The 56473-nt window shown below is 69.1% G+C and carries 49 protein-coding genes, 3 tRNA genes and 1 pseudogene (1 of these 53 cut by a window edge); 24 read left to right on the top strand and 29 right to left on the bottom strand.

The features are described from left to right. Window positions 1-123: 123 nt before the first annotated feature. From AB5T46_RS06755 to AB5T46_RS06770, 4 genes are all read right to left on the bottom strand, one after another. Window positions 124-1017 carry a right-handed parallel beta-helix repeat-containing protein gene (locus tag AB5T46_RS06755; protein WP_370563120.1) on the bottom strand — a complete coding sequence of 298 codons (894 nt, stop codon included), beginning with the start codon at window positions 1015-1017 and terminating at the stop codon, window positions 124-126. A gap of 138 nt (window positions 1018-1155) precedes the next feature. Further along, complete coding sequence (locus AB5T46_RS06760; RefSeq protein WP_370563121.1) at window positions 1156-1323, bottom strand: hypothetical protein; 168 nt, start codon at window positions 1321-1323, stop codon at window positions 1156-1158. Between the two features lie 244 nt (window positions 1324-1567). Further along, window positions 1568-1798, bottom strand: coding sequence for a hypothetical protein (locus AB5T46_RS06765; RefSeq protein ID WP_370563123.1), 231 nt, complete (start codon window positions 1796-1798; stop codon window positions 1568-1570). Between the two features lie 160 nt (window positions 1799-1958). Next, window positions 1959-5744, bottom strand: coding sequence for a methylmalonyl-CoA mutase family protein (locus AB5T46_RS06770; RefSeq protein ID WP_370563124.1), 3786 nt, complete (start codon window positions 5742-5744; stop codon window positions 1959-1961). Between the two features lie 505 nt (window positions 5745-6249). Here AB5T46_RS06770 and AB5T46_RS06775 point away from each other — a divergent pair. The 11 genes from AB5T46_RS06775 (at window position 6250) to pcp (ending at window position 17102) form a co-directional block, all read left to right on the top strand. Beyond that, a complete protein-coding gene (locus AB5T46_RS06775; protein ID WP_370563125.1) occupies window positions 6250-7809 on the top strand; it encodes a phospholipase D family protein in 1560 nt (519 codons plus the stop codon). A gap of 394 nt (window positions 7810-8203) precedes the next feature. Then, window positions 8204-9304 (top strand): Glu/Leu/Phe/Val dehydrogenase dimerization domain-containing protein, encoded by a 1101-nt coding sequence (locus tag AB5T46_RS06780; protein WP_370563126.1) that lies wholly within the window; start codon window positions 8204-8206, stop codon window positions 9302-9304. 142 nt (window positions 9305-9446) lie between these two features. Continuing rightward, window positions 9447-10604 carry an isovaleryl-CoA dehydrogenase gene (locus tag AB5T46_RS06785; RefSeq protein ID WP_370563127.1) on the top strand — a complete coding sequence of 386 codons (1158 nt, stop codon included), beginning with the start codon at window positions 9447-9449 and terminating at the stop codon, window positions 10602-10604. Between the two features lie 279 nt (window positions 10605-10883). After that, window positions 10884-11555: a dienelactone hydrolase family protein gene (locus AB5T46_RS06790; protein WP_370563128.1), complete on the top strand. Its 672-nt coding sequence runs from the start codon at window positions 10884-10886 to the stop codon at window positions 11553-11555. A gap of 199 nt (window positions 11556-11754) precedes the next feature. After that, the gene (locus AB5T46_RS06795; protein ID WP_370563129.1) at window positions 11755-12186 is read left to right on the top strand and encodes an HIT domain-containing protein; all 432 of its coding nucleotides are present in this window, start codon (window positions 11755-11757) and stop codon (window positions 12184-12186) included. Next, complete coding sequence (gene pxpB / locus AB5T46_RS06800) at window positions 12183-12869, top strand: 5-oxoprolinase subunit PxpB (protein WP_370563130.1); 687 nt, start codon at window positions 12183-12185, stop codon at window positions 12867-12869. Before AB5T46_RS06795 ends, pxpB begins: the two co-directional genes overlap by 4 nt. Further along, a complete protein-coding gene (locus AB5T46_RS06805; RefSeq protein WP_370563131.1) occupies window positions 12866-13831 on the top strand; it encodes a 5-oxoprolinase subunit C family protein in 966 nt (321 codons plus the stop codon). The genes pxpB and AB5T46_RS06805 overlap by 4 nt, the downstream gene beginning before the upstream one ends. Beyond that, the gene (locus tag AB5T46_RS06810) at window positions 13824-14564 is read left to right on the top strand and encodes a 5-oxoprolinase subunit PxpA (protein ID WP_370563132.1); all 741 of its coding nucleotides are present in this window, start codon (window positions 13824-13826) and stop codon (window positions 14562-14564) included. Before AB5T46_RS06805 ends, AB5T46_RS06810 begins: the two co-directional genes overlap by 8 nt. 212 nt (window positions 14565-14776) lie before the next feature. Then, window positions 14777-15487: a DUF969 domain-containing protein gene (locus tag AB5T46_RS06815; protein WP_370563133.1), complete on the top strand. Its 711-nt coding sequence runs from the start codon at window positions 14777-14779 to the stop codon at window positions 15485-15487. Beyond that, entirely contained in the window at window positions 15484-16437 is a 954-nt protein-coding gene (locus AB5T46_RS06820) for a DUF979 domain-containing protein (protein ID WP_370563134.1), read from the top strand. The genes AB5T46_RS06815 and AB5T46_RS06820 overlap by 4 nt, the downstream gene beginning before the upstream one ends. Next, window positions 16434-17102 carry a pyroglutamyl-peptidase I gene (gene pcp, locus AB5T46_RS06825; RefSeq protein ID WP_370563135.1) on the top strand — a complete coding sequence of 223 codons (669 nt, stop codon included), beginning with the start codon at window positions 16434-16436 and terminating at the stop codon, window positions 17100-17102. The genes AB5T46_RS06820 and pcp overlap by 4 nt, the downstream gene beginning before the upstream one ends. Before the next feature lie 279 nt (window positions 17103-17381). Here the strand turns inward: pcp and dcd are convergent, their stop codons facing one another. The 3 genes from dcd to apbC all read right to left on the bottom strand — a co-directional run bounded on the left by dcd (window position 17382) and on the right by apbC (window position 19934). Further along, window positions 17382-17972: a dCTP deaminase gene (gene dcd / locus AB5T46_RS06830; RefSeq protein ID WP_370563136.1), complete on the bottom strand. Its 591-nt coding sequence runs from the start codon at window positions 17970-17972 to the stop codon at window positions 17382-17384. A gap of 400 nt (window positions 17973-18372) precedes the next feature. Next, window positions 18373-18960, bottom strand: coding sequence for a DUF1287 domain-containing protein (locus tag AB5T46_RS06835; protein WP_370563137.1), 588 nt, complete (start codon window positions 18958-18960; stop codon window positions 18373-18375). Window positions 18961-19079: 119 nt separating this feature from the next. Further along, entirely contained in the window at window positions 19080-19934 is an 855-nt protein-coding gene (gene apbC, locus AB5T46_RS06840) for an iron-sulfur cluster carrier protein ApbC (protein WP_370563139.1), read from the bottom strand. 320 nt (window positions 19935-20254) lie between these two features. Between apbC and AB5T46_RS06845 the strand changes: the two genes are divergently transcribed. From AB5T46_RS06845 to rnfB, 5 genes are all read left to right on the top strand, one after another. Continuing rightward, window positions 20255-23104, top strand: a complete 2850-nt coding sequence (locus tag AB5T46_RS06845) for a TonB-dependent receptor plug domain-containing protein (RefSeq protein WP_370563140.1) — start codon at window positions 20255-20257, stop codon at window positions 23102-23104. 144 nt (window positions 23105-23248) lie between these two features. Then, window positions 23249-23674 carry a DUF2147 domain-containing protein gene (locus AB5T46_RS06850; protein ID WP_370563141.1) on the top strand — a complete coding sequence of 142 codons (426 nt, stop codon included), beginning with the start codon at window positions 23249-23251 and terminating at the stop codon, window positions 23672-23674. A 215-nt stretch (window positions 23675-23889) separates the two neighbouring features. Then, complete coding sequence (locus tag AB5T46_RS06855) at window positions 23890-24399, top strand: hypothetical protein (protein WP_370563142.1); 510 nt, start codon at window positions 23890-23892, stop codon at window positions 24397-24399. 350 nt (window positions 24400-24749) lie between these two features. After that, the gene (metG, locus tag AB5T46_RS06860; RefSeq protein ID WP_370563143.1) at window positions 24750-26819 is read left to right on the top strand and encodes a methionine--tRNA ligase; all 2070 of its coding nucleotides are present in this window, start codon (window positions 24750-24752) and stop codon (window positions 26817-26819) included. Between the two features lie 145 nt (window positions 26820-26964). Then, window positions 26965-27411 carry an Rnf electron transport complex subunit RnfB gene (gene rnfB / locus AB5T46_RS06865; RefSeq protein WP_370563144.1) on the top strand — a complete coding sequence of 149 codons (447 nt, stop codon included), beginning with the start codon at window positions 26965-26967 and terminating at the stop codon, window positions 27409-27411. Here the strand turns inward: rnfB and AB5T46_RS06870 are convergent. The 7 genes from AB5T46_RS06870 to AB5T46_RS06900 form a co-directional block, all read right to left on the bottom strand. Beyond that, the gene (locus tag AB5T46_RS06870; RefSeq protein WP_370563145.1) at window positions 27408-28988 is read right to left on the bottom strand and encodes a tetratricopeptide repeat-containing sulfotransferase family protein; all 1581 of its coding nucleotides are present in this window, start codon (window positions 28986-28988) and stop codon (window positions 27408-27410) included. The genes rnfB and AB5T46_RS06870 overlap by 4 nt on opposite strands. A 28-nt stretch (window positions 28989-29016) precedes the next feature. Continuing rightward, on the bottom strand, window positions 29017-30006 hold the full coding sequence (locus AB5T46_RS06875; protein WP_370563146.1) for a TraB/GumN family protein: 990 nt from the start codon (window positions 30004-30006) through the stop codon (window positions 29017-29019). Between the two features lie 26 nt (window positions 30007-30032). Next, window positions 30033-30995: a DUF1684 domain-containing protein gene (locus AB5T46_RS06880; RefSeq protein WP_370563147.1), complete on the bottom strand. Its 963-nt coding sequence runs from the start codon at window positions 30993-30995 to the stop codon at window positions 30033-30035. Window position 30996: 1 nt separating this feature from the next. After that, window positions 30997-32796 (bottom strand): DNA mismatch repair endonuclease MutL, encoded by a 1800-nt coding sequence (mutL, locus tag AB5T46_RS06885; RefSeq protein WP_370563148.1) that lies wholly within the window; start codon window positions 32794-32796, stop codon window positions 30997-30999. 250 nt (window positions 32797-33046) lie between these two features. Continuing rightward, complete coding sequence (locus AB5T46_RS06890; protein WP_370563149.1) at window positions 33047-34504, bottom strand: N-acetylmuramoyl-L-alanine amidase; 1458 nt, start codon at window positions 34502-34504, stop codon at window positions 33047-33049. A gap of 81 nt (window positions 34505-34585) precedes the next feature. Further along, window positions 34586-35086 (bottom strand): tRNA (adenosine(37)-N6)-threonylcarbamoyltransferase complex ATPase subunit type 1 TsaE, encoded by a 501-nt coding sequence (tsaE, locus tag AB5T46_RS06895; RefSeq protein WP_370563150.1) that lies wholly within the window; start codon window positions 35084-35086, stop codon window positions 34586-34588. Further along, window positions 35083-36576: an NAD(P)H-hydrate dehydratase gene (locus tag AB5T46_RS06900; protein WP_370563151.1), complete on the bottom strand. Its 1494-nt coding sequence runs from the start codon at window positions 36574-36576 to the stop codon at window positions 35083-35085. Before AB5T46_RS06900 ends, tsaE begins: the two co-directional genes overlap by 4 nt. Window positions 36577-36897: 321 nt before the next feature. On the opposite strand from AB5T46_RS06900, the gene queG reads away from it, so the two are divergent. After that, entirely contained in the window at window positions 36898-37998 is a 1101-nt protein-coding gene (gene queG, locus AB5T46_RS06905; protein ID WP_370563152.1) for a tRNA epoxyqueuosine(34) reductase QueG, read from the top strand. Between the two features lie 98 nt (window positions 37999-38096). On the opposite strand, the gene AB5T46_RS06910 is transcribed toward queG, so the two are convergent. The 8 genes and pseudogenes from AB5T46_RS06910 to pcnB form a co-directional block, all read right to left on the bottom strand. After that, window positions 38097-38615 carry a GNAT family N-acetyltransferase gene (locus tag AB5T46_RS06910; protein ID WP_370563153.1) on the bottom strand — a complete coding sequence of 173 codons (519 nt, stop codon included), beginning with the start codon at window positions 38613-38615 and terminating at the stop codon, window positions 38097-38099. Continuing rightward, window positions 38612-40141, bottom strand: a complete 1530-nt coding sequence (gene pgi / locus AB5T46_RS06915; protein WP_370563154.1) for a glucose-6-phosphate isomerase — start codon at window positions 40139-40141, stop codon at window positions 38612-38614. The genes AB5T46_RS06910 and pgi overlap by 4 nt, the downstream gene beginning before the upstream one ends. Window positions 40142-40143: 2 nt before the next feature. Beyond that, window positions 40144-40524, bottom strand: a complete 381-nt coding sequence (panD, locus tag AB5T46_RS06920; RefSeq protein ID WP_370563155.1) for an aspartate 1-decarboxylase — start codon at window positions 40522-40524, stop codon at window positions 40144-40146. 141 nt (window positions 40525-40665) lie between these two features. Beyond that, on the bottom strand, window positions 40666-41520 hold the full coding sequence (panC, locus tag AB5T46_RS06925) for a pantoate--beta-alanine ligase (RefSeq protein ID WP_370563156.1): 855 nt from the start codon (window positions 41518-41520) through the stop codon (window positions 40666-40668). A gap of 25 nt (window positions 41521-41545) precedes the next feature. Next, complete coding sequence (locus AB5T46_RS06930; RefSeq protein WP_370563157.1) at window positions 41546-41923, bottom strand: hypothetical protein; 378 nt, start codon at window positions 41921-41923, stop codon at window positions 41546-41548. 28 nt (window positions 41924-41951) lie between these two features. Further along, window positions 41952-42761, bottom strand: a complete 810-nt coding sequence (gene panB, locus AB5T46_RS06935) for a 3-methyl-2-oxobutanoate hydroxymethyltransferase (RefSeq protein WP_370563158.1) — start codon at window positions 42759-42761, stop codon at window positions 41952-41954. Window positions 42762-42948: 187 nt separating this feature from the next. After that, the gene (folK, locus tag AB5T46_RS06940) at window positions 42949-43440 is read right to left on the bottom strand and encodes a 2-amino-4-hydroxy-6-hydroxymethyldihydropteridine diphosphokinase (RefSeq protein ID WP_370563160.1); all 492 of its coding nucleotides are present in this window, start codon (window positions 43438-43440) and stop codon (window positions 42949-42951) included. Next, window positions 43437-44726: pseudogene (gene pcnB / locus AB5T46_RS06945) on the bottom strand (polynucleotide adenylyltransferase PcnB); the annotation flags it as partial. The gene folK and the pseudogene pcnB, both read right to left, overlap by 4 nt. A gap of 184 nt (window positions 44727-44910) precedes the next feature. Between pcnB and AB5T46_RS06950 the strand changes: the two are divergent. Both AB5T46_RS06950 and fdxA read left to right on the top strand, forming a co-directional pair. Continuing rightward, window positions 44911-44986 (top strand) — tRNA-Glu (locus AB5T46_RS06950). Window positions 44987-45163: 177 nt separating this feature from the next. Continuing rightward, window positions 45164-45487, top strand: a complete 324-nt coding sequence (gene fdxA, locus AB5T46_RS06955) for a ferredoxin FdxA (protein WP_149196480.1) — start codon at window positions 45164-45166, stop codon at window positions 45485-45487. Between the two features lie 252 nt (window positions 45488-45739). On the opposite strand, the gene AB5T46_RS06960 is transcribed toward fdxA, so the two are convergent. Then, complete coding sequence (locus tag AB5T46_RS06960; protein WP_370563161.1) at window positions 45740-46261, bottom strand: hypothetical protein; 522 nt, start codon at window positions 46259-46261, stop codon at window positions 45740-45742. 15 nt (window positions 46262-46276) lie between these two features. Further along, a complete protein-coding gene (gene dapA, locus AB5T46_RS06965; protein WP_370563162.1) occupies window positions 46277-47182 on the bottom strand; it encodes a 4-hydroxy-tetrahydrodipicolinate synthase in 906 nt (301 codons plus the stop codon). 190 nt (window positions 47183-47372) lie between these two features. Between dapA and AB5T46_RS06970 the strand changes: the two genes are divergently transcribed. The 5 genes from AB5T46_RS06970 to AB5T46_RS06990 all read left to right on the top strand — a co-directional run bounded on the left by AB5T46_RS06970 (window position 47373) and on the right by AB5T46_RS06990 (window position 52008). Further along, the gene (locus AB5T46_RS06970) at window positions 47373-47939 is read left to right on the top strand and encodes a glycine cleavage system transcriptional repressor (RefSeq protein ID WP_370563164.1); all 567 of its coding nucleotides are present in this window, start codon (window positions 47373-47375) and stop codon (window positions 47937-47939) included. 103 nt (window positions 47940-48042) lie between these two features. Then, window positions 48043-48525 (top strand): peroxiredoxin, encoded by a 483-nt coding sequence (locus AB5T46_RS06975; RefSeq protein WP_370563165.1) that lies wholly within the window; start codon window positions 48043-48045, stop codon window positions 48523-48525. Between the two features lie 133 nt (window positions 48526-48658). Next, the gene (locus tag AB5T46_RS06980; RefSeq protein WP_370563167.1) at window positions 48659-50059 is read left to right on the top strand and encodes a PhoH family protein; all 1401 of its coding nucleotides are present in this window, start codon (window positions 48659-48661) and stop codon (window positions 50057-50059) included. A gap of 291 nt (window positions 50060-50350) precedes the next feature. Beyond that, window positions 50351-51154: a bifunctional hydroxymethylpyrimidine kinase/phosphomethylpyrimidine kinase gene (gene thiD / locus AB5T46_RS06985; protein ID WP_370563169.1), complete on the top strand. Its 804-nt coding sequence runs from the start codon at window positions 50351-50353 to the stop codon at window positions 51152-51154. Next, on the top strand, window positions 51151-52008 hold the full coding sequence (locus tag AB5T46_RS06990; RefSeq protein ID WP_370563171.1) for an alpha/beta hydrolase family protein: 858 nt from the start codon (window positions 51151-51153) through the stop codon (window positions 52006-52008). Before thiD ends, AB5T46_RS06990 begins: the two co-directional genes overlap by 4 nt. A 105-nt stretch (window positions 52009-52113) precedes the next feature. On the opposite strand, the gene AB5T46_RS06995 is transcribed toward AB5T46_RS06990, so the two are convergent. From AB5T46_RS06995 to alaS, 5 genes are all read right to left on the bottom strand, one after another. Beyond that, on the bottom strand, window positions 52114-52932 hold the full coding sequence (locus AB5T46_RS06995) for an EcsC family protein (RefSeq protein ID WP_370563172.1): 819 nt from the start codon (window positions 52930-52932) through the stop codon (window positions 52114-52116). Between the two features lie 524 nt (window positions 52933-53456). After that, window positions 53457-53533, bottom strand: a tRNA-Arg gene (locus tag AB5T46_RS07000). A 520-nt stretch (window positions 53534-54053) separates the two neighbouring features. After that, window positions 54054-54146, bottom strand: a tRNA-Ser gene (locus AB5T46_RS07005). Between the two features lie 73 nt (window positions 54147-54219). After that, window positions 54220-54423, bottom strand: coding sequence for a carbon storage regulator CsrA (csrA, locus tag AB5T46_RS07010; RefSeq protein ID WP_370563174.1), 204 nt, complete (start codon window positions 54421-54423; stop codon window positions 54220-54222). A gap of 147 nt (window positions 54424-54570) precedes the next feature. Continuing rightward, a protein-coding gene (gene alaS / locus AB5T46_RS07015; RefSeq protein ID WP_370563175.1) for an alanine--tRNA ligase crosses the window boundary here: on the bottom strand, window positions 54571-56473 show its 3' portion. The gene runs 728 nt beyond the window's last position; only the last 1903 of its 2631 coding nucleotides appear in the window; its start codon lies off the right edge, out of view; its stop codon occupies window positions 54571-54573.

The following is a 56473-nucleotide window of genomic DNA, read 5'->3' on the forward strand; positions in this document are numbered from 1 at the left end:
GGTCAGGTTCATTTCCTGGACACCATCAGGCGGATAAATGAGCCTGACCCCATTTTCCTTTGGTTCCCTCCAAAGCACAGGCGCCTCAACGGATTAGTTCGCTGAGGCGCCGCACCCATCAACCTAATCAGTTACGTTGCCGCCTCCGTCAAAGCATCCGGAGATGCCGACGGGGAAACCGACAGCAATATTGTCCTTGGCGATACCGCCCGCTTGCAGGCAAGTGATGCCCGCGCCATTGGCTCCAATGCCGATCACATCGTTACCCCGAAAGACGACCCTTCCATCACCAATGCTGTAAATGCCCGCGCTTGAACCCTCGCCGTGAGATGCAATAGCTCGCACACGGTTTCCACTGATGCTTCCGCCCGTGCTGTTGCCCGCGTAAACCCCGACAGAAAAGCTGTTGCCGGCATCATCAGGAAGGGGCGATACACCGCTGATCGTATTGTCGATCACGTCGACACCATCGAAGCTGCTGATTGCGTTTGCATTGCCATGAAGGATCGTGGAGCCGCCTGTATCGGCCACGATATTTCGCCGGATCACCGACCCATCACCATCAACATAGATTCCGTCAAAGGTATTGTTGTCCAGGCGATTGTCTTCGACCACATGGCCGCCGCCCGCAGCATCGTCGAGTGGCAACAACTTAATCCCACTCATGAAGCCTCGCACATTGCACTGGCGTACGGTGATATTGGATTTTCCCGCAGCGAAGATCCCGGCAGCAGTCGTGCCATCTCCGGCAGCCAAACCACCTATCTTGAAATCATTGCAATCAATAGTCACATTGCTGGTCTGGATATCAATGGCATACCCACTGGTCAGTGCTGCGCTCACATTGCTTCGCAGACACCAAGTTCCTTGCGTCGTGATGACCGTCGGCACCGAGTCGATGTAACCGGTGCAGTTGTCATAACTTTCTGCAGCACGGCTCTCGCTTGGCAAAAAGCCGGCGACCATGACAACCAGAATCCCGGCAGATACAAATCCAATCCTCATCATCATCTCCATTATCGATTTAGTATCATTAATTAAGCAACTACGACACAATCAAATCGCCGCTAGCGTTCTCTCGATCATCGTTGTTCTTACCGCTCCCTCTCCGCCCCCTGCAACCGCCGCGATATCGTCCATCTTCCGTGCTGTGGATCAGTTCAACGACATGCTCGGCACCGGCACGGCAGACTCAGCCCAATCTGGCCCATTGACGTCGACCACGGCCAAGCGCTGATCCAGTTCCTCGTCCGACAATGCGCCTTCGCGATGCAACCACTTGAAGCGATTGCGGTGCTGGTCGGGCGACTCGCCTTCCGGCATGAAGTCGTGTTTCGATGTAGGGGACAGAGAACGACCGGCTACCGGGTCTGTCCTCGAGGCTGTACTCAAGCTCGTTCTGGCCGAATACGAAACGGATGCGGTTGGAGTTGCGCCGCTGGCTGATTTCCATGTGACATCCCCCTGATGCCCCCTGACAGGCAGGAAAGCCATGCCGGAGCCGAATATAGACCAGGAGACGGCCGGCTGCATGGGCCCGGTGAGACGGGCGGGTGGTCGTGACGCGTTACAGGCGGTAGTCGCGCCCGATGCTCGGCGCCCGCGCCGGCCATTGTGGGCACAGGGCTTCGACCACTTCCATCAGTTCCAACCAGCGCTCAAACGGGTCGGCCGCGGGTCCCGGGCGGTAGGCAACGCCGGCTTCACGCACCAGTACCGGTTCGGGCAACGGGTCAGGCGCCGGGCTGGGTGGCTTGCGCGAGGAGTTCATCGAGCAGTTCCTGTCGGTCTCTTTCATCTGGTTGAGCGCCGCGCGTCAGCCGCGCGTGTTGCCCTCACCCCAACCCCGCGCTTCGCGCCCCGGCCCGCGCCAGCGGCACGGACGTTCATCGGCGCGCCAGCCAATGGCTCGCAAGCGCGCCTCTTCACCCCGCAAGCGGGAGAGGGGCTCGTCAGGGCTACATGTTGCGGCGGTATTCGCCGCCGACGTCGTAGAGCGCATGGCTGATCTGCCCCAGACTGTGCGTCTTCACCGCCTCCATCAGCGCCTCGAACACATTACGCCTTTCCCGCGCCGCGTTCTGCAGATAGCCCAGCCCGTGGCCGTCGTGCGGCTCGGTGGCGGCGGCCGCGTCGTCCTCCACCACGTGGCCGTGGTCAGTCTCCCCTTCCGGCGCCAGCCGATTGCGTGAGGCCTGCCAGGCCTGCACGTTCTCGATCTGCTGGCCCTTCTCCTCCTTGGTGGAGCGGATCAGCTCGATCTCGGTGGCGATCTCGCCGGCGTGCTCCTTGGGCAGGAAGGTGTTCACACCGACCAGCGGCAGGCTGCCGTCGTGCTTCTTGTGCTCGTAGAACATGGACTCTTCCTGGATCTTGCCGCGCTGGTACATGGTGTCCATGGCGCCGAGCACGCCGCCGCGCTCGCTGATGGCCTCGAACTCCTTGTACACGGCCTCCTCCACGATGTCGGTCAGCTTGTCGACGATGAAGCTGCCCTGCCAGGGGTTCTCGCAGAAGTTGAGGCCCAGCTCCTTGTTGATGATCATCTGGATGGCGACGGCGCGGCGCACGCTCTCCTCGGTCGGCGTGGTGATGGCCTCGTCGTAGGCGTTGGTGTGCAGGCTGTTGCAGTTGTCGAACAGGGCGTACAGGGCCTGCAGGGTGGTGCGGATGTCGTTGAACTGGATCTCCTGCGCGTGCAGGGAGCGTCCGCTGGTCTGGATGTGGTACTTCATCATCTGGCTGCGGGCGCTGGCGCCGTAGCGCTCGCGCATGGCGCGCGCCCAGATGCGGCGGGCCACGCGGCCGATCACGGTGTACTCCGGGTCCATGCCGTTGGAGAAGAAGAACGACAGGTTGGGCGCGAAGTCGTCGATGTCCATGCCGCGCGCGAGGTAGTACTCGACGATGGTGAAGCCGTTGCTGAGGGTGAAGGCCAGCTGGCTGATCGGGTTGGCCCCGGCCTCGGCGATGTGGTAGCCGGAAATGCTGACCGAGTAGAAGTTGCGCACCTTGTTGTCGACGAAGTACTGCTGGATGTCGCCCATCATGCGCAGGGCGAACTCGGTGCTGAAGATGCAGGTGTTCTGGGCCTGGTCCTCCTTGAGGATGTCGGCCTGCACGGTGCCGCGCACGGTGGCGAGGGTCTCGGCCTTGATCCTGTCGTAGGTGTCGCGGTCCACCATCTCCTGGCCGGTCACGCCCAGCAGGCCCAGGCCGAGGCCGTCGTTGGTGGGCGGCAGGTCGCCGTGGTAGCGGGGGCGTTGGCGGTCCTTGAAGAATTTCTCGAGTTTCTGTTCGGTTTCGGTCCAGCGGGCGGATTCGGCCTTGAGGTATTTCTCCACCTGCTGGTCGATGGCGGTGTTCATGAACAGCGCCAGGATCATCGGCGCCGGGCCGTTGATGGTCATCGACACGCTGGTGGTGGGGGCGCACAGGTCGAAGCCGGAGTAGAGCTTCTTCATGTCGTCCAGCGTGGGGATGTTGACGCCGGAGTTGCCGATCTTGCCGTAGATGTCGGGGCGCGGGGCCGGGTCCTCGCCGTAGAGGGTGACCGAGTCGAAGGCGGTGGACAGGCGCGCCGCAGGTTGCCCGACGGAAAGGTAGTGGAAGCGGCGGTTGGTGCGCTCGGGGGTGCCCTCGCCGGCGAACATGCGGATCGGGTCCTCGCCGGTGCGGCGGTAGGGGTACACGCCGCCGGTGTAGGGATAGCTGCCGGGCAGGTTTTCCTTGCCGAGGAAGGTGAGCAGCTCGCCCCAGGACTTGTAGGTGGGGGCGGCGATCTTGGGGACCTGCTGGTGGCTGAGGGATTCGCGGTAGTTCTGCACCTCGATGGCGCGGCCGCGGACTTCGTAGGCGGTGGTGTCGTCGGTGATGGATTTGAGGCGGGCGGGCCAGTCGCGGAGGAGCTTGAGGGAGTCGGGGGTGAGGGCCTGGATGGCGTCGTTGTAGCGCTGGCGGAGGGTCAGGAGGGTGCGGTCGGGGGTGGGTGCGGTCTGATCCTCGGCGGCGCGGGCTTCGCGGCCATGGGCCGCTCCTACGGGGGCGAGGGCCTCGGTGTCGTAGAGGTCGAGGGCTTTCGGGAGCTTGGGGTCGGCGAGTTCCTGCAGGGACTGCCAGAAGGACTGGGCGCGGTCGGCAGCTTCGGCCTGCTTCTCGATGGAGGCGTTGATCGCCCTGCCCTGCTCGGCGATCTCGGCCAGGTAGCGCACGCGGTTGCCGGGGATCAGGACGGTGGCGCGGGGTTCCTTGAGGGTGGTGTCGAGGTGGGGGCGGAAGTCGCAGTGTTCCGGGCCGATGCGTTTTGTGGGGGCCGGGGAAGTTGTGGCGCCTTCGGCGGGGGGGGCGGCTTTCGCCGTTTCGGCGGGGGCGCCGGTTTCGCGGCCATGGGCCGCTCCTACGGGGCCGGCCGGGGCGGCGGCGTCCGCTTTTTCCATTCCCGATTCCCCATTCCCCATTCCCAATCTTTGCCGCAACAAGCGGCAAAGATTCACGAACATCCAGCTGATGCCGGGGTCGTTGAACTGGCTGGCGATGGTGGGATAGACGGGGACGTCCTCGTCCTTGGCCTGGAAGGCGACGCGGTTGCGCTTCCACTGCTTGCGGATGTCGCGCAGGGCGTCCTCGGCGCCGCGCTTGTCGTACTTGTTCAGCACGATGAGCTCGGCGAAATCCAGCATGTCGATCTTCTCGAGCTGGCTGGCGGCGCCGTAGTCGCTGGTCATGACGTACATGGGGAAGTCGACCAGGTCGACGATCTCCGAGTCGGACTGGCCGATGCCGGCGGTCTCCACGATCACCAGGTCGTAGCCCAGGCCCTTGAGGAAGGCGATGCCGTCCTTGAGCACGGCGCTGGTGGCGGCGTGCTGGCGGCGGGTCGCCATCGAGCGCATGTACACGCGGTGGCTGCGCAGGGAGTTCATGCGGATGCGGTCGCCCAGCAGCGCGCCGCCGGTGCGGCGGCGGGTGGGGTCGACCGAGATCACCGCGATGCGCATCTCGGGGAAGCTGGCGAGGAAGCGGTTGAGCAGCTCGTCGGTGACGGAGGACTTGCCGGCGCCGCCGGTGCCTGTGATGCCGACGACTGGCGTCGTCGGGATCCGGGAATGGGGAATGGGGAATGGGGAATCGGAAGAGCGGGGGTTCGCCCAGGCCTTGCGCATCAGCGCCAGCTGGGACTCGGGGAAGCGGCCGTCCTCGATCGCGCTGAGCACGCGGCCGATGGCGATCTCGTCTTCGATCGGCGGCAGCTCGTGCTCCTGCGATTCCCGGTCCCCGGTTCCCGCTTCCCGCGCGCCGGCGGTGCGCGCCACCACGTCCTCGATCATTTCCACCAGCCCCATCTTCATGCCGTCGTTGGGGTGGTAGATGCGTTCGACGCCGTAGTTCTCGAGTTCGCGGATCTCCTCCGGGGTGATGGTGCCGCCGCCGCCGGCGAACACGCGGATGTGCCGCGCGCCGCGCTCTTTCAGCATGTCGACCATGTACTTGAGGTACTCGACGTGGCCGCCCTGGTAGCTGGACAGTGCGATGGCGTCGGCGTCCTCCTGCAGGGCGGCGCGCACCACGTCCTCCACCGAGCGGTTGTGGCCGAGGTGGATGACCTCGGCGCCCTGGGCCTGGATCAGCCGGCGCATGATGTTGATGGCGGCGTCGTGGCCGTCGAACAGGCTGGCGGCGGTGACGAAGCGCAGCGGGGTGGTGTCGGGCCGGGTCTCCGGCATCTGGCTGGCGGGCGTGCTCATGGCGCGCATTCCTGGCGAAAACTGTGATCGGGCGATTGTACCGCGGGGGTGTTGGCGGCCCGGTGGCTGAATGGTGCGGTCGGTTGCCGGAACCGGCCGCCGTGCACGGGCCCGGCGGGATCGACGGGCGGGCGATACGCACCCCTTCCGGATGCGCCGCCCTCCGGACGTGCCCTTCCGAATGCGCCGCCCTCCGGATGTGCCCTCCGAATACGCCGCCTTCCGTAGGAGCGGGCCACGCCCGCGATGCCGCGGGTGGCGAATGTACGGACGAGACATGCATCGGGTCCGCGATGCCGCGGGTGCCGGCAGGATCCGGTGGATGCCGTGATTCTGGACCGGCAGGCGCGCCGGTCATCGGAATTCGCGGGCGGCGCCATGCCCGCGGCATCGCGCGCATGGCGCGCTCCTACGGGGGGGTGCCTGGCGTCCCTTGGCATCCGTTCCATCGGCCGGGGCGGCTGCGGGCACATACAATGGCGGCGCCGGCATGCAGGGGGCTCCAATGAAGAAACGATTGAAGAAGATCCTCGCCTGGGGGGCGTTCACCCTGGCGGCGCTGGTGGTCAGCGGGGTGCTGCTGGCCGATCACCTGACGCCGCCGGCCACCGGGGCGCCGGGCCATGCACTGGCGGTGCAGCGCGACCAGACGGCGCTCGACCGCGAGCTGATGCCGCTGCTCGACCGCAATCCGGGCAAGACCGGCGTGATCCTGATTCCCGATGGGCTGGACGCGTTCGCGGCGCGGGCGCTGTCGGCGCGCCAGGCCGGGCGCAGCCTGGACCTGCAGTACTACATCTGGCACGACGACCTCACCGGCCACCTGCTGCTGCACGAGGCCTGGCAGGCGGCCGAGCGCGGGGTGCGGGTGCGGATGCTGCTGGACGACATCAACACCTCCGGCAAGGACACCGCGCTGCTGGCGATGGACCAGCACCCGAACGTCGAGATCCGCGTCTACAACCCGTTCCGCAACCGCGACGGCCTGGGCCGCCTGCTGGAGATGGTGCAGCGCAGCTGGAGCATCACCCACCGCATGCACAACAAGGCGTGGATCGCCGACGGCCGGGTGGCGGTTGTCGGCGGGCGCAACGTCGGCATGGAGTACTTCGACGCCGCCGCCGACACCAACTTCCGCGACCTCGACCTGATGCTGTTCGGCCCGGCGGTCAACCAGGCCAACGCCATCTTCGATACGTTCTGGAACAGCGAAGCGGTGGTGCCGATCGCCGCGCTCAGCAAGCGGTCCGAGCGCAGGCTGGCCGACGTGCTCGCCGGCATCCACGAGGAGGCGCGCAGCGCCGAGGCGCGGCGTTTCCTCGATCGCGTCGACGCCTCGCCCAGCGTGCGCCGCTACGCCGCGCAGGAGCTCGCCCCGTTCTGGAGCGACAATCTCCGCATCGTGTCCGATCCGCCGGTCAAGCGCGATCAGGACGAACGCGCGAGCTGGCTGATCGAGCACGTGATGGACGACCTGCGCTCGGCGCGGCGCAAGGCGCTGCTGATCTCGCCGTACTTCGTCCCCGGCGACGAAGGCGTGGCCGGGCTGGCGCAACTGGTGCGGCGCCACGGCGTGTACGTGGGCGTGCTGACCAACTCGCTGGCGGCCAACGACGTGATCGCGGTGCACAGCGGCTACAGCAACTATCGCGAGCGCCTGCTGCGGACGGGGATCAGATTGCACGAGACGCGGGCGCAGGTGTCCGCCGGCGCCAGCGTGTTCGGCAGCAGCGGCGCCAGCCTGCACACCAAGGCGTACGTGGTCGACGACCGCCGCGGCTTCATCGGCTCGTTCAACATGGACCCGCGCTCGATCGACCTGAACACCGAGATGGGGGTGCTGTTCGACGAGCCGGCGATCGCGCGCGCGCTGCGCGACGAGTACCTGCTGCTGACCAGCCCGGAGCTGGCCTGGTGGGTCTACCTGAATGCGGACGGCGAGCTGCGCTGGCTGGATTCGGCCGCCAGTCCCCCGCAGGTGTTCGCCACCGAGCCGGACTCGACCGTGCTGCAGCGCGCGATGGCGCGGGCGCTGCGCTGGGTGCCGATCGAATCGCAGCTGTAACCGTTACCACTCAACGTGCGCGGCCACGCCCTGCCCGTCGTAGAGCGGAGCTTGCTCCGCTGCGTGGTCTCCGGAGCCAGGAGCAGCGGAGCAAGCTCCGCTCTACGGGGGCGCAAGCGACCGCGCTGTCCGCAAGCCCCGTAGAGCCGAGCTTGCTCGGCTACGCAACCCACCGGAGCCCAAGGGCAGCGGAGCAAGCTCCGCTCTACGGGGGCACGCCGTTCGCGGGCGCCGCCGCCGCGCGGCGCCTGGCGCGGGCTTTTGTCCAGGGACAAGCGTAGAATGCGGCCCCCATCGGCGCCTGTTCGGCGCCGCGTTCACGTCCTGCGTCACCACCCACCTAAACGGCCGGCGTCGTTCGCCACAGCGAATCCTCGCCGCAGCGGAGTTTGCGATGATTTTCGAACACCTCGACAAGTACGGCCACGAGCAGATCGTGTTCTGCCACAACAAGGACGCGGGCCTGAAGGCCATCATCGCGATCCACAACACGGTGCTGGGCCCTGCCCTGGGCGGCACCCGCATGTGGCCGTACAAGAGCGAGCAGGAAGCGCTGAACGACGTGCTGCGCCTGTCGCGCGGCATGACCTACAAGAACGCGGTGGCCGGGCTGAACATCGGTGGCGGCAAGGCGGTGATCATCGGCGATCCGGCCAGCGACAAGTCCGAGGCGCTGTTCCGCGCCTTCGGCCAGTTCGTCGAGTCGCTGGGCGGGCGCTACATCACCGCCGAGGACGTCGGCATCGACGTCAACGACATGGAGTTCGTGTACCGCGAGACCGAGTACGTGACCGGCGTGCACCAGGTGCACGGCGGCTCCGGCGACCCGTCGCCGTTCACCGCCTACGGCACGCTGCAGGGCCTGACGGCCACGCTGAACCGGAAGTTCGGCGACGAGGAGGTCGGCAAGTACAGCTACGCGGTGCAGGGCCTGGGCCACGTCGGCATCGAGTTCGTGAAGCTGCTCAAGGAGCGCGGCGCGAAGATCTTCGTCACCGACATCAACAAGGAGCGTATCGATCGTGCGGTCAGCGAGTACGGCGCCGAGGCGGTGGGCCTGGACGACATCTACGACGTCGACGCCGACGTGTACTCGCCGTGCGCGCTGGGCGGCACCGTCAACGAGGACACGCTGCCGCGCCTGAAGGCCAAGATCATCTGCGGCGCCGCCAACAACCAGCTGGCGACCAACGAGGTCGGCGACGAGGTGGAGAAGCGCGGCATCCTGTACGCGCCGGACTACGCGGTCAACGCCGGCGGCGTGATGAACGTGTCGCTGGAGATCGACGGCTACAACCGCGAGCGCGCGATGCGCATGATGCGCACGATCTATCACAACCTCGCGCGCATCTACGAGATCTCCGAGCGCGACGGCATCCCCACCTACAAGGCCGCCGACCGCCTGGCCGAGGAGCGGATCGAGATCATCGGCAAGCTGAAGCTGCCGCTGGGCCGCGCGGCGCCGCGTTTCCAGGGGCGCGTTCGAGGGCATTGAGGCGAGGAACGAGAAACGAGGAACGAGAAACGAGTAAGAGCGGTGCGTTCACCCCTTCGATCGTTTCAGCCTCGCCGCCGTTGCCGTTGCTTTCACTCGTTCCTCGTTCCTCTCCACTCGTTTCTCGCTAGAGTTGGCACCCATGCGCACATTCCCCCTAGGTGAAGAACTCGACGCCCTCCGCGACGCGGTGCGGCGCTTTGCCGAGGCGGAGATCGCGCCGCGCGCCGAGGCGATCGACCGCGACAACGCGTTCCCGCAGGACCTGTGGCCCAAGCTCGGCGAGATGGGGCTGCTGGGGATGACGGTGCCGGACGAGTTCGGCGGCAGCGGGATGGGGTTCCTGGCCCACCTGGTGGCGATGGAGGAGATCTCGCGCGCCTCCGGCTCGGTGGGCCTGTCCTACGGCGCGCATTCCAACCTGTGCGTGTCCAACCTGTATGCCAACGGCAACCAGGCGCAGCGCGAGAAGTACCTGCCGAAGCTGTGCAGCGGCGAGTGGAAGGGCGCGCTGGCGATGAGCGAGCCGGGCGCCGGCTCCGACGTGGTCGGCTCGATGAGCTGCCGCGCGGAGAAGAAGGGCGACATGTGGATCGCCAACGGCAGCAAGATGTGGATCACCAACGGCCCCGAGGCCGACGTGCTGGTGGTCTACATGCGCACCGCCGGCAAGGACGCGGGCAGCCAGTGCATGACCGCCTTCATCGTCGAGAAGGACATGCCCGGCTACAAGACCGCACAGAAGCTCGACAAGCTGGGCATGCGCGGCTCCAACACCTGCGAGCTGGTGTTCGAGGACTGCGAGATCCCCGACGAGAACGTGCTGGGCGAGGTGCATCAGGGCGTGCGCGTGCTGATGAGCGGCCTCAACACCGAGCGCCTGGTGCTGACCGGCGGGCCGCTGGGGCTGATGCAATCGGCGATGGACATCACCCTGCCCTACGTGCGCGAGCGGCGGCAGTTCGATGCGCCGATCGGCACGTTCGGCATCATGCAGGCCAAGCTCGCCGACATGTACACCGCGCTGCAGTCCTCGCGCGCGTTCGCCTACCAGGTGGCGCGCGACTACGACGCCGGCCACAGGTCGCGCATCGACGCCGCCGCCTGCCTGCTGCAGGCCACCGAGGCCTCGGTGCAGGTGGCGCTGGAGGCGATCCAGTCGCTGGGCGGCAACGGCTACATCAACGAGTACCCGACCGGCCGCATCCTGCGTGACGCCAAGCTGTACGCGATCGGCGCCGGCACCAATGAGATCCGCCGCATGCTGATCGGCCGCGAGCTGTTCGAGGACCGCGGCTAACGCCGATCGCGGCGGGACCCTTGGCGCGATACCGCGGCGGCGCCGCACGAACGCTACGGCGATCCACCGTAGGAGAGCGCCATGCGCGCGATGCCGCGGGCATTTCACCGCCCGCGAATTCCGGTGACCGGCGCGCCCGCCGGTCCGGAATCGCGGCATCCACCGGATCCTGCCGGCACCCGCGGTATCGCGCGCATGGCGCGCTCCTACGGGCATCTCCACATCGGCCTTCGCGCTCCGGCGTTAGAATCGACCCGACGCCGCGGAAGGGAGTTGCCGATGGGCCGGGACATCGCGATTGCAACAGCGCACGGAACGGTCGACGGCTGGCGCGCGGATCCGCCGCACGGCGCGCCGCGCGGCGGGATCGTGGTGATCCAGGAGATCTTCGGCGTCAACACGCACGTACGCAGCGTGGTCGAGCACTACGCGGCCGAGGGCTACGTGGCGCTGGCGCCGTCGCTGTACGACCCGGTGGAACACAACGTCGAGCTGGACTACGGCGAGGACGGGTTCGCGCGCGGACGCGAGCTGGCGTCGGCGCTGGGGTTCGACCGTGCGGTGCAACTGGTCGCCGCCGCCGCGCTGCCGCTGCAGGCCGAAGGCCACAAGGTCGCGGCGGTCGGCTTCTGCTGGGGCGGCAGCGTCGCCTTCCTCGCCAATACCCGGCTCGGCCTGCCGGCGGTGAGCTATTACGGCGCGCGTACGGTGCCGTTGCTGGAGGAACAGCCGCTGGCGCCACTGCTGCTGCATTTCGGCGGCGACGACGCCTCGATCCCGGCTGCGGACATCCAGGCGCATCGCGAACACCTGCCCGAAGCCGGGATCCACGTCTACGAGGGCGCCGGCCACGGTTTCAACCGCGACGTCGACCCGCGCCACTACCACGCCCCGAGCGCCGCGCTGGCCCACCGGCGCACGCTGGCGTTCCTGGAGAAGGCGCTGTCGTGATGAACGCCCGCGACGCCCGCTCCGCTGGTTTCCGGACGCATCCCGCGCCCTGCTCCCTCGCCCGCTCGCGGGGTGCCGCTTTCTGCTCCCTCTCCCGTTTGCGGGAGAGGGAGCGATGCGTCGGCATCCCCTTGATCCGCGGCTGCGGAACCATGAAACATCCGGTGCCGCCGCCGATGCAACGCGCAGTCCGAACACGATGAACCGATCCGCCACCACGACCGACCGCTTCACCCTGCACCCGCAACTGGCGAGCGATACCCACCCGCTGGCGTCGCTGCCGCTGTGCGAGCTGCGCCTGATGGACGATGCCAACTATCCCTGGCTGGTGCTGGTGCCGCGCATCGCCGACGCGCGCGAGCTGATCGACCTGGCGCCGGACCATCGCCATGCCCTGGCCGACGAGGTCGACCGCACCTCGCGCCTGCTGCGCGAGGTGTTCCGGCCGTACAAGCTCAACGTCGCCGCGCTCGGCAACCTGGTGCCGCAGCTGCACATCCACGTGATCGCACGTTTCGAACACGATCCCGCCTGGCCGGCGCCGGTCTGGGGCCGGGTCGCGGCGCGGCCGTACACGCCCGAGGCGCTGGTCGAACGCGTGGCGCGCCTGCGCGACGCGCTGCCGGGGTGACCGGCTTCACGGTCGAACGCCTGGGCGAGGAGGCGCTGCTGCTGCGCCTGGGCGACCGCATCGACGACGACGCCAACCGCCGCGTGCACGCGCTGGCCGCGGCGATCGACGCGCGGTGGCCGCCGTGGCTGTGCGACATCGTGCCGGCATACGCATCGCTGGCGCTGTTCGTCGACGACGATCGTTCCGATCCGGACGACGCTCCGCTGCAACGCGCCGAGCGCTGGCTGCAGGCACAGGACCTGTCCGCGGCCGGCGACCGCGACCCGGGCCGCCGGCCGCCGCTCGAGATCCCGGTCCGCTACGGCGGCGAGTACGGACCCGACCTGGAGGCCGTGGCCGTGCATGCCGGCATCACCGCCGAAGAGGCGGTCGCGCTGCACACGGCCGGCGACTACCGGGTGGCGATGCTGGGGTTCGCGCCGGGCTTCCCGTACCTGCTCGGACTCGACCCGCGCCTGGCAATGCCGCGCATGGACACCCCGCGCACGCGCATTCCCGCCGGCAGCGTGGCGATCGGCGGCGCGCAGACCGGGATCTACCCGCGCGCGAGCCCGGGCGGCTGGCGCATCCTCGGCCACACGCCGCTGGTGCTGTTCGATCCGGCGCGGCCGGCGCCGGCGCTGCTCGAACCCGGGCGGCGCGTGCGCTTCGTGGCGGCCGCCGACGGCGACGCGGCATGAGCATCAAGGTGCTCGCACCGGGCCTGGCGACGACGGTGCAGGACGACGGCCGCACCGGCCTGCGCCACCTCGGCATCGGCTGCGCCGGCGCGCTGGACCTGTATTCGCACGCCGTGGCAAACCTGCTGGCGGGCAACGCCGCCGACGCCGCGACGCTGGAAATCGCGCTGTCGGGGCCGCGGTTGCGGTTCCGCGAACCGGCGCGGATCGCGCTGTGCGGCGCGGCGATCGACGCCGAAGTCGACGGCACCGCGATTCCCGGCTGGCGGCCGGTGCAGCTGCCCGCCGGCAGCACCCTCGCCCTCGGCCGCTGCCGCAAGGGCGCGCGCGCCTACCTGGCGGTGGCCGGCGGGCTGGCGCTGCCGTACACGCTCGGCAGCGCCAGCACCGACCTGCGCGGCGGTTTCGGCGGTGTGCACGGGCGGGCGCTGGCGGCAGGCGATGTGCTGGAACCCGGCGCCGGGGACGTTTCCGCCGTCGAACGGTTGTGGATCGCGCCGTGGTGGATCGACGGAACACCCGACCTCGACCTGTCGACCCCATCGCGCATCCGCGTACTGCCCGGGCGCGATGCCACCACGCCGGCGGACGCGCTGTTCGCCGGCCGCTGGCGCGTGGCCGCCGCCAGCAACCGCCAGGGCCTGCGCCTGGAAGGCGATGCATTGGCGCTGGCGGACGCGCGCGAGCGGATCTCCGAGCCGGTCGCGCCCGGCACCGTGCAGCTGCCGCCGGACGGCTGCCCGATCGTGCTCCTGGCCGATGCCCAGACCCACGGCGGCTATCCGCGCATCGGCCACGCGATCCGCGCCGACCGCCCGCGGCTGGCGCAACTCCGGCCCGGGGATGCGCTCCGTTTCGTACCCTGCACGCCCGCGGAGGCGCACGAGGCCGCTTGCGCGCAACGCCGGCGCCTGACCAGAATCGCACTGGCGATCGATTCCAGGCGGGACGCGGATGCGTAGGCGCATCGACTTCAACTGCGATCTCGGGGAAGGTTGCGACGACGCCGCGATCGTGCCCTGCATCAGCTCGGCCAGCATCGCCTGCGGCGGCCACGCCGGCGACGACGCCAGCATGCGCGCCACCGTGGCGCTGTGCCTGCGCCACGGCGTCGCCATCGGCGCGCACCCGTCGTTCGAGGACCGCGCGTACTTCGGCCGTCGCGAACTGCCGCTCTCGCCCGTCGAGGCGCAGGCGCTGGTGCTGCGCCAGTGCCGTGCGCTGATGGCGGTCTGCGACGCGGCCGGCGCGCGCCTGCACCACGTCAAGCCGCACGGCGCGCTGTACAACCTGGCCGCGCGCGACCCGGCCGTGGCCGAAGGCGTCGCCGCCGCCGTGCACGCGCTCGGCGCGGGCCTGTGGCTGTACGCCCTCGCCGGCTCGGAACTGGTGCACGCGGGGCGTGCGCTCGGCCTGCACGTGGCCGAGGAGGTCTTCGCCGAGCGCGGCTACGAGGCCGACGGCCGGCTGACCCCGCGCGGCCAGCCCGGCGCGGTGATCGAGGATCTCGACGGCGCCCTCGCGCAGGTGCGCACGATGCTGCGCGAGGGCGTGGTGCAGGCGCGCGACGGCAGCCGCGTGCCGATCCGCGCCGACACCCTGTGCCTGCACGGCGACCGCCCCGACGCCGCGGCGTTCGCACGCGCCCTGCGCGCTGCGCTGGAGGCGGACGGCATTGCCGTAGCCGCGCCTTGACCTCGGGATTCGGGAGAGCCTGGCCGCTTTTGCTCGTCATCCCAGCGCAAGCTGGGATCCATTTTGATCTTGCCGTTGCTTTTGAACAGGCAACGGCAACATGGATCCCAGCTTGCGCTGGGATGACGAGACGCTAGCTTTCCTGAGTCCTGCATCCCGCGTCTCCGCATCCCGCGTCCCCGGTTTAGTCGAACACCCTAGGAGTCCCCCGCATGAGCTACTGGCCCCTGATCGGCGTCGCCCTGGTGGTGCTGGGTTTCGCCCTGCGCATGAATCCCGCGCTGGTGGTGGTCACCGCCGGCGTGGTCACCGGGCTGGTGGCCGGCTACACCCCGATCGAGGTGCTGGAACTGCTGGGCGAGGCCTTCACCAAGCAGCGCTACCTCGCGATCTTCCTGCTCACCCTGCCGGTGATCGGACTGCTCGAGCGCCACGGGCTGAAGGAGCGCGCGCAGGCGTGGATCGGGACCCTGCGCGCCGCCACCGCCGGGCGCCTGCTGATCGTCTACCTGGCCGCGCGCCAGATCACCGCGACGCTCGGCCTCAACAGCCTCGGCGGCCATCCGCAGACGGTGCGGCCGCTGCTGGCGCCGATGGCCGAAGGCGCGGCCGAGGCCCGTCACGGCACCCTGCCGGAGGCCGAGCGCGAGCGGCTGAAGGCGCTGTCGGCCGCGACCGACAACGTCGGGCTGTTCTTCGGCGAGGACATCTTCATCGCCTTCGGCGCGGTGCTGCTGATGCAGGGCTTCTACGCCGAGAACGGCATCGTGCTGGAGCCGCTGCACATCGCGCTCTGGGGCATCCCGACCGCGCTCTGCGCCTTCGCCATCCACGCCGCGCGGCTGTCGCGGCTGGACGCGCGGCTGGCGCGCGAAGCGGCCAGGCTGCCCGTCGCCACCGCGGCCGAAGAGCGCGCGTCGTGATCACCCTGCAGTGGGTGTACTGGCTCGCCGGGCTGTACCTGGCGGCGGTCGCCGTGCTCGGCTGGCGCGACCGCGGCAATCCGCGGCGTCATACCACGGCGCTGTTCTGGGGCCTGCTGGGCGCGATGCTGCTGGTCGCCGACCGCCTGCCGGCTGCCGTGGTCGGCGCGGTGGTGGTGGCGCTGGCGTGCCTGGCCGGCTTCGGCGGCCTGGGCCGTGGCCGCTATCGCGAGAGCACGCAGGAGGAAAAGCGCGACGAGGCGCGGCGCCTGGGCAATCGGCTGTTCTGGCCGGCGCTGCTGATCCCGGCGGTGACCGTCCTGGTGGCGGTGGTGCTGGCCGACGTCGAGATCGGCGGCGTGCGCCTGTTCGGCGCCGAGCTGACCACGCTGGTGGGGCTGGGGCTGGCCTGCGTGCTGGCGGTCGCGGCGGCCTGCCGGCTGACCCGGCAGTCGCCGGCCTCGGCCGTCGAGCAGTCGCGGCGGCTGATCGACGCCATCGGCTGGGCCGCGCTGCTGCCGCTGCTGCTGGCCACGCTCGGCAGCGTGTTCGCCGCGGCCGGCGTCGGCGATGCGGTGGCCGGCCTGGTGCGCGCGGTGATCCCGATCGAGAACCGCTTCGTCGTGGTGGTCGCCTACGCCGTGGGGATGGCGCTGTTCACCATGATCATGGGCAACGCGTTCGCCGCGTTCCCGGTGATGACCGCCGGCATCGGCCTGCCGCTGCTGGTGGGCGTGCACGGCGCCGATCCCGCGCCGCTGGCGGCGATCGGCATGCTGTCCGGCTACTGCGGCACCCTGCTGACGCCGATGGCGGCCAACTTCAACCTGGTGCCGGCGGCGCTGCTGGAACTGAAGGACCCGAACGCGGTGATCCGGCAACAGGTGGCCACCGCGCTGCCGCTGCTGGCTTGCAACGTGCTGCTGATGTACTTCATCGTGTTCCGATGACTTCGAAACCCGCCAGGCGCGCAACACCTACGGTGCTGCTGACCGGCTTCGCACCGTTCGGCGATGAATCGGACAATCCCAGCTGGCAGGCGGCGTCGGCGCTCGACGACACGCGCATCGCCGGGCACCGCGTCATCGCGCGCGAGCTGCCGGTGGAATTCGGCACATCGCTGCGCGTGCTGCGCGCGGCGATCCGCGAGACCGCGCCGGCGCTGGTGCTGTGCGTCGGCCAGGCCGGCGGCCGCACGCGGCTGTCCCTCGAACGGGTGGCGATCAACGTCGACGACGCGCGCATCGCCGACAACGCCGGGAGGCAGCCGATCGACGCGCCGGTGGTCGCCGGCGGTCCCGCGGCGTACTTCGGCACGCTGCCGATCAAGGCGATGCTGGCGGCGCTGCTGCGCGCCGGGATCCCCGCCGAGATCTCGCAGACCGCCGGCACCTACGTCTGCAACCACGTGTTCTACGGGCTGATGCACGCCCTGCGCCGGCGCCGCGTGCGCGGCGGGTTCGTGCATATCCCCTACTCGCCGCGGCAGGCCGCCGCCCATCCGGGCGCCGCCAGCCTGGGCCTGGACACCGTGGCCGAGGGCCTGCGGATCGCGCTGCGCACCGCGCTGGTCACGCAAGTCGACGACAGGCTCGCCGCCGGCGCCGAACACTAGGGCCTGTTAACGCTTATGGCGCATGCCGCGCCGGGCCTGCGGGCGTGCGGGGCAAGGAAGAACGAGGGCGCGTATGTCGATACGCAACCGAGTGATGACACCGCCCGTAGGAGCGCGCCATGCGCGCGATGCCGCGGATGTCGGAATGACGGACGGTATTGGAAACGCCCGGGCCGCAAGGGCGCCGGCATCGCGCGCATGGCGCGCTCCTACGAAGAAGGGCCGGATCGACCCGTCTCCGCAGGCACGATCGAAGCGATGCCGCGCCCCGGGGACCGGTCAGGTCCGCGGCAGGGTGACGCCGCGCTGCCCCTGGTACTTGCCGCCGCGGTCCTTGTAAGAAGTCTCGCAGACGTCGTCCTCGTCGGACTGGAAGAACAGCATCTGCGCCACGCCCTCGTTGGCGTAGATGCGCGCCGGCAGCGGCGTGGTGTTGCTGAACTCCAGGGTCACGTGGCCTTCCCACTCCGGTTCCAGCGGGGTCACGTTGACGATGATCCCGCAGCGCGCGTAGGTGCTCTTGCCCAGGCAGACCACCAGCACGTCGCGCGGAATGCGGAAGTACTCGACCGTGCGCGCCAGCGCGAACGAGTTGGGCGGGATGATGCACTGGTCCGCCTCGACGTCGACGAAGCTGCCCGGATCGAAGTGCTTCGGATCGACGATCGTCGAATTGATGTTGGTGAACACCTTGAACTCGCGCGAGCAGCGCACGTCGTAGCCGTAGCTGGAGGTGCCGTAGCTGACGATGCGTTCGCCCTCGGCCGCGCCGCCCTTGTTGGCATATTTGACCTGGCCCGGCTCGAACGGCTCGATCATGCCGCCCTGCTCGGCCATGCGCCGGATCCAGCGGTCGCTCTTGATGCTCATGCGTCGGGGTGTCCGGCCTGCTGCGGGAGAGCCGGTATTGTAGGGGCGAAGGCGCCGGCCTTCATCCCCGCCGACATGCGAGCCTCGGGCGCCCCCACGAACGCAGCCACCGAACGAGGCACCCGCAATCCCGGTTGTGGGAGCGACGGGAGTCGCGACGCCGATACGACTCCCCGGCGGCGGCTGGCCCGTTTCGTAGGAGCGCGCCATGCGCGCGATGCCGCGGGTGCCGGCCGAATCCGGTGGATGCCGCGATTCCGGACCGGCAGGCGCGCCGGTCACCGGAATTTGCGGGCGGCGCATTGCCCGCGGCATCGCGCGCATGGCGCGCTCCGACGAATCCGCCGCCGTAGAGAGATACCGCCGCCACCCCTGCCGGCCTGCCATTTATCGTGGCCCGCTATTGCCCGGCGGCCGGCCAGCGATAGTGGCCCTCTACCGGCCAAGCGAACAGCACGTCCTCGACCTGCGCCCCGGCGCCGATGTTGTGCACCACCAGCGGGCGGCCGTGTGCGCCGTGGCGTCGGCTGACGATGCCGATGTGCGGCAGGCCGTTGGGCAGCCGCCAGCTGACGATGTCGCCGGCGAGGTAGTGATGTGGATCATCCGAACGTGGCAGCGCCAGCCCGCGGCGCTCCAGGAACGTCTCCAGGTTGGGAACACGGCGGTGGTCGATGTTGCGATCCGGTGCGCGCAGACCCCAGTGGCGCGGGTAGGCCGCGAAAGCGGCGCGCATGTCCTGGTGCACCAGCGACTGCAGGTCGGCACCGGCGGCCTCGCGCAGCGCGCGCACCACCACGTCGGTGCAGACCCCGCGGTCGGCGGGCACGTCACCGCCGGGATAGTCGAGGCGGACGTAGGCGGGGTCGTAATATAGCGTGACCCCGACCTGGGTTTCGGCGGCCGCGGCCAGGCGCGCGTTGCCGGCCTGCAGGCCGGGCGACATCAGCAGTGCGAAGGCCACCAGCCAGGCATGGACCCCTCGCATCGTGAGTCGACCCCACGGACCCGGGCCGCGGCATCGTGCAGGCTCCCGCCGGCCGGATGGCCGGTCCCCGTGCACCGGCACGGCCATGACGAGGCCAGCGCTCGCCTGGGCCGCCAACCTCACACCAGCGAGGCCGAGATCGGCATCGATGCGCGCGGACGCTTGCCGAGTTCCTCGACCAGCCGGCGCGCAGTGTCGACATAGGCGCGCGCCGCGGCCGAGTCCGGCTGCGCGGCGACCACCGGCGTGCCGGCATCACCCTGCTCGCGGATCCCGGCCTCCAGCGGCAGCGATCCCAGCAGCGGCACGCCGTACTGCTCCGCCATGCGCTCGCCGCCGCCCTGGCCGAACAGATGTTCGACGTGGCCGCAGTTGGTGCACACGTGCTGGGCCATGTTCTCGATCAGCCCGAGCACCGCCACGTCAACCTTCTGGAACATCTTCAGCGCCTTGCGCGCGTCCAGCGTGGCCACGTCCTGCGGCGTGGTGACGATGATCGCGCCGGCGACGGGAATCTTCTGCGCCAGCGTCAGCTGGATGTCGCCGGTGCCGGGCGGCAGGTCGACGATCAGGTAGTCCAGGCCGTCTTCGCCGCCCCACAGCGTCTCGTTCAGCAGCTGCGTCAGCGCCGAGGTCGCCATCGGCCCGCGCCAGATCATCGGCGTGTCCTGCTCGACCAGCAGCCCGATCGACATCGCCTCGATGCCGTGCGCGCGCATCGGGACGATCGACTTGCCGTCCGGGCTGTCCGGCCGCCCCGACAGGCCCAGCATCATCGGCACACTGGGCCCGTAGACATCGGCATCGAGCACGCCGACGCGCGCGCCATCGGCCGCCAGCGCGAGCGCCAGGTTCACCGCCGTGGTCGATTTGCCGACCCCGCCCTTGCCGGAGCCGATCGCAATGATGTTGCGGACGCGGGGGAGTGGCTTGAGCTGGCCCTGGACGGCATGGGCGGGAATGCGCCCGTTCATGTCTGCCGACCGGATCGAATGGATTCGTACTGCTGCAAGTTCAGGCGGATCTTCACACGACACCAAAACATCGGATGGACCTCCATTGTCTCATCCACAGTTCCGGCGGTGCCGGCGAGCCTTTCGCTCGTCGGATTGGTTCTGGGTCAAGTGCCAAATTGTGGCACCCAGGTTAAGCCCATGTTAACTTCGGGTTACCGACTGCCTGCCAGGCGGATCTTTCTTTAAAAAAAACTTTTTATTTTCAATAAGTTAGATGGAAAAGGGGATTCTGAATGACTGCTAAAAGTGCATTGAAGCGGAGCCGCCTGAGTTCCGCAATGTTTGCCGCGTTGCTGCTTCCGGCCACGGGCGCCGCATTCGCGCAAGAGACCCAGGATGAGCAGGCAACCACCGACACGCCGCAGGCCAGGACGCTCGACAGGGTCACGGTGACCGGATCGCTGATCCCGCAGACCGAGATCGAGACCTTTACGCCGGTCACGGTCATCTCGGCGGAAGACATCCAGATGCGCGGCTTCACCGGCCTGTCGGAGGTACTGCAGCAATCCTCCTACCAGACAGGTGGCCTCCAAGGCGGACAGACGTCAGCATCGTTCACGCAGGGTGCCGAAGCGGCGGGCATGTTCGGCCTCGACCCCGGCTACACCAAGTACCTGATCAACGGCCGCCCGATGGCCAACTATCCGGCCCTCTACAACGGCAGCGATACGTTCAACAACATCAGCGGCATCCCGATCGACCTGGTCGAGCGCATCGAGATCCTGCCCGGCGGGCAGTCTTCGTTGTACGGTTCCGATGCCATCGCCGGCGTGGTCAACGTCATCCTCAAGAAGGATCTCGATCATGGCGTGCTGACCGTACGCGGCGGCGCCTTCTCGGAAGGAGGCGGCAGCAGCGTTCGATTCAGCCTGGCCGACAGCTTCAGCGCCATGGACGGCCGCCTGAACGTGCTGGCTGGCGTCCAGTACGAGACCCGCGACCCGATCTGGGGCTATCAGCGCGATCTCACCGACAAGTACAACAACGTTGGCTACACGCCGGCGACCGCCAGCCGCGATTACCTGGTGTACGGCTATTCCGACATCGCCAACCAGGGTTTCGGCAACTACGGCTATGTCTTTGCCGATCCCAACGACTGCGCCAACGTCACCGGCCAGTTCGGCGGCACCGAGGGATTGCAGAATCGCCCTGGATTCGGCGAATACTGCGGCTCCTTCATCACCCCGGGCTATCGCACCATCAGGAACGGCAAGGACAGCGGCCAGCTGTACACGCACGCGACATTCGACGTGAGCAACAGCTTCCAACTGTACGGCGATCTGCTCTACAGCTACGAGAGCGTCGAGAACGCCACCGGCTCCAACTACACCTGGTGGGGCACCGGCGCCAAGTACGGCTACTACTACGATCCCGATTTCGATGCCTTGCTGAACCTGCAGCGCGCCTTCTCCCCCGAGGACATCGGCGGCGCCGGATACCGCGACATCATGAACACCGACCGCAGCAATTCCTACATGCTGACCCTGGGCGGCAACGGGATCTTCGGCGACAGCAACTGGGAATACGACGTCGGCCTCACCCGCACCGAATACAAGCTGACCGAACGCAGCTGGGTACGCTGGGCCGATCCGATCGACGACTACTTCACCGAGAACGTACTCGGCCCGCAACTGGGCATGGATCCGTACTTCGGCGCATATCCGGTGTTCCAGCCGGACTATGCGGCGTTCTACACGCCGATGTCGCCGGTGGACTTCGCAAGCTTCACCGGCTACGCCACGACCGAGAGCAAGACCTGGGACAACATGCTGCGCGCGCAGGTCACCAACAGCGAGCTGTTCTCGCTGCCGGGGGGCAACGCCGGCCTGGCGGTGGTGGTCGAAGGCGGCAACCAGGGTTGGGACTACAGCCCGGACCCTCGCCTGATCGAGGATCCCGTCACGCTCGAGTCGGAGGTCTGGGGGCAGACGTCGGTCAGCGGCAGCGGTCACCGCAGCCGCTACGCGGTTACCGGCGAGCTGCGGATGCCGCTTCTCGAGCCGCTGACGGTCACCTTGTCCGGGCGCTATGACGCCTTCGACGTGGCCAGCAACACGACCGACAAGCCTACCTACAGCATTGGCCTGGAATACCGGCCGGTCCAAAGCCTGCTGTTCCGCGGAAAATACGGCACGGCCTTCCGCGCACCCACGCTGTCGGACGTTTTCCAGGGCATCAGCGGGTACTACAGCAGCGTCACGGACTATTACCGCTGCTGGGACGAGCAGGGCTATGCCCCCGGAAACACCGACGACTGCACATATGACAGCTCCCAGTTCTTCGGCCAGCAGTCCGGCAATCCGGATCTCGAACCGATCGAAGCCGACGTATGGAACGCCGGCGTGGTCTGGGCCCCGACGTCCACCTTGTCGATGTCCGTGGACTACTACAGCTGGGACATCGAGAACGAGGTCGACCTGCAGAGTGCCGAGCAGCTCGCACTGCTGGAATACTTCTGCCGTACCGGGCAGGCCGACATGAACTCCCAAGCGTGCCAGGCCGCCACGACCTGGATCGTCCGTGGCGCCACCGGCGCCATCGAGACCATCTACACGCCAAAGGTCAACGTCGCCCAGCAGAAGCTGGAAGCCGTGACCGCCAGCCTCAATTGGGTAGTGGACATCGGCCGTTTCGGCAGCCTGGCGTTCGCCGGCAACTACACCAACAACCTGGAGCACACGGTAAGGCCGCTGCCTGACTCTCCGGATATCGACCTGTTGCGCGATCCGTACTACATGTGGATCTACGACGCCTATGCCAAGACCCGTGCGGACGCTTCGGTGGCCTGGAACCTCGGCAAGTGGACGACCACCCTGTACGCAAACCGCATCGGCAAGACTCCGAACTATCTGGCCTATCTCAACCGAACGTTCGATTACGAGCACTCGTCCGGAGAGAAGGCCGGCTGGTGGAAGCCGTACACCACGTACAACATGAGCGTGAACTACACACCGATCGAGACATTGCAGTTCTCGCTCATGGCCAACAACGTCTTCAACGACATGCCGGACCATCAGGCCAACAACCACCCAGGCACGACAGGTACCCCGTACAACAACTACTTCTACAATACGTACGGTCGTGCCATCTATTTCGAGGCACGCTACAAGTTCGGCGCCAGCAACTGAGCCCGGCTGATCTCCGTTCATCTTCAGGCCCCGCGCAAGTGGGGCCTTTTTTTGGGGAATGGACGAAACCTCCCTGCAGCCCTACGCTCTGGTCGTCGACCAGTCACGGCCGATCACCAGACCAGAACCCAAGGGAGGGTTTTCATGCGTATCCAGAGTGCTCTTTTCGCGCTGACAATGCTTCCGGCGATGGCGTTCGCCCAGGACGGCCCCACCGGCCGCTGGCAAACCATCGACGACGAGACCGGCAAGGCCAAATCGGTCGTCGAGATCAGCCAGGCGGCCGACGGCACCCTGTCAGGCAAGGTGGTCGAGATCCTGCAGTCCGACCGCGGCCCCAACCCGACCTGCGACAAGTGCAGCGGTGCCAACAAGGACAAACCGATCGAGGGCATGACGATCCTCTGGGACCTCAAGCCCGACGGCGACGCCTGGTCCGGCGGCACCATCCTCGATCCGGCCAAGGGCAAGACCTACAAGTCCAAGGCGCAGCTGATCGACGCCCACCGCCTGGGCGTATCCGGCTGCGTGGCCTTCATATGCCGCGAGCAGGTGTGGCAGCGCGAATGAGCCGCTGACGCCCTTGAAAAACTCAAAACGGCCCGGCATTCGTCGGGCCGTTTTCGTTCTAGCGTTGTCCGTCATCCTGCAGCACGGTTGTCACCGTGTTTCGCTTTCTCTGCCGTTTCCTGACGCTGTTTCTGTGACGTGGTTGCTCGAGTCGAGATGGCCCGCGATATAAGTTCGAATATGCAGGGGGTACCTCAATCACAAGGATGAACCGCATGAATAGGATACTTGCTGTAGTAATTGGAGCAACTTTCTTTGTATCCCTTGCTTATGCTGGATCACAGGGATTCCGGTTAGATGCACATGAGACCTTCAAAGATGGAGATCGAGTCGAAGCAATCCAGGCGACTCTCACGACCTCCACCAACGATCAAGTGACGGCGGACTATGCTGCGTTTGTGCAAAAAGCCGCTCAAGAAATTTCCGGCGCTCTCGGTCTCCCGTATGTTGTAGAGCTCTACGGAACCGTTAAGCTGGATATCGATGGAATGCAGGCCTACACAGATGCTGCTCGGTACTATCCTGAGTTGAACACCTTCGCCACAGAGCATTTCAATGCCCCCTTTGTCAATGAGAAGTTCGCGACCGTCGGCTGCACCGCTTCCGGGAATCAAGTTCAAGTAACGTATGCCAACGGCACAGTCCTCACGGGCGATACTGCTTGCGTCGGCGGCGCTGGGTATTCCTGCTCGGGCGGCCAATTGAACAGTCTAGGTGCCTGTTAAGGTGTCACTACTAGAAGCCAAGAGGGGCCGGTTTACACCGAGCCCCTTTTCCCATGCCGGTATCAAGCCTTGCCCGCAGCGCTGGCTAATTTAGCCGTGTCGTAGCGCCGCCGATTGAGCTCCGCGCGGCAACATGCGGCGACATTCAGACAAGGAAGACTCTGAGTACTCGCGAGGCAGGATCTACAGTGACCCTAATAGACACCCAAGACGTGGATGATCACTAGTTCATCAAAGTCAATGATCTACACCCCTGCCTAGACCATGCTCCATACCCTTTCAGACCGGCAACTAAGAGCCATCTGCGTTGGGCATGCAATAATCGCCGGTCGTTTCCCGCGCGCACCGCTATGCCACGTCCCGCCGTCGTCACCACCGCCCTGCCCTACGCCAACGGCCCGCTGCACCTGGGCCACCTGGTGGGCTACATCCAGGCCGACATCTGGGTGCGCGCGCGGCGCATGGCCGGCGAGACCGCCCATTTCGTCTGCGCCGACGACACCCACGGCACGCCAATCATGCTGGCGGCGGAAAAGGCCGGCACCACGCCCGAGGCCTTCATCGCCGGCGTCCAGGCCGGGCACGAGCGCGACTTCGCCGATTTCGGAGTCGCCTTCGACCACTACGATTCGACCCACTCGCCGCGCAACCGCGCGCTGACCGAGGCGATCTACAGCAAGCTCGACAACAACGGCCACATCAGCCGGCGCTCGGTGGCGCAGTTCTACGATCCGGCCAAGGGCATGTTCCTGCCCGACCGCTACATCAAGGGCACCTGCCCCAACTGCGGCACGCCCGACCAGTACGGCGACAACTGCGAAAACTGCGGCGCCACCTACGCGCCGACCGACCTGAAGGAGCCGCGCTCGGTGCTGTCGGGCGCGGCGCCGGAACTGCGCGAGTCCGAGCACTTCTTCTTCGAGGTCGGGCAGTTCGAGGGCTTCCTGCGCGAATGGCTGCACGGCGACGTGGCCGTGCCCGGCGTGAAAGCCAAGCTGCAGGAATGGCTGGACGGCGAAGGCGGCCTGCGCGCCTGGGACATCTCCCGCGACGCGCCGTACTTCGGCTTCGAGATCCCGGGCCATCCCGGAAAATTCCTGTACGTCTGGCTGGACGCGCCGATCGGCTACCTCAGCAGCTTCCAGGCGCTGTGCGAACGCGAGGGCCTGAACTTCTTCGAGTTCCTGGCGCCGGACAGCGATTCCGAACTGCACCATTTCATCGGCAAGGACATCGTCAACTTCCACGGCCTGTTCTGGCCGGCGGTGCTGCACGGCGCCGGCTTCCGCGCGCCGACGCGGCTGCACGTCAACGGCTACCTGACCGTCGACGGCGCCAAGATGTCGAAGTCGCGCGGCACCTTCGTCATGGCCCGCACCTATCTCGACTGCGGGCTGCATCCCGAGGCGCTGCGCTACTACTACGCGGCGAAATCCTCGGGCGGGGTGGACGACCTCGATCTCAACCTGTCCGACTTCGTCGCCCGCGTGAATGCCGACCTGGTCGGCAAGTTCGTCAACCTCGCCAGCCGCTGCGCGGGCTTCATCGGCAAGCGCTTCGACGGCCGCCTGGCCGCGGCGTTGCCGGAGCCGGACATGTATGCGCGCTTCGTCGCCGGCCTGGCGCCGATCCGCGAGGCCTACGAGCGCAACGAACCGGCGGCGGTGCTGCGCATGACCATGGCCCTGGCCGACGAGGCCAATCGCTACATCGACGAGAAGAAGCCCTGGGTGATCGCCAAGCAGGCGGGCGCCGATGCCGAACTGCAGGCGGTCTGTACCCAGGGGCTGAACCTGTTCCGGGTGCTGGCGGCGGCGCTGCGGCCGGTGCTGCCGGCGGTGACGGCGCAGGCGGAGGCGTTCCTCGCCGCCCCGCTCGAACGCTGGCGAGACCTCGACGCGCCGCTGCTCGACCACGCGATCGAGACCTATGCTCCGCTGTTCACCCGACTCGACCCGAAGCAGATCGCCGCCATGACCGAAGCCAGCAAGGAAGACCTCAAGCCCGCCGCGCAAGCCCCGGCGGAAGCGAAGGCGGTCGCGACAGGCGATGCCGCGGCGAAGGGCGCCGCGAGCACCGCCGCCCCCGCGACCATCGGCATCGACGATTTCGCGAAACTCGACCTGCGCATCGGCCGCGTACTCGCCTGCGAGTTCGTCGAGGGCTCCGACAAGCTGCTGCGCTTCGAGCTGGACGCCGGTGAACTCGGCCGCCGCCAGATCTTCTCCGGCATCCGCGCCAGCTACGGCGAGCCGGAGAAGCTGGTCGGGCGCAACGTGGTCTTCATCGCCAACCTGGCGCCGCGCAAGATGCGTTTCGGCCTCAGCGAGGGCATGATCCTGTCGGCCGGCTTCGACGGCGGTACGCTGGCGCTGCTCGATGCCGACGCGGGTGCCGAGCCGGGCATGCCGGTCAGGTGACGAGCCGTCCCACTTCGTGCCGTGCACACGCCCCGCACAGCCATCGATGAAATCGTGAAACACCACCCTCCTCGTAGAGCGGAGCTTGCTCCGCTGCTCCCGGCTCCGGAGCCCGCGCAGCGGAGCAAGCTCCGCTCTACGTTTGATGGGCATTGATGTGACCGCCGATTCCGCCCTCGTCGAACGCATCGACCGCCTGCTGCCGCAGACGCAGTGCCGGCAGTGCGGCTTCGACGGCTGCCGCCCCTACGCCGAGGCGCTGGCGGCCGGCGAGGCCGACATCGACCGCTGCCCGCCCGGCGGCGACGCCGGCGCCCGGGCGCTGGCGCGACTGCTCGGACGCGACGCCCTGCCCTACGACCGCACGCGCGGCACCTACCGTCCGCCCGAGATCGCCCTGATCGTCGAAGCCGACTGCATCGGCTGCACCAAGTGCATCCAGGCCTGCCCGGTGGACGCCATCGTCGGCGGCGCCAAGCGCATGCATACCGTCATCGAGCCGCTGTGCACCGGTTGCGAGCTGTGCGTTCCCGCCTGCCCGGTGGATTGCATCGACATGGTCCCCGCCGGGCCCGAATCGCAGGTCCGCTAGTCGAGCGGGATGTCCGTGTCGGCCAGTACCGCACGGACCTCGTCGAGCTGCTGGCCATAGCGCTTCCACCGCCCGATCGAGGTGCTGTAGAGCGGCGAGCGCACCTGCACGGCGCTGGCGCTCGACACCGGCGCCGCGTTGTCCTGGAACCGCAGGCATGCATCGTCCCAGGGCAGCCCGCAGTGCTTCAGCAGCTTTCGGGTGGCAGCCTCCTGGCCGGAGACGATCTCCTCGTAGCCGATCTCAAGGATGCGCCCGGGCATGACGCTGCGCCAGTGCGACATCAGGCGGTCGAACAGCGCGAAGTAGCGCGCCGTGTCGACGATGTCGAACGAGTAGTCGTAGTACGGAGAGGTCAACGCGAACAGCTGCCTGAAGTTGCTGACGCAAGTGTCCATCGCGCCGCGGCGCAGGCAGACCAGGCTCGCGTTCGGCAGCGCCGCGGCGATGAATCCGGCATAGAGGAAATTGTGCGGCAGCTTGTCGATGAAGCGGTCCGCCTGGCCGGTGCCCGGGCGGGTGCTGGCGATGTAGCGCTCCCCCAGGGCCTTCCAGTCGAGCGCGCCGCTGCACCGCAGCGTGTCGACATCGAGCATCGGCGGCGTAGTGCTGCCCGATGCGCGCTTCAGGGCCACGGCGAAGTTCTGCAGCTCGCCGGCCGACTGCACGGACGGGTGGCTGGACAGGATGCGGTCGACGAGGGTGGTGCCGGTCCTCGGCATGCCCATGACGAAGACCGGTTCGCCGCTGTCGCATCCCTGCGCCTGCGAGGGCTGCGGCGATACGCGGATGATCTCGGCAAAGACCTCCTCGTCCCGTTCGAACGCGTAGTCGAGCGTGGCGCGCCATGCTGCCTTGCCTGCGAGCAGGTGGCGAAAGGACTGCTCGTGCTCGCCGAGATCGGAATACTCCTTCTCCAGGGCCAGGTTGAGGTACAAGCGTGCGGCGGGATCGTCGCCGCAGCCGGCCAAGAGCTTCAGCAGGCGGTCGACATGGTTTCGCTCCGTGGTCTGCCGGCGCAGCTGCGAAAGCGCGAGGTGCGCTTTCCAGAAACCAGGAGCGCGCGCCAGGCAAGCCTCGTGCTCGCGCTCGGCCGCATCAAGCTCGCCGACAAAGGTCAACGAGGTGGCGAGATTGAAGCGGAACCCCGCCTGTTCCGGCATCACCGCCACGGCACGCTGGAACGCCTCGACGGCGCGGCGGTGATCGTTGGCCTGGGTGAAGACCACGCCCAGCGTGTCGAGGGTCATCGGGTCCTGCGGGCCGAGACGCATGGCGTAGTCGGCCGCGGTCACGGCTTCGCGCATCGCATGGGTCGTGGCCAGTACCCGCGCCCACTGCGCCACGTAGTCCGGACGCTTCGGGTTCAGGCGCGCGGCTTTGCCGAGGTGCTCGAACGCCTGCGGCATGCGCTGGCGCTGCAATGCGGCCACGCCGACCACGAAATGCAGCCCGGCATGCCCGGAAGCCTGCGCCAGGATCGAGGCGCCGAGGCGCTCGGCCGCCTCCCACTCGCGGCGGTTGAGCGCTTCGACGGCCTGCCGGTACACCAGGGAGGTTTCGTGCGCCGCGTTCATCGCTATCCGTCGGCTCCGGCGCGCCGCATTAGCGGCATGCCGAACAGATCCGCTCGACCTCGAATCCCTTCGCCTGCAGCTTCTCGACCACGCCGTCGTCGCCGAGCAGGTGCAGCGCGCCGACCACGACCAGGGTGTTGCCGCCGGCGGCGTCGCCCAGCAGCGCTTCGATCTCCGGCACCCAGGCGTCGTTGCGCTCGACGTTGATGCGGTGGTAGAGCGCCGGGAACTGCTCGCGCATCTCCGCCGCCATGCCTTCCCACATCGCCCGCGCATCGCCGCCGCGCCAGGCGGCATGGAGCTTCTCGATCTCCTTGCGGCCCTCGGCGCCGGTCGAGTCGAGCGACTCCTGCAGGAACTGCAGCTGCTCCTTGCGATCCATGCCGTCGAGGAAGGCGATCTGCTGCTCGCCGGTCTCCAGGCCGGACGTGGGCTTGCCGGCCTCCTGCGCGCGCGTGGCGAAATGCGTATCCAGTCCGAGCGCCGGATCGAGGCCGTAGTTGGTCATCTCGGTGATGGTGACCATCAACGCGACGAACCAGGGTTCGAACATCTGCATGGTCTGCGGCGTCAGCTGCATCTTCTGCAGGGTCGCGGCATTGGCGTCCAGCCAGCGCTTGAGGCCGGCGGCGGTTTCCTCGGGCAGCTCGCTGTCGAGCAGGGTGCCGTCGGTGCGCATGGCCGCCTGCCCCATCTTCATGCCGAGGGCAGGCGAATTCATCTCGTCCGGCGGGATTTCGAAGACCAGCTTGTCGACGTCGTCGAAGGCGGCGTCCACGTCCGCCGACAGCGGATAGTCCGCGGGCTTGAGCAGATGGAACGAGCCGAGCAGGTACACGGCGCCGGACTCGCCCGACACCTTCCACAGCAACGGCACCGGCGGCACGGCGCCTGCGGCGGCAGACGGCGGCGCCGCGGTCTGCGGCTTCTCGGCAAAAGCGAAACCGGCCGCTGCGACAGCGGCAACGGCGAGCGACAGCAGCAGCGACTTGAGCGAACGGCGGTTCAACAGGCGCATGAAGACATCCTTGCTTTGCGTGGAAATCAGATGGCGGGCTTGCCGTAGGCCTTCTCGCCGGCGGTGATCGCCAGGTCGAGCCGGTTCTCCTGCGGCGGCAGCGGGCAGGTCGCATGCGCGGTGAACGCGCACGGCGGGCTGTAGGTGCGATTGAAGTCGAGCACGACGTTCCCCGCTTCGTCGGCGGCCGGCGCATTCAGGTAGCGCCCGGCGCCGTAGCTGCCCTGGCCGTTGGTGCGATCGGCGAGGATCAGGAACAGGCCGCCCATGCCGTCGTCCAGCGCTTCCAGGCGATGGGTGCGGCCGTCGCGCTCGAACTCGACCGCGCCGGGGTTGGGCATCGGCTCGAGCATGCCGATGATGTTGGCGATCTCGATGGTCTTGCCCGGCGGGTGCGCGACGAAACGCCCCTGCACGCGCCAGCCCGAATCGGCGGGCCAGTAGTCGAGACCGGCGAAACCGGTCCGTGCCTCGGCCTCGGCATGGCGCACGCGCAGCGCGCGCCTGTGGCCGCGCTCGATCACGCTGATCTCGCCCTTGCCGTCGTCGAAACCGATCACGCTCGGCGTCTCGCTGCGGTCGCCGTGCAGTTCGGCGCGGGCGGTGAAGGGTTCGCCGTCGAGGGTGAGGTCGACGCCGCGCTCGGGCGTGAAGTACAGGCGCCCGCCCTCCTGCTGCAGCAGGCCGATCCGCGGCGGTCCCTTGGCCAGGCGCAGGCCGCTGTCGCTGCCGACGTAGTGCGCCTTGAGCTCGATCCAGTGCAGGCCGACCAGGCCGGTCCAGCCGTCCGGCGCCACCAGGCTTTCCTCCCGCTGCTCGCGCCAGGCTTCCAGCTCGCGCACGAAGGCGGCATCGGCGGCCGGTGCCGCGACCGGCGCGTCGCCGTCGTCCGATGCTGCGGCCACATCCTGCGCCGTATCCCGTCCGCATCCGGCCAGGCCCGCCGCGAGCACCGCGGCCATCCACGCAACCCTTGTCGTCTTTCCCATTTCAACGCCCCCGCATGAACCAGCGATCGATCTCTGCCAGGCCGAACCGCGCCCAGGTCGGACGCCCATGATTGCATTGCCCGGAACGCTCCGTCGCCTCCATCTGCCGCAGCAGTGCGTTCATCTCCGGCACCGTCAGGCGGCGGTTGGCGCGCACCGCGCCGTGGCAGGCCATGGTCGACAGCAACTCGTCGCGCGCGCTGGCGACGCGGCGGCTTTCGCCGTGTTCGCGCAGGTCCGCCAGCACGTCGCGCAGCAGCGCCTCGGTGTCGCCCTCGGCCAGCAGTGCCGGCACGCCGCGCAGCAGCAGCGACTGCGGCCCGCCGCGCGAGACCTCGAAGCCGAGTTCGGACAGCGTCGCGGCCTCGCGCTCGGCGACGTCGGCCTCGCGTTCGGAGACCGCAACCGCCTGCGGCACCAGCAGGGGCTGCACGCGCAGGCCCTCGCTGTCGTGCGCGGTCTTCAGCTTCTCGTAGCCGATGCGCTCGTGCGCGGCGTGCATGTCCACCACCACCAGGCCGTCGGCGCACTGGCTGAGGATGAAGACCCCATGCAGCTGTGCCAGCGCATAGCCCAGCGGCGGGATGCCGGCCTCGTCGTGCTCCGGCATCGCCGCGGGCGCGGCCGACATCGGCGGCGCGCCGTAGAGCGCGGCGTAGCCGGCGCGGGCCTCGTCGATGCGCAGCGCCAGGCCGGACTGGTCGCGCGAGGACGGCTGCCACTGCGGCGACGCCGGTGTGCCGGCCTGCAAGGCGGCCGCGCCGCCGCCGGCGCCCGCGGTCATCGCCGGGACCGGCTGCAGGCCGGCGCGGGTCTCGGCCAGCGCGTCATGCAGCGTGCGGTAGACGAAATCGTGCACCAGGCGCGCATCGCGGAAGCGCACCTCGTGCTTGGCCGGGTGCACGTTGACGTCGACGCGGGCCGGCTCGAGTTCCAGGAACAGCACGTACGCCGGCTGGCGGCCGTGGTAGAGCACGTCGGCATAGGCCTGCCTGACCGCATGCGCGACGCTGCGGTCGCGCACCGCGCGGCCGTTGGCGTAGAGGTACTGCTGGTCGGCGCTGGCGCGCGAATACGCCGGCTGCGCGATCCAGCCGTGCAGGCGCAGGCCCGCGCCCTCGTGTTCGACGCGCAGCGCGTGTTTCGCGAACTCGCCGCCCAGGGTCTCGTTGAGGCGCTCGTCGGAGAACAGCGCGCCGCCGCCCTTGTAGCGCCGCGACGGCTTGCCGTTGTGCGAGACCCGCAGCTCCACGTCCGGGCGCGACAGCGCCAGCGAGCGCAGCCATTCCTCGATGTGGCCGAGCTCGGTGCGCTCGGCGCGCAGGAACTTGCGCCGCGCCGGCACGTTGTAGAACAGGTCGCGCACCTCGACCGTGGTGCCCGGCGGGTGCGGTCTCGGCGCCACCGCGGCGACGCGGCCGCCGTCCACCGCCAGCACGGCGCCGTGGGCATCGTCGGGACGGCGCGAGGCGATCGAAAAGCGGCTGACGGAAGCGATCGACGGCAACGCCTCGCCGCGGAAGCCGAGCGTGGCCACCGCCTCCAGGTCGTCGAGCGAGGCGATCTTGCTGGTGGCATGCCGCGAGACCGCCAGCGGCAGATCGTCCGCGGCGATGCCGCCGCCGTCGTCGCGGACGCGCACCAGGCGCACCCCGCCCTCCTCCAGGTCGATGTCCACGCGCAGGGCGCCGGCATCGAGTGCGTTCTCCACCAGTTCCTTGACCACGGACGCCGGGCGCTCGACCACCTCGCCGGCGGCGATCTGGTTGACGAGGGTGTCGGGGAGTTGGCGGATGTTCAAGGCTGAAGCGGCGCCGACGGCGCCGTCACGATGGATCAGCCCCGATGATAACGGCAGCGCCCGCCCACATGCGTAGGAGCGCGCCATGCGCGCGATACCGCGGACATTTCGCCGCCACGGGATTCCGGCCACCGGCGCGGCTTCCGGCTCGCGACAGGACCGCCGATGGCCGGGACCGGAGAGATCGCCGGCATCGCGGGCGTGGCCCGCTCCTACGAAGGGCGGACCCGACGGCGACGACACGGAACGCTCAGGGGCTGCCGCCGCCCGCGGCGCCGCCGCTGCCGTTCGCCGCGGCCGCGCGCGCGGCATACAGCGTGCCCGGCGGCGGCTGCGCGGAGAAATAGGTGTTGACGCCGTCGAGCACCGCGCGCGCCACCGTTCGCTGGAACTTCGGATCGACCAGCCGCTTCTCCTCGTCCGGATTGGACAGGAAGGCGGTTTCCACCAGCATCGCCGGCATGTCCGAGGTGCGCAGCACGGCGAAGTTGGCGCGCTCGATGTGCGGCTTGTGGTTGTTGCCGATGCGCTTGAGGCCGTCGAGGATGTGACTGCCGGCATCCTCGGACGCCTTCATCTGCCCGCTCTGGGTGAGATCCAGCAGCACCGAGGCCAGGGTGTCGTCGGCTTCCTGCAGGCGCACGCCGCCGATCAGGTCGGCCGCGTTCTCCTTGTCGGCGAGCCAGCGCGCGCGCTGCGAAGACGCCCCGCGCAGCGACAGCACGTATACCGAGGATCCCTTGGCGTTGCGGTTGTGCGCGGCATCGGCATGGATCGAAATGAACATGTCGGCGCCGGCCTCGCGCGCCAGCTGGGCGCGGCGGTTGAGCGGGATGAACACGTCGCGATCGCGGGTGAGATACGACTTGAGCCCGGGCGTGGCATCGATCTGCCGGCCCAGCTCGCGCGCGATCGCCAGGGTGATGTCCTTCTCGCGCTTGCCGCTCGGCCCGACCGCACCCGGGTCCTGGCCGCCGTGGCCGGGATCGATGGCGATGACCAGCGGACGCATCCCCGCGGTGGATGACGGCGGGCGCGGCGTCGGCACCGCCTGTGCCTGGCGAGGCGCGGGTTCGTTCGTGGAAGCGGCCGGGACCGGCGATTGCGGCGCCGGATTGCGCGAGGGTGGCGGTGTCGATGCCGGTGCCGGATTCGAGGGCGTCACGGCGGCGGCAATGCCGGAGATGAGGCGCGTCGTGGCCGCGCTCGAGGCCACGGCGGGATCGGCGCGGGCGGGCGCAGCGGCCTCCGCGGGGCCCTCGGATACCTGTGCGATGACGCGTCCGATCGGATCGCTACCGCCGCTGTCGCCCGGCCACTCCACCACCAGGCGCACGCCGTCGGCACCAGGCTCGAACCTCGGGCCGAGCGCGGTCACCGGCTCGGCCAGGTCGAACACGATGCGGGTCACGCCCGGCTCCGGTTGGCCGCTGCGCACGGCGCGCACCAGCCCCGCGGGGGCCGGCAGCTTGACGCCGCTGCCCAGTACGGCACCGGGCAGATCGATCACCAGCCGATCGGGGTTGGCGAGGGTGATGACCTTGAATTCGGTTTCTTTCGCCAGCGCCAGCTCCGCGCGGGTGCCGGTGGCGCCGGCATCCAGGCGCAAGTGCTTGATTTCAGAAGCTTCGGCCACGCTCCACAGCAGCCCGGCCAGCAGTGCCAGACCGAGCAGGATTTCCTGAAGACGGGCTCCCCGTACGCGCATGGCAGTTAGTCAAGCACCAAGACGCATTCTTTGCAAGCACTTTTTCCTTTGAAATCCGTGGCCTGCCACCCCTTCCTACGGTCACGGTTCAGGAAGCGGCCGCAACTCGCGCACCAGGTCCCCGAGCACCGGCGCCGACAGCCAGGCGGCCCCCCGCGGCCCACGGCCCAGCAGTCGTGCGCTGCGGCCGGGGCCGGCGATCTCCAGCGCCACCTCCAGATCCGGCTGCGGCAGCGCCCCGGCGCCGCGCTCGGGCCATTCCACCAGCCACAGCGCCGCCGGCACCTCGTCCAGTCCCAGGAACTCCAGTTCGCCGGCATCGCCGATCCGGTAGAGGTCCAGGTGCAGGGCCTCGCCCGCCGCGCCGAGCGGGTAGCGCTCGACCAGGGTGTAGGTGGGGCTGCGGACCGTGCCGACCACGCCCAGCGCCCGCAGCCAGGCGCGCGCCAGGGTCGACTTGCCGGCGCCGAGATCGCCGCGCAGATGCACGACGGCGTGCGCGGGCTGCGTGGCCGCCAACGCCCGGGCGAGCGCCTGCGTCGCCGCTTCGTCGGGCAGGTACAGGCGCTCGGCGCCGCTCATGGGTTGACCAGCCGCCGCAGCGGCTCGAACAGGTCCGACGGCAGCAGGCCGCGCTCCCCGCCGGCCTGCGCCGCCAGGTCGCCGGCGACGGCATGCAGCAGCGCGCCGGTGGCGGCGGCGTCGAAGGCGGAAAAGCCCTGCGCACGCAGCGCGGCGACACAGCCGGTGAGCACGTCTCCGGTGCCGCCGACCGCCAGGCCGGGATTGCCGGCGGCGATCACCTGCGGCAGCTCGCCCGGCGCCGCGACCACGCTGCCGGCGCCCTTGAGCACCACCGCGCAGCCGAAGCAGGCGCACAGCAGGTGCGCGGCCGCGAAGCGGTTGGCCTGCACCTCGCTGCCGGAGATGCCGAGCAGCCGCGCCGCTTCGCCCGGATGCGGCGTCAGCACCGTGCCGGCGGGCGGCGACTGCGCGTTGCGCGCCAGCAGGTTGAGCGCATCGGCGTCGAGGACCAGCGGCTTGCCGCAGGCCAGCGCCGCGGCATGCAGCGCAGCGCCCCACTCGCCCTCGCCCAGTCCGGGGCCGACGGCCAGCACGTCGGCGCGCCGGAACAACGGCGGCAGCACCGTGGCGGATTCGACCGCCTGCACCATCGCCTCGGGCCGTCGCGCCAGCAACGCCGCGACGTGCGCCGCACGCGTGGCCACGCTGACCAGCCCGGCGCCGCAGCGCAGCGCCGCCTCGGCCGCCAGCATCACCGCACCGCCCTTGCCCGCGTCGCCGCCGATGCACAGCACGTGGCCGGAGTGGCCCTTGTGGCTGTTGCGCGGGCGCGGCCGGAACCGCGTCGGAAGATCCTCCGCGCGCAGGCAGCCGGCGACAGGTTTGACCTGCGCCAGCACGTCCCCGGGCACGTCGAGGCTCGCCAGCGACAGCGCGCCGACATGGTCCAGCGCGTCGCCGGTGTAGAGCCCCGCGTGCGCGGCGATGAACTGCAGCGTCGCCGCGGCGCGGATCGCCCGTCCCGGCGCGCTGCCGCTGTCGGCGTCGATGCCGCTGGGCGCATCGAGCGCCAGCACCGGCACCGGCGCGGCGTTGATCGCTTCGATCAGCGCGCCGCAGGGTTCGTCCGGCGCACGCGACAGGCCGATGCCGAACAGCGCATCGACCAGCACGTCCGCCGCCGGAAGCGCACCGTCGTAGCGCTCGATGCGGCCGCCGCCGTCGCGGTAGGCCTCGCAGGCGCGCTGCGCCAGCCCGCCTCGCGGCGCATGCGCCTCGAGCCGCACCACGCACACGTCGCGCCCGGAATCGAACGCATGCCGCGCCAGCACGTAACCGTCGCCACCGTTGTTGCCGGGTCCGCAGGCCACCACGATCCGCTGCGCCTGCGGCCAGCGCCGCAGCAGTTCGCGCCAGGCCGCCTGCCCGGCGCGCCGCATCAGCTCGAAGGCGTCGCCGCCCAGTTGCTGCGTCGCCGCCGCTTCCAGTGCACGCAGCGCGGCACCGTCGTACAGGTGTTCCGGATCGCGGAGACGGGCGGCGCTCATGGGCCGGATTCTACCTGCGCCCGTCATCGTGTCGGCGGACCGATCTCCTGGCCTCTCCCTCGGCTGACCTGGTCGCATTCCGCCGCCCGCGAAAGGAGACTCTCCGGCTGTGCTTCCCGGCAGCGAGTGAAGGCATTCCGGACGCGGATGAACGCGGATGAAGCACTCGACCATGAACCGATCCGCGTTTGTCCGCGTTGATCCGCGTCCAAAGACGCTTTCCGAGCGCACCCGCGATCGCCGCGGCTGCCGGCTGAACCGTGATCAGGAGAAAGCACGGCGACGGGGCGACGGCACCGGTCTCCGCTCTACACTTGTCGGATGCCGTCCAATGCTCCCGCACAGGCACGCCAGGCCGATCCCGATCCGATCGAGCTCGCTGCGCTCGCGGCGCGGATCCGCACGCTCGCGCGCGAGGCCGGCTTCCAGCGCTGCGGCATCGCCGGCATCGAGCTGGGCGAGGACGAGGCGCACCTGCGCGACTGGCTGGCACGGGGGCTGTACGGCTCGATGGACTGGATGGCCCGGCACGGCGACAAGCGGTCGCGGCCGCAGGAACTGGTGCCCGGGACGGTGCGGGTGATTTCCGTCGGCCTCGACTACGGCCGCGACGATGGTGACGGGAGCTGGCGAACGCTGGCCGACGGCGAGCGCGCCTACGTCGCCCGCTATGCGCTCGGTCGCGACTACCACAAGCTGATGCGCCACCGGCTGCAGAAGCTGGCCGACCGCGTCGCGGAAGAGATCGGCCCGTTCGGCCATCGCGTGTTCGTCGACTCGGCGCCGGTGCTCGAGCGCGCGCTGGCGCGCAACGCCGGGCTCGGCTGGATCGGCAAGCACACCTGCCTGATCGATCGCGACGGCGGTTCCTGGTTCTTCCTCGGCGAACTCTATGTCGACCTGCCGCTGCCGATCGATGCCCCGGCCAGCGCCCACTGCGGCAGCTGCACGCGCTGCATCGACATCTGCCCGACCCGTGCGATCGTCGCCCCGCACCGGCTCGATGCGCGTCGCTGCATCAGCTATCTCACCATCGAGCACGACGGCGCCATCCCGGAAGACCTGCGCCCGGCGATCGGCAACCGCATCTTCGGCTGCGACGACTGCCAGCTGGTCTGTCCCTGGAACAAGTTCGCCAGGCGCAGCGACGAGCCCGACTTCCGCACCCGCAACGATCTCGACACGGCCACCCTGGCCGACCTGTTCGCCTGGGACGAGGACGAGTTCCTGCGCCGCACCGAAGGCTCGGCGATCCGCCGCAGCGGCCACCGGCGCTGGCTGCGCAATATCGCCGTGGCGTTGGGCAATGCACCGACTACGCCGGCAGTCGTGGCGGCGCTGCAATCGCGCGCCGATGAGTCGGACGCCATGGTGCGTGAGCATGTGCACTGGGCGTTGGCGCGCCACGGCGAACGCTCGTAGGCACCGGCGCCACGCCCGCGACGCCGGGGTGTCGAATGCGGGTGTGCGAGCTGCACGGAGGCCGCGAGCATCCGCGGCATCGCGCGCATGGCGCGCTCCTACGGTGCGCGGGGGACTTCCGCGATGCGCGCCATCAGGTAGACATCGGCATAGGCGCCATCGCGCAGCGCGTAGCCGCGCGCATGGCCTTCACGGACGAAGCCGTGTTTCTCGTACAGCGCGATCCCGGCCAGGTTGTCGGTGTAGACCTCGAGTTCCAACCGGCGCACGCCGTGCCAGCGCTCGGCGGTGTCGATCACCGCACGCAGCAGCTGCGTGCCGATCCCGTGGCCCTGCCGCGCCGCGGCGACCGCCATGCCGAGATTGGCGACGTGACGGCGGCGCGGATTCCGGAATACCTCGAACCCGGCGGCACCGGCCAGCTCCCCGTCGACGCCGTCGATCGCGACCAGCTGCACCACGTGTTTCGGCGGATCGGCCAGCGCCTGCTCCCAGGCGGCCTGCGACGGGAATGGTGGCTGCAGCGTCGCGGCGTAGGCATCGCGCGCGGAGAACAGCGCATGCAGCCCGGCGGCATCCTCCGGCTCGGCATGGCGGATGCGGATGCCGTCGCTCATCCGCCGGAACGGCGGCGGGAGATCTCGGTCAGCAGTTCGCGGGTGACGGGATCGGAGACTTCCGTGGTTTCACCGCGCACGGCCGGCAACAACTCGCCGGCGATGCGCTTGCCCAGTTCCACGCCCCACTGGTCGAAGGCGTTGACGCCCCACAGCACCGACTGCGCGTAGACACTGTGCTCGTACAGCGCGATCAGCGCGCCCAGCGAGGCGGGGGTGAGCGCGTCGAGCAGCAGCAGCGTCGACGGCCGGTTGCCGGGATAGGTCTTCTGCGGATCGCCATCCGAGTGGCCGTTGGCCAGCGCCTCGGTCTGCGCCAGCAGGTTGGACAGCAGCGCGGCGTGGTTCTCGGCGTAGGCATGATCGGGATTGACCACGCCGATGAAGTCCGCGGGCACGGTCTGCGTGCCCTGGTGCAGGGCCTGGAAGAAGCTGTGCTGCGAGTTGGTGCCCGCCCCGCCCCACAGCACCGGCACCGTGTCGACGCCGGCGGCCTGCCCTGCCGGCGTGACCGACTTGCCCAGGCTTTCCATCACCAACTGCTGCAGGTAGGCCGGCAGCAGCGCCAGGCGCTCGTCGTAGGGCAGCACCGCATGGGTCGACAGGCCGAGCGCGTTGCGGTTCCACACCACCGAGAGCGCATGCAGGATCGGCAGGTTGCGTTCCGGCGGCGCCTGCAGCGCGTGCGCGTCCATCTCCGCGGCGCCGGCCAGCAGTTCCTCGAAGCGCGGCATGCCGATGGCGAGCGCGATCGCGAAGCCGACCGCCGACCACAGCGAGTAGCGTCCGCCCACCCAGTCCCACATCGGCAGCACGCGTTCGGCCGCGACGCCGAACGCTTCCGCCTTCGGCACGTTGGCACTGACCGCGTACAGGCGCTCGCCGCCGCCGAGCCAGTCCTTGAGGATCCGGCCGTTGAGCAGCGTTTCCTGGGTACCGAAACTCTTCGATACCAGGATCGCCGCGGTGCGCGCGGGATCCAGCCCGCGCAGCGTGTGCTGCGCATCGCTGCCGTCGACGTTGGTGAGGAAATGCACGCGGAAGCGCCCGCTGTGCGCGTCCTTCAACGCGTCGGCGACCAGGCGCGGGCCGAGATCGGAGCCGCCGATGCCGACGTTGACGATGTCGGTCACATCGGAGGCGGCCAGGTCGTCGACCAGCTTCGCCATCCGCGCGTGCGCCTGCGCCGCCTGTGCCTGCGCGTCACGTGCGACCTCGCCTGCGCCCAGCGCCGAGCGCAGCGCGACGTGCAGGGCGGGACGGTCTTCCGAAACGTTGACCCGTTCGCCGTCGAACAGCGCGCGGAACGCCTGCGGCAGTGCGCAGGCGTCGGCCAGCTGCAGCAGCGCATCGAGTGCATCGCGGTCGATGCGCTGGCGCGAGAAGTTGGCATAGAGGGGACCGACACGCAGCGACAGGTCGCCGGCGCGCGCCGGATCGGCGGCGATCAGCTCGGCGATCCGGATAGAGGACAAGCGCTGTGCGTGCGGTGCCAGGGAACCGGTGAGCCGCTGCGCTGCCGTCATGCTCAGGCCGCCTGCGCCGGGATCGAATCGTTGGTGTGGGTCAGCCGGTTCTGGCGGTCGACGTAGACCAGGGTCGGCCTGAACTGCTCGGCCTCGGCCTCGTCGCAGGCGCCGTAGGCACAGATGATCACCAGGTCGCCGGGTTGCGCCTTGTGCGCGGCGGCGCCGTTGACCGAGATGGTGCCGCTGCCGGCCTCGGCGCGGATCGCGTAGGTCGCGAAGCGCTCGCCGTTGTTGATGTTGTAGATCTCCACGCGCTCGTACTCGCGGATGCCGGAGATCTCGAGCAGGCGCGCGTCGATCGCGCACGAGCCCTCGTAGTGCAGCTCGGCGTGGGTCACCGTGGCGCGGTGGATCTTGGCTTTGAGCAGGGTCAGGTGCATGGCATCGCTCGCCGGATCGCGGCTGTCAGGGCGCGGAAATCCGCTGATTCCGGAAGTATAGGGGCGATTTTCTGCATCGCAACATAGGCCCGGACGCGAGTTCAGGAAACCGCCAAACGACTCTCGCCGCGCCCGTGACCCTCAGCCGGGCGGCAGTTCGAACTCGAGATTGTCGATCAGCCGCGTCGCGCCCAGCCGCGCCGCCGCCAGCGCGACCCGCGGGCCGTCGGTGCCCGCCTCCGGTTCGGCCAGTGCCGGCGTGCGGATCACCGCATAGTCGACCTGGAAACCGGCCGCCTGCAGGCGCGAACGCGCCGCGGCTTCCGCCGACGCCCGCGATTCGCCCGCCCACGCCGCATCGCGCATCGCCAGCAGGGCGCGATGCAGCTCCGGCGCAACGCTGCGTTCCGCTTCCGACAGGTACTGGTTGCGCGAACTCATGGCCAACCCGTCCGCTTCGCGCACGGTGTCGCCGGCAAGCAACCGCAACGGGAACGCGAGATCGCGGACCAGATCGCGGATCACCGCCAGCTGCTGGTAATCCTTGCGGCCGAACGCGGCGACGTCCGGCTGCACCTGGTTGAACAGTCGCGACACTACCGTGCACACGCCATCGAAATGACCGGGACGATGGGCGCCGTCGAGCACCTCGGTGACGCCGGGCACGCGCATGCGCACCGCGTGCTCGGCACCGAACGGATACATGGTCTCGACCGACGGCTGCCAGACGAGATCGCAGCCGGCCGCCTCGAGCCCGGCGGCATCCCGTTCCGGGGTGCGCGGGTAGCGCGCGAAATCCTCGCCGGGGCCGAACTGGGTGGGATTGACGAACACGCTGGCGACCACGCGGTCGGCATGGTCGCGTGCCAGCCGCACCAGCGAGTAGTGGCCGGCGTGCAGGTTGCCCATGGTCGGCACGAAGCCGATGCGCAGGCCCTCGCGTCGCCAGGCGGCCACGCGCAAGCGCAGGTCGGTCAGTTCGCCGCAGATATCCACTGCCGGATCGCTCCCCCGTGCCCACTCATCCTGCGGGCGGCATGCCGCATTTCCCCTGCGCTTCCAGCGCGTCGATCACGGCCCCCGCCCGGTCCGCGAGTTCCTCGTAGCCACCCTGCTCCCGCGCCCCTTCCCGAACGATCGACAACTGGGCGATCCCGCGCTTGAGATGGATGCAGTTAAGCCGGATGACGTCGTCAAGCTCGCCGCGCTGCGCCGCCTCGATCGTGGACAACCGGGTCGTCACATCGCCCTGCGCCAACTCCCTGGACAGGTACTGGTACAGCATCGAGTCCTGTCGCAAATGCGCCTCCAGCAGCACCCGTGCCGCGAGCGCGGCGCAGATCGATCCGCCGAGGAAGGCGGCGACGAACACGCCCAGCGGCCACAACCGCCGCTGCACTGCCGGCTCCCGGCCGGCTGGGGTCCGCTCAGGCATAGCTATGCGCCTCGTCGGGGAACGACCCGTCACGCACCGCGGCCACGTAGGCCCGCACCGCGCCCGCCACCGAACCGCCCTCTTCCAGGAAGTCCTTGACGAATTTCGGCCGCCGATGACCGCTCTCGAGGCCGAGGAAATCATGCAGCACCAGCACCTGGCCGTCGCAGCCGGCGCCGGCACCGATGCCGATGGTCGGTACGGGACTGGCGGCGGTGATCGCCGACGCCAGCGCCGACGGCACGCATTCGAGCACCAGCAGCGCGGCGCCGGCCGCGGCGACGGCCAGCGCGTCCTCGCGCAGCTTGGCGGCGGCCGCGTCCTCGCGCCCCTGCACCCGGAAGCCGCCGAAGCGCAGCACCGATTGCGGCGTGAGGCCGAGATGGCCGCAGACCGGAATTTCCCGTTCGACCAGGAAACGGATCGTCTCGAGCTTGTGGCCGGCGCCCTCGAGCTTGACCATGCCGGCGCCGGCCTGCAGCAGACGGGTGGCGGCATCGAGCGCCCGCCCGGGCGTGGCATCGGCCTGGAACGGCAGGTCGGCGACCAGCAGCGCGCGCGACAGCCCGCGCGCGACGCAACGGGTGTGGTAGGCGATGTCGTCGACGGTGACCGGCAAGGTGGAAGCCTGCCCCTGCACCACCATGCCGAGCGAATCGCCGACCAGCACCAGGTCGACGCCGCCGTCGTCGCAGGCGCGCGCGAAGCCGGCGTCGTAGGCGGTCAGCATCGCCAGCTTGCGGCCTTCGCGCCGGGCGGCGGCAAGGTCGGGAACGGTCAACGGTCTGGCAGCGGTATTCATGCGCCTAGCTTAACCGCTGCCGCGCCAGGCAGCCGCGCCAGGCAGCCCCTTGGGCGGCGGCGACGATGAACGCGCCGCCGCGCGTCGCGAAGGCGAACAACGGCAGAGACCATCCGTCGTCGGCATGCGCCCCGTCGCGGCTGAAGCCGTCCCCATGCTCTCGCGCGACGATTGCGGACCAGATCACCTACAGCGGCTCGATACCGGCCGTATCCAGCGTGGCAAGCGCATCACGCGCAGGGCCGATGCCCGGGATCACGGCCTCGGGCAGCACCTCCAGCAGGGGCGCCAGGGCGAACGCGCGCTCGTGCAGGTGCGGATGCGGTACCCGCAGGCCGGGTTCGTCGACGACCGCCTCGCCGTACAGCAGCAGGTCCAGGTCGAGCGTGCGCGGACCCCAGCGGTCGTCGGCGGCGCGGACGCGGCCGAAGTCGCGTTCGATCCGCAGCAGCTGATCGAGCAGCGCCCGCGCGACGAGTCCGGTTTCCAGCGCCACCGCGGCATTGACGAAACCGGGCTGCGCCTCCACGCCCCAGGGCGGGGTGCGGTAGAAACGCGACGTCCGCAACAGGCGCGTATCCGGCAGCGCCGCCAGCGCCGCGATCGCCTTGCGCAACGTGGCCGCGACATCACCCAGGTTGCCGCCGAGGCCGACGCAGGCGACGGCCGGCCGGTTCATTCCGCTGCCGCGGAACGCCGCCGGCGGCGGCGCTTGCGCGGCGCGGCGCCCTCTTCGGTATCAGCCTCGGCCTCCGGCGGGTGGGCGGCGATGGCGTGATCGGGATCCTGCTGCGCCTCGCGCCAGAAGGCGACATCCTCGGCGTGGTCGTCCGACGCGCTCTGCCGCAGCACCAGGAAATCGAACGCGGCGCGGAAGCGCGGATGCGACAACGTGCGCACCACCCGCTTGCGCTGGCGCAGCGGGAAGCGCGACTGCAGCAGCCAGATCTCCTGCATCGGCAGCGAGAACCGGCGCGGCAGCGCCACCGTGGTCAGCTGGTGCACGGTGACGCGGTCGGCGGCGCGGCGCTGCGCCTCGGCCGCGTGCACGCCTTCGGCCTGCAGCGCCATCAGCGCGCGGCAGTACGCCGGCCACAGCAGCAGCGCGAACAGGAAGGCCGGCGACACCGGCTCCTCCGCGGCGACCCGTGCATCGGTGTTGCGCAGGCCTTCGAGCAACATGCGGCGCAGCGCGCCGCTGCGGTTGGCGGCCATCGCCGCCGCCGATTCCGGCAGCAGCGCCGGCAGCAGGCCGTTCTGCTCCAGGCCGAGGAAGCTGGCCTCGGCGTGCCCGGACAGGAACAGCTTCAGGCATTCCTCGAACAGCCGCGCCGGCGCCGCCTCTCCCAGCAGCGAAGCCAGGTGCGGGAGCGGCGCCGCGCTCTCGGGATCGATGCCGAAACCGAGCTTGGCGGCCAGGCGCACCGCGCGCAGCATCCGCACCGGATCCTCGCGATAGCGCAGCTCGGGATCGCCGATCAGCTTCATCACCCGGTTCTGCACGTCCTCGAACCCGCCGGTGTAGTCGCGCACCGAGAAGTCCTCGATCGCGTAGTACAACGCGTTTGCGGTGAAGTCGCGGCGCACCGCGTCGTCCTCGATCGTGCCGTAGACGTTGTCGCGCAGCAGCCGCCCGCCGGCGTGGGTCTCGCGGTCGCCGCTGCCGTCGTCGATGTTGGCGCGGAAGGTCGCCACCTCGATGATCTCGCGCCCGAACACCACGTGCGCCAGGCGGAAGCGGCGCCCGATCAGGCGGCAGTTGCGGAACAGCGCCTTGACCTGCTCGGGGGTGGCGTCGGTGGCGACGTCGAAGTCCTTCGGCTGCAGCCCCACCAGCAGGTCGCGCACGGCGCCGCCGACCAGGTAGGCCTCGTGCCCGCCTTCGCGCAGGCGGTACAGCACGCGCAGCGCGTTGGGGCTGATGCCCTTGCGGGAGATGGAATGCTGGTCGCGCGGGATGCTGCGCGGCCCGATCAATGCGGTGTCGTTCTGGGTCGGCATCTAGGGTTCTGGTGAGGGTCGGTCGGGCGTCGTTCCGGCCGTTGGCCGGTGCTGCGCTGCCCGTTGTCCTGCTATACTAGCAAGCTGCACGGCCGATCCGGTCGCTGCGAACCGGTCGTCCAGCCGGTGGCCCCAGGGCCGATCCCCAGCTCCCTTCGTCTAGAGGCCTAGGACGTGGCCCTCTCAAGGCTAAAACACGGGTTCGAATCCCGTAGGGAGCGCCATATGCCGCAGGCATCCGCCGGCAAGACGCGGATGCTGCAGAAGACCCGGCTCCGGCCGGGTTTTTCTTTGCCCGGACCGACGCGGCCGGCAAGCCGGCACGCGCCCTTGGCGGCGTGTTTCGACGCGCTGGATTACACTGCGCGCACACCACAGGAACGCCTCGAGGATCGTTGTCCATGCCCTTCGTCGTCACCGAGAACTGCATCAAGTGCAAGTACACCGACTGCGTGGAGGTGTGCCCGGTCGACTGCTTCCACGAGGGGCCGAATTTCCTGGTGATCGATCCCGACGAGTGCATCGACTGCACCCTGTGCGAGCCGGAATGCCCGATCAACGCCATCTATCCGGAGGACGACGTGCCGGCCGGCCAGGAGGCGTTCGTCGCGCTCAACGCCGAGCTGTCGAAAGACTGGCCGGTGATCACCACCCGCAAGGACGGCCTGCCCGACGCCAAGGAGTGGGAAGGCAAGCCGGACAAGCTGCCGTTGTTGGAGCGCTGAATCCCCGCGGGGATCGGTGCCGGCCGCTTCGTAGGAGCGCGCCATGCGCGCGATGCCGCGGGCATTGCGCCGCCCGCAAATTCCGGTGACCGGCGCGCCTGCCGGTCCAGAATCGCGGCATCCACCGGATCCTGCAGGCACCCGCGGCATCGCGCGCATGGCGCGCTCCTACGGGTGGGGTGAGCTTGCCTCCCGGATATGAGAACGGGCGCCGTCGGCGCCCGTTCGGTGTCGTTCCGGTGGATCTGGAACTCAGCCGCCGAGCTCCGCGCGCAGCGCAGCGATCAGCTTGGTCGCGCCCTCGCCGGAAGCCGGCTGTCCGCGCGGATCCACCGCGGAGACATAGGCGCCCTCCCCGGCCTGAGCGATGCGCACCAGGAAATTGCTGCCTTCGTAGGCGATGTCGTAGGTCCCCAGGATCTGCGCGCGGCTGGAGATCGTGAGCCCCGGCGTGGCCTCGAGCACCTCACCGACCCGGGCGAAGACCTGGTCGCGTTCGCCGGCCACGGTAAAGCCGGTGGCGCTGGCGCCCTGCGGCTGCCGCGCCGGCGTCATCGACGACCGCGTGACCGACTGCGGCGCCTCGGGCAATGCCATCGACGCGTCGCCGGCGGGGCGGTCCAGGTCCGGCGGCACTTCGAGCGGCCGGCTTTCCGCACTCTGCGCGTAGAGCGCGTTCTCCTTGCGGAACCAGCGGCAGCCGGAGGCCGCCAGCACGGCGACGGCCAGCGCGAGGAGGACGGTGGTGCGGAACACGGGACGGGTCTGGAACATCGGTGTCTCCTGGGATCAGGCCGCGAGTGTATCGCGGCAGGCGCGTTCGAGTTCGTCGACCGCGGCGGCGACGCGTTCGGCGGTGTCGGCGTGCGCGGATGCCAGCGGCGTCAACGGCAGGCGCAGACCGTGACCGATGCCGGCGCGGGCGAGCAGCGCCTTGATCGGGATCGGGTTGGGCTCGACCGCGGCGAAGCGGTAGAGCGGCTGCAGCCGTGCCTCCAGCGCCCGCGCTTCGGCCTCATCGCCTGCGAGCGCCAGGTCGGCCAGGCGGCGGAACGCGCACGGGGCGATGTTCGACACCACCGAAATCACGCCGTCGGTGCCCGCGAGCATGGCCCGGGCGGCAGTCGGGTCGTCGCCGCTCAGTACCGCGAACGCGTCGGACTTCAACGCCAGCAGCGCCTGCATCCGCTCCGGCTCGTCGCGCGCCTCCTTCACCGCGACGATGCGCGCGTGCGCCGCCAGGTCGGCGACGGTCTCCGGCAGCAGGTCGCAGCCGGTGCGGCCGGGCACGTTGTACAGCACCAGCGGCAGCGCGCCGTCGTCGGCCACGGCGCGGTAGTGGGCCGCCAGGCCGGCCTGGGTCGGGCGCACGTAGGGCGGCGTCACCACCAGCGCGGCATCGGCGCCCAATGCCGCGGCGCGGCGCGTCTGTTCGACCGTCTTGGCGGTGTTCGACTGGCCGGTCCCGGCCAGCACCGGGATGCGTCCGGCCACCACTTCCACCGCGGTCCGCAGCAGCGCGTCGTATTCCGCCTCGTACAGCGCCGCGGCCTCGCCGGTCGATCCGGCCACCACCAGGCCCTGCGTGCCGCCGTCGAGCTGCAGCTGCAGCAGGCGGCGCCAGGCGTCGAGGTCGAGTTCCCCGGAGACGCTGAACGGCGTCGCCAGGGCGGTGATGCTGCCGGAAAGTCGCAAGATGCTGTTCTCTGGTCTGCGCCGGCCGGCGCAATTACGTTTCGTGTGTCCGGTGGACGGACTGGCGCGCCGAAAGCCCACGGCGGTGCCGATCTTACTTGCGGCTCCGAAGCACGGGCAAGTATGCTGGTCGCGGCATCCGGTCCATGGCCGGGTCGCCGTTCAGACCCGACTTTTCGCGGACGCCGCCTTGACCGATTCCGACACCGCTCCCCGTCCCGCGCCGAACGAGAACCATCTGCTGATCAACGCCTATACGACGCATCCGCAATCGCCGTTGCTGACGGTGAGCCGGCGGATCGCCGACAGCGGCTGCAATCTCGTCGATGCGCGCCTGTCCACCGTCGGTCGTGACGTCTCCGTCACCGCGCTGGCCACCGGCTCCTGGGACGCGGTCGCCAAGCTCGAGGCGATGCTGACCCGTCTCGACCGCGAGGAAGGCCTGAAGCTGATCTGGTACCGCACCGGCGCCAAGCCGGTGCAGTCGAACCTGCTGCCCTATGTGGTCGAGGTGGTCGCGGCCGACAAGCCGGGCATCCTGTTCCAGCTGGCGGATTTCTTCGACCGCCAGGGCATCACCATCGAAAGCCTGCATTCCTCCCGCTACCGCGCGATGCAGACCGGCGCCGACATGTTCTCGGCGCAGGTGACCATCGGCGTGCCCGCCGACATGCACATCGCCGCGCTGCGCGACGACTTCCTCGAGTTCTGCGACCACCTCAACCTGGACGCGATCATGGATCCGATGAAATTCTGAGGACCGTGATTGGCGATTCGTGATTGGTGATTCGCAAGAGCCGCCTTCTCCGACCGTTCCGCTTCTTTCTTCGTCCAATCACGAATCACCAATCACAATCAACATGATCGAGACCGGCAAGTCCCTGCCCAAATCCACCCTTTCGCTGCCGCTGGCGTTGTCCGGCGGCGCCACCGCGAGCCTTGCCGACTATGCCGGCAAGTGGCTGGTGCTGTACTTCTACCCCAAGGACTCGACCCCCGGCTGCACCACCGAGGGCCTGGACTTCAACGCGCTGCTGCCGAAGTTCAAGCGCCGCGACGCGGCCGTGCTGGGCGTGTCGCGCGACTCGGTGAAGTCGCACGACAACTTCTGCGGCAAGCAGGGATTCAGGTTTCCCCTGGTCAGCGACCCGGACGAGACGCTGTGCCGCGCGTTCGACGTGATCAGGGAAAAGAACATGTACGGCCGCAAGGTACTGGGCATCGAGCGCAGCACCTTCCTGATCGATCCCGACGGCCGGATCGCGCAGGCCTGGCGCAAGGTCAAGGTACCCGGCCATGCCGAGGCCGTGCTCGACGCGCTGAAGGCCGCCCAAGGCAAGTGACTCCCAGGCGCGCTCCGAATACCCCCGTAGAGCGGAGCTTGCTCCGCTGCTCTCGTCTCCGGAGACCGCGCAGCGGAGCAAGCTCCGCTCTACGGGGCCGTTCCCACCTCAACAGGCGATATCCAAGCCGATGATGACCAAAGGCAAGCGCATCTACGTGCTCGACACCAATGTCCTGATGCACGACCCCACCGCGCTGTTCAAGTTCGAGGAGCACGATGTCTACCTGCCGATGCAGGTCATCGAGGAACTCGACACCGGCAAGAAGGGCACCTCCGAAGCGAGCCGGAATGCGCGCCAGGTCAGCCGCTTCATCAACGAGCTGATCGAGGACCAGGGCGCGGACAAGATCGCTTCCGGCCTCGTCCTGCAGCGCCCCAGGGGCCTGCAGCTGCGCGGCGCCGACAGCATCGGCCGGCTCAGCTTCCAGACCGGCGCGCTGGAGGCGCGGCGCCCGCCCGGCGACGGCAAGATCCCCGACAACGACATCATCCACGCCATCCAGGCGCTGCAGCAGCAGGATGTCGAACTGCCGGTGGTGTTCGTGTCCAAGGACATCAACCTGCGGATCAAGGCCGCGATCGCCGGCATCGCCTCGGAGGACTACGAGAACGACCGCGCGCTGGACGATTTCAGCCTGCTCTACACCGGCGCCAACGCGCTGCCCGAGGACTTCTGGCAGCGCCACGGCAAGGACCTCAAGTCCTGGACCGACAAGGGCCGCACGTACTACGAGGTGCACGCAAGCGAGGAAGACGGCTGGCATCCGAACCAGTACCTCTACCTGCCCGGCGACGAGGAGGCCGAGTTCCGCGTCGCCCGCGTCGACGGCGGCAAGGCCACGCTGCAGATCGTCGACGACTACCGCAGCAGCCAGCACGCGATCTGGGGCATCCTGGCGCGCAACCGCGAGCAGAACTTCGCGCTCAACGCGCTGATGGACCCGGAGATCGACTTCGTCACCCTGCTCGGCACCGCCGGCACCGGCAAGACCCTGCTGGCGCTCGCCGCCGGACTGGCGCAGACCATGGACCAGCAGCGCTACCGCGAGATCATCATGACCCGCGCCACGGTCAGCGTCGGCGAGGACATCGGCTTCCTGCCCGGCACCGAGGAGGAGAAGATGACGCCGTGGATGGGCGCGCTGACCGACAACCTGGAAGTGCTCACCCACAACCAGGAAGGCGGCAGCTGGGGCCGCGCGGCGACCAACGACCTGCTCGCCAGCCGCATCAAGATCCGTTCGCTGAACTTCATGCGCGGCCGTACCTTCCTCAACCGCTGGCTGATCCTGGACGAGGCGCAGAACCTGACGCCCAAGCAGATGAAGACCCTGATCACCCGCGCCGGCCCCGGCACCAAGATCGTCTGCCTGGGCAACGTGGAGCAGATCGACACGCCGTACCTGACCGAGACGACCTCGGGCCTGACCTACGCGGTGGATCGCTTCAAGGCCTGGGACCACAGCGCCCACATCACCCTGCGCCGGGGCGAGCGCTCGCGCCTGGCCGACTACGCGTCAGAGGTGCTTTAAAGGCCGGGATTCGGGATTCGGGATTCGGGATTCGGGAAGAGCGTAGCGGTCTGCCCATCATTCCGGCACAGACCGGAACGCATCGCGGCACGGGGTGGCAGGCGCCCCATTGTGGGAGCGACGAAACGAGCGCAGCGAGTTAACGGCGAAGCCGGCCCGAAGGGCGAGCCGCGGAGCGGCGAGTCAAGTCGCGACGCCCGCTGGTTGTGAAGCGTCGCGACTTCCGTCGCTCCCACGACAGCCATGCACGGCCGCGGGACGCCCCGCTGCGATCCATGCACAATGATCGCCATGTCCGATCGCATCGTGTCCGCACTGACCATCGCCGGTTCCGACTCCGGCGGCGGCGCGGGAATACAGGCCGACCTGAAGACCTTCGCCGCGCATCGGGTGCACGGCCTGTCGGCGATCGCGGCGCTGACCGCGCAGCACACCCGCGGCGTGAGCGCGGTCCATGCCCCGCCGGCCGACTTCCTGCGTGCACAGATCGATGCCTGCTTCGATGATTTCCGGATCGCGGCGGTCAAGCTCGGCATGCTCGCCAATGCCGATATCATCGCGACCGTCGCCGACGCGCTGCGCGCGCACGCGCCCCCGCAGGTGGTGCTGGATCCGGTGATGGTGGCCACCTCGGGCGCCAAGCTGCTCGAGGACGCGGCGCTGGCGACGTTGAAGCGCGACCTGTTGCCGCTGGCCACCCTGGTCACGCCGAACCTGCCCGAAGCCGAATTGCTGCTGGGCCGGCGCATCGCCGATCGCGCGGCGATGCACGCGGCCTGCCGGGACCTGCTGGCTGCCGGCCCCGGCGCGGTGCTGCTCAAGGGCGGCCATCTCGACGACGACGCCGGCACGGTCATCGACCTGTTTGCCGATGCGGACGGCGTGCGCGAACTGGTGCATGCGCGCCTGCCGCATTCGGCACACGGCACCGGCTGCACGCTCGCCTCGGCGGTGGCCGCCAACCTGTGCCGCGGGCTGCCGCTGCACGAGGCCTGCGCCGCCGCGACCGACTACGTGCATCGCGCCCTGCTCGGCGGTTATCGCCCGGGACGCGGAGACGTGCTGGTGCTCGATCACATCGGTGCCGCAGTGTGACGACCGATGCGCGTGAACTGCCGCTACAGGCGGACGACGGGCACCGGTGGTCGCTGCCGGCGCGACTGCCGGCGCAACCGCGTGCCTCGCTGCTGTGGCTGCCGGCGCTGGGCGTGGCCGCCAGGAACTACCTGCCGTTCGCCGATGCCCTGGCCGCGCTGGGCATCGCGGTGTTCGTGCACGAATGGCGCGGCTTCGGCAGCAGCAACCTGCGCGCTTCCCGCGAAAGCGATTGGGGCTACCACGCGCTGCTGACACGCGACCTGCCGGCCAGCGAAGCCGCGATCGCACAGGCACTGCCGGGACTCGAGCGCGTGGTCGGCGGCCACAGCCTCGGCGGCCAGCTCGCCTGCTGCCGGTTGGCGCTGCGGCCGCAGGCGGCGCAACGGCTCTGGCTGGTCGCCAGCGGCGCGCCGTACTGGCGCGCGTTTCCGCTGCCGCAGCGGCTGTGGCTGCCGCTGGCGTATCGCTTCCTGCCGTGGCTGGCCGAGCGCCGCGGTTCCCTGCCGGGGCGCACCATCGGCTTCGGCGGCAACGAGGCGCGCGGCGTGATCGGCGACTGGGCGCGCACCGCGCTCAGCGGGCGCTATGCCGCGGCCGGACTTGAGACAGATCTCGAGGCGGCGCTGTCGCGCGTCACCGTCCCGGTGCGGGCGGTCGCCCTGCGCGACGACTGGCTGTGCCCGGAGTCGTCGCTGCGTTTCCTGCTGTCGAAGCTGCGCCCGGCGCGGAGCCGGGTCGTACAGATGGACGCCGGCGATCTGCAGGTGCGCGCGGATCACTTCGCCTGGTTGCAGGAACCCGGCGCCATCGCCCGAACGCTCGCCGGGGATCTGTCGATCGAGCTCGGTTGAGCTGCGAAAACGATCTTCCTCTTCCCCGTAGGAGCGCGCCATGCGCGCTCCTACGGATTCGGCCAGAACACTGATGCGGGTGATGTCAGCCGAGCGCCCGGACCGCTAAATACCGGCAGCCGCGCTCGACGCCGCATAGGCTTCGCGCACGGCCTCGGCGCCGTAGCGCCGCTCCAGCCGCCGCACGATGAAGTGCCCGCGCGCCATGCGCTGGAAATGCCGCATGAACAGCATATTGAGCGTGGCGCCGCTGACCGCGCCGACCACCGGCACGCTCTGCACCGCGATCTTCTGGCTGATGTTGATCGAGAAGCGCGACGCGATCGCCGCCAGCAGCTGCACGATCGCCGGCGCGCCCTTGCTCATCACCCCGTGCGCGGCGATGTATTCCGCCGCTGCCGCGACCTGCTGCGCCAGCACCGCACGTGCGGCGAAGTAGCCCGATTCGGCGCCGTCGTCGCGCGCGCTCCTGCCGCCCATCGTCAACACCTCGAAACAGGCGAGCGTGGCGCCCGGATCGTCCAGGGGTTCGCCCTCGCTGCGCGCGATGTCGGCGATCGAACGCAGGATGACGGTGATGGTCAGCGGCAGTTCCAGCGCCAGCCCGAACAGGCCGAACGCACCGCCCACCGCACCGGTGGTGGCGACCGCGGCGGTGTGCACGCCGTTGCGTGCCGGCTTGCTGCGCGCACGCGCATCCAGGGTGGCGGTCGCCATGCGCAGCGACTGCTCCAGCGCCTTGCGGGTGGACGACTGGATCAACCGCGTGACCGGCGCCGGCAGTCGCCGGGCGAACACGTATTCCATCGGCGCACCGACCGCATTGGCCAGTTGCGCGGCGAGGCCTGGACTTTCCAGCATCTCGCGGGCGCGACGCAGATCCTCGAATTCATGGGCCGACAGCGACGGGACGAGCTGGTTCATGCGCCTACGATACTCCGCGTGGATTGCGATCGACCCGGCCATCCTACCCACGGTTCGGCGCTGGATGCGGGCATCGCGCGCATGGTGCGCTCCTGCGGGATGCGTCTGCATGCGCTTGTCATCGCGGTCGTGCGCGCGGGTCGAATCCAGGCGCGACCGAGAATTCCGGGATCACGCGCCCGTAGGAGCGCGCCATGCGCGATGCCCCCGACCTTGCGGCCTCCATGAACCCACGTCCGACACCCGCGGTATCGCGGGCGTGGCCCGCTCCTACGAAATGGCGGGCTCGATCCGGGCAACCGGACGCCTGTCGTGTTCGTAGGAGCGCGCCATGCGCGCGATGCCCCCGAACCTTGCCGCAGCAGCACCTCCTGCGGTTCCCGGCCGTTGCCGCCGTTCGATGCGCTGCGCGCGACGAGCCGAAGGGCGTTACTCACGGCGACAGCCGACCACCAGGCGACGCGGGCAAAGCCAGAACCAAAACAACAAAGGGTCGATGGTTGCCCATCGACCCTCGTCATGAATGGCGCGCCCGGAAGGATTCGAACCTCCGACCCCCAAGTTCGTAGCCTGGTGCTCTATCCAACTGAGCTACGGGCGCGCAGGAGCGAAATTATGAAGTGCGAGTCGCCGGTTCGTCAATCCATTCGGCATCGACGACGATGCGGCGTGCGGAACGAAAACCATGCCGAGGCGCCGTCCAGCGAAGCGCCGCCAGCGCGCTGCGCCAGGCCGAAAATCGCGGCCTCGGAGCCATCCCGAAGGGATGGGCGGAGAGCGAGGGGTGAACAGTGGCGCTTGCACGCCACCGGCGTGCGCCAATGCGAACGCCCGGCGCGCCGCGCCGGGCCGGCAATCGCGAACTCGGAGCCATTCTGCAAGGAATGGCGGAGAATGAGGGGCGAAAGCGGACCGCTCGCGAGCCACCGGCTCGCGTCCGCTTGAGCGCCTGAGCGCTGCGCGCGAAGGCCGGAAATCGCGAACCGTAGCCATCCCGGAGGGATGGCGGAGAGTGAGGGGTGAGCATGGGCCGCTCGCACGCCACCGGCGTGCGCCCATGCGAACGCCCGGCGCGCTGCGCCGGGCCGGGAATCGCGAACTCGGAGCCATTCTGCAAGGAATGGCGGAGAGTGAGGGATTCGAACCCTCGATGGAGTGTTTAGCCCCATACTCCCTTAGCAGGGGAGCCCCTTCAGCCACTCGGGCAACTCTCCGTTTGCATCGATCCTGCGCCTGCAGGTGCGAACGCCCGCGCAGGATACCGGCTCGCCTCGAAGGCGGCAAACCCTAGCTTTCGGTTTCGTTGCCTCCGTGGGTATCGCTCCCCTCCCCGCGATGAATGCGCTGATAGATCTCTTCGCGGTGAACCGGGACGTCTTTCGGGGCGGTGATTCCTATACGGACCTGGTTTCCCTTGACGCCGAGGACGGTCACCGTCACGGAGTCGCCGATCATCAGGGTCTCTCCGACGCGTCGAGTCAAAATCAACATTGAGAACTCTCCATGGACTGGCAGCTTATCCACCAGCGGCGGCCACCCGGCACTCCGGCCGCAGCTCCGCTCTTGGAATCAGTAACGACAAACGACCATGATACCGGTCGCCGGTCACATTCGGATAGGTGTAAAGTCACACTGCAGTCATGTGAGGCGCTCCGATACCCATTGGTCCACGCCTTGCAACGCCTGCGCCAAGGCCGGGCCGTCATTGCCGCCCCCCTGGGCCAGATCAGGCCGACCGCCGCCTTTGCCGCCGATCTGACCGGCGACGTGCGACAGGAGTTCCCCGGCACGGACGCGCCCTGAGGCGGCGCCGCTGACCCCGGCGACCAGCGCCGCCTTGCCCTCGCTGGTACCGGCGAGGATCACCACCGCGTCGCCCAGCTGATGCTTCAGGCGATCGACGGTTTCGCGCAGCGCCTTGGCATCGAAGCCCTCCAGTCGCGCCGCGAGCACCCGGATACCCTGCACCTCGACCGCCGATTCGGCGAGATTGCTGGTGGCGCCGCTGGCCGCCTTGGCCTTCAGCCCCTCGAGCTCGCGCTCCAGGCGCTTTTGCCGTTCCAGCAGGGCGCGGAGCTTGTCGCCGACCTCGGCGGTGGTGCCGCCGAGCAGGCCGGCCGCCTGCCGCAGCTGCCGCTCCTCGGCCGCGATCTGGTCCAACGCGGCCTGGCCGGTCAGCGCCTCGACCCGACGGACCCCGGCCGACACGCCGCCTTCCGAGACCAGCTTGAACAGTCCGATCTCGCCGGTACGGCCGACGTGGGTGCCGCCGCACAGTTCGACCGATTCGCCCATCGTCACCACCCGCACGCGCTCGCCGTACTTCTCGCCGAACAGCGCGATGGCGCCGGCGTCCAGCGCCTCCTGCATGTCCATCTCGCGAACCTGGACGGTGTGGTCGGCGCGTACCTCGGTATTAACCCGGCGTTCAATTTCAGCGACGTCCTCGGCTGTCAGCGGCTGGAAATGAGAGAAATCGAAGCGCAGCCGCTCCGGCGCCACCAGCGAGCCCTTCTGCGCGACATGGGTGCCCAGCAGTCCGCGCAGTGCGCCGTGCAGCAGGTGGGTGGCGCTGTGGTTGAGCACGGTATCGGCGCGGCGGCCGGCATCGACCGAGCCGAGCAGGTGGTCGCCGCGTGCGAGCCTGCCCGCTTCCAGCCGTCCGACATGGCCGTGGAACTGGCCGGCGAGCTTCCGCGTGTCCTCCACCCGGAAACGCACGCCCTGCCCGTCCAGTTCGCCGGTATCGCCGACCTGGCCGCCCGATTCGGCGTAGAACGGGGTGCGGTCGAGAATCACGATCGCTTCCTCGCCGGCCGCGACCGATTCCACCGGGCGACCGTCGCGCAGCAGCGCGATGACTTCCAGCCCGCCGGCCTGCAGCCGGTCGTAACCGAGGAATTCGGCGGGACGCAGCTGTGCCACCAGATCCGCCGGCAGGCCGGCGCCGGATGCGAACTTGCCGGCAGCGCGCGCTGTTTCGCGCTGCCTGGCCATGGCCGCATCGAAGCCGGCGATGTCGACGTCCAGGCCGCGCTCTCGGGCGATGTCGGCGGTGAGGTCCAGGGGGAAGCCGTAGGTATCGTAGAGGCGGAACGCCTCCGCCCCGGGAATGGTGCCGCCGCTGCGGTCGGCGATCTCGTCGAAGATGCGCATGCCGGCGTCGAGGGTCTCGGCAAAGCGCTCCTCCTCGGCCCGCAGCGCGCGCTCGACCAGCTCGCGCTTGGCGCGCAGTTCCGGATAGGCCTCGCCCATCAGCGCGTCGACGGCCTCGACCATGCGGTGGAAGAACGGTTCGCGCACGCCCAGCATCCAGCCATGGCGCAGCGCGCGACGGATGATCCGGCGCAGCACGTAGCCGCGGCCCTCGTTGGACGGCAGCACGCCGTCGACGATCAGGAAGCTGCAGGCGCGGATATGGTCGGCGATCACGCGCAGCGACTTGTTGCCCAGGTCCGGGGTGCCGGTGAGTTCGGCGGCGCGACGGATCAGCGTCCGGAACAGGTCGATCTCGTAGTTGCTGTGCTTGCCCTGCAGCACC

It is taken from the genome of Luteimonas salinilitoris (assembly GCF_041300785.1).
GTDB lineage: Bacteria > Pseudomonadota > Gammaproteobacteria > Xanthomonadales > Xanthomonadaceae > Luteimonas > Luteimonas salinilitoris.

Excerpts from the sequence above, each read along its gene's own strand:
- AB5T46_RS06795 (WP_370563129.1), top strand. The coding sequence starts at position 11,755 with ATGAACCGATCCGCCACCACGACCGACCGCTTCACCCTGCACCCGCAA.
- folK (WP_370563160.1), bottom strand. The coding sequence starts at position 43,440 with ATGAACCGGCCGGCCGTCGCCTGCGTCGGCCTCGGCGGCAACCTGGGT.
- fdxA (WP_149196480.1), top strand. The coding sequence starts at position 45,164 with ATGCCCTTCGTCGTCACCGAGAACTGCATCAAGTGCAAGTACACCGAC.
- AB5T46_RS06775 (WP_370563125.1), top strand. The coding sequence starts at position 6,250 with ATGAAGAAACGATTGAAGAAGATCCTCGCCTGGGGGGCGTTCACCCTG.
- AB5T46_RS06815 (WP_370563133.1), top strand. The coding sequence starts at position 14,777 with ATGAGCTACTGGCCCCTGATCGGCGTCGCCCTGGTGGTGCTGGGTTTC.
- AB5T46_RS06875 (WP_370563146.1), bottom strand. The coding sequence starts at position 30,006 with ATGCGCCTGTTGAACCGCCGTTCGCTCAAGTCGCTGCTGCTGTCGCTC.
- AB5T46_RS06810 (WP_370563132.1), top strand. The coding sequence starts at position 13,824 with ATGCGTAGGCGCATCGACTTCAACTGCGATCTCGGGGAAGGTTGCGAC.
- AB5T46_RS06755 (WP_370563120.1), bottom strand. The coding sequence starts at position 1,017 with ATGGAGATGATGATGAGGATTGGATTTGTATCTGCCGGGATTCTGGTT.
- AB5T46_RS06890 (WP_370563149.1), bottom strand. The coding sequence starts at position 34,504 with ATGCGCGTACGGGGAGCCCGTCTTCAGGAAATCCTGCTCGGTCTGGCA.
- AB5T46_RS06805 (WP_370563131.1), top strand. The coding sequence starts at position 12,866 with ATGAGCATCAAGGTGCTCGCACCGGGCCTGGCGACGACGGTGCAGGAC.
- pcp (WP_370563135.1), top strand. The coding sequence starts at position 16,434 with ATGACTTCGAAACCCGCCAGGCGCGCAACACCTACGGTGCTGCTGACC.
- AB5T46_RS06790 (WP_370563128.1), top strand. The coding sequence starts at position 10,884 with ATGGGCCGGGACATCGCGATTGCAACAGCGCACGGAACGGTCGACGGC.
- panB (WP_370563158.1), bottom strand. The coding sequence starts at position 42,761 with ATGAATACCGCTGCCAGACCGTTGACCGTTCCCGACCTTGCCGCCGCC.
- AB5T46_RS06760 (WP_370563121.1), bottom strand. The coding sequence starts at position 1,323 with ATGCCGGAAGGCGAGTCGCCCGACCAGCACCGCAATCGCTTCAAGTGG.
- AB5T46_RS06855 (WP_370563142.1), top strand. The coding sequence starts at position 23,890 with ATGAATAGGATACTTGCTGTAGTAATTGGAGCAACTTTCTTTGTATCC.
- AB5T46_RS06850 (WP_370563141.1), top strand. The coding sequence starts at position 23,249 with ATGCGTATCCAGAGTGCTCTTTTCGCGCTGACAATGCTTCCGGCGATG.
- AB5T46_RS06845 (WP_370563140.1), top strand. The coding sequence starts at position 20,255 with ATGTTTGCCGCGTTGCTGCTTCCGGCCACGGGCGCCGCATTCGCGCAA.
- pgi (WP_370563154.1), bottom strand. The coding sequence starts at position 40,141 with ATGACGGCAGCGCAGCGGCTCACCGGTTCCCTGGCACCGCACGCACAG.
- csrA (WP_370563174.1), bottom strand. The coding sequence starts at position 54,423 with ATGTTGATTTTGACTCGACGCGTCGGAGAGACCCTGATGATCGGCGAC.
- AB5T46_RS06770 (WP_370563124.1), bottom strand. The coding sequence starts at position 5,744 with ATGAGCACGCCCGCCAGCCAGATGCCGGAGACCCGGCCCGACACCACC.
- AB5T46_RS06995 (WP_370563172.1), bottom strand. The coding sequence starts at position 52,932 with ATGAACCAGCTCGTCCCGTCGCTGTCGGCCCATGAATTCGAGGATCTG.
- apbC (WP_370563139.1), bottom strand. The coding sequence starts at position 19,934 with ATGAACGGGCGCATTCCCGCCCATGCCGTCCAGGGCCAGCTCAAGCCA.
- queG (WP_370563152.1), top strand. The coding sequence starts at position 36,898 with ATGCCGTCCAATGCTCCCGCACAGGCACGCCAGGCCGATCCCGATCCG.
- AB5T46_RS06960 (WP_370563161.1), bottom strand. The coding sequence starts at position 46,261 with ATGTTCCAGACCCGTCCCGTGTTCCGCACCACCGTCCTCCTCGCGCTG.
- metG (WP_370563143.1), top strand. The coding sequence starts at position 24,750 with ATGCCACGTCCCGCCGTCGTCACCACCGCCCTGCCCTACGCCAACGGC.
- AB5T46_RS06870 (WP_370563145.1), bottom strand. The coding sequence starts at position 28,988 with ATGAACGCGGCGCACGAAACCTCCCTGGTGTACCGGCAGGCCGTCGAA.
- AB5T46_RS06910 (WP_370563153.1), bottom strand. The coding sequence starts at position 38,615 with ATGAGCGACGGCATCCGCATCCGCCATGCCGAGCCGGAGGATGCCGCC.
- thiD (WP_370563169.1), top strand. The coding sequence starts at position 50,351 with ATGTCCGATCGCATCGTGTCCGCACTGACCATCGCCGGTTCCGACTCC.
- AB5T46_RS06900 (WP_370563151.1), bottom strand. The coding sequence starts at position 36,576 with ATGAGCGCCGCCCGTCTCCGCGATCCGGAACACCTGTACGACGGTGCC.
- AB5T46_RS06880 (WP_370563147.1), bottom strand. The coding sequence starts at position 30,995 with ATGGGAAAGACGACAAGGGTTGCGTGGATGGCCGCGGTGCTCGCGGCG.
- rnfB (WP_370563144.1), top strand. The coding sequence starts at position 26,965 with ATGGGCATTGATGTGACCGCCGATTCCGCCCTCGTCGAACGCATCGAC.
- AB5T46_RS06835 (WP_370563137.1), bottom strand. The coding sequence starts at position 18,960 with ATGCGAGGGGTCCATGCCTGGCTGGTGGCCTTCGCACTGCTGATGTCG.
- AB5T46_RS06975 (WP_370563165.1), top strand. The coding sequence starts at position 48,043 with ATGATCGAGACCGGCAAGTCCCTGCCCAAATCCACCCTTTCGCTGCCG.
- dcd (WP_370563136.1), bottom strand. The coding sequence starts at position 17,972 with ATGAGCATCAAGAGCGACCGCTGGATCCGGCGCATGGCCGAGCAGGGC.
- AB5T46_RS06765 (WP_370563123.1), bottom strand. The coding sequence starts at position 1,798 with ATGAAAGAGACCGACAGGAACTGCTCGATGAACTCCTCGCGCAAGCCA.
- tsaE (WP_370563150.1), bottom strand. The coding sequence starts at position 35,086 with ATGAGCGGCGCCGAGCGCCTGTACCTGCCCGACGAAGCGGCGACGCAG.
- panD (WP_370563155.1), bottom strand. The coding sequence starts at position 40,524 with ATGCACCTGACCCTGCTCAAAGCCAAGATCCACCGCGCCACGGTGACC.
- AB5T46_RS06780 (WP_370563126.1), top strand. The coding sequence starts at position 8,204 with ATGATTTTCGAACACCTCGACAAGTACGGCCACGAGCAGATCGTGTTC.
- AB5T46_RS06980 (WP_370563167.1), top strand. The coding sequence starts at position 48,659 with ATGACCAAAGGCAAGCGCATCTACGTGCTCGACACCAATGTCCTGATG.
- AB5T46_RS06785 (WP_370563127.1), top strand. The coding sequence starts at position 9,447 with ATGCGCACATTCCCCCTAGGTGAAGAACTCGACGCCCTCCGCGACGCG.